Source organism: Pseudomonas sp. R1-43-08 (genome assembly GCF_003852255.1).
Taxonomy (GTDB): domain Bacteria; phylum Pseudomonadota; class Gammaproteobacteria; order Pseudomonadales; family Pseudomonadaceae; genus Aquipseudomonas.
Genome location: NZ_CP027734.1, coordinates 5,600,846 through 5,645,326, shown reverse-complemented (window position 1 = coordinate 5,645,326; position 44,481 = coordinate 5,600,846). Strand labels below are relative to the sequence as shown.

At 60.1% G+C, this 44,481-nt stretch carries 43 protein-coding genes (1 of these 43 running past the window's edge); 32 read left to right on the top strand and 11 right to left on the bottom strand.

The window, feature by feature from the left end; translation table 11 throughout:
* Positions 1–585 precede the first annotated feature (585 nt).
* The 5 genes from rpmH (at position 586) to mnmE (ending at position 4,514) form a co-directional block, all read left to right on the top strand.
* On the top strand, positions 586–720 hold the full coding sequence (gene rpmH, locus C4J87_RS26055) for a 50S ribosomal protein L34 (RefSeq protein WP_003213577.1): 135 nt from the start codon (positions 586–588) through the stop codon (positions 718–720).
* Between the two features lie 13 nt (positions 721–733).
* The gene (gene rnpA / locus C4J87_RS26050) at positions 734–1,141 is read left to right on the top strand and encodes a ribonuclease P protein component (RefSeq protein WP_372238030.1); all 408 of its coding nucleotides are present in this window, start codon (positions 734–736) and stop codon (positions 1,139–1,141) included.
* The gene (yidD, locus tag C4J87_RS26045) at positions 1,134–1,379 is read left to right on the top strand and encodes a membrane protein insertion efficiency factor YidD (protein ID WP_010207715.1); all 246 of its coding nucleotides are present in this window, start codon (positions 1,134–1,136) and stop codon (positions 1,377–1,379) included. The genes rnpA and yidD overlap by 8 nt, the downstream gene beginning before the upstream one ends.
* A gap of 2 nt (positions 1,380–1,381) precedes the next feature.
* A complete protein-coding gene (gene yidC, locus C4J87_RS26040) occupies positions 1,382–3,064 on the top strand; it encodes a membrane protein insertase YidC (protein WP_124365081.1) in 1,683 nt (560 codons plus the stop codon).
* 79 nt (positions 3,065–3,143) lie between these two features.
* Positions 3,144–4,514, top strand: a complete 1,371-nt coding sequence (gene mnmE, locus C4J87_RS26035; RefSeq protein WP_124368921.1) for a tRNA uridine-5-carboxymethylaminomethyl(34) synthesis GTPase MnmE — start codon at positions 3,144–3,146, stop codon at positions 4,512–4,514.
* A gap of 8 nt (positions 4,515–4,522) precedes the next feature.
* Here the strand turns inward: mnmE and C4J87_RS26030 are convergent, their stop codons facing one another.
* From C4J87_RS26030 to C4J87_RS26020, 3 genes are all read right to left on the bottom strand, one after another.
* A complete protein-coding gene (locus C4J87_RS26030; RefSeq protein ID WP_124368920.1) occupies positions 4,523–6,955 on the bottom strand; it encodes a TonB-dependent siderophore receptor in 2,433 nt (810 codons plus the stop codon).
* Positions 6,956–7,046: 91 nt separating this feature from the next.
* Complete coding sequence (locus tag C4J87_RS26025; RefSeq protein WP_124368919.1) at positions 7,047–7,991, bottom strand: FecR domain-containing protein; 945 nt, start codon at positions 7,989–7,991, stop codon at positions 7,047–7,049.
* Positions 7,991–8,497 carry a sigma-70 family RNA polymerase sigma factor gene (locus C4J87_RS26020; RefSeq protein ID WP_124368918.1) on the bottom strand — a complete coding sequence of 169 codons (507 nt, stop codon included), beginning with the start codon at positions 8,495–8,497 and terminating at the stop codon, positions 7,991–7,993. The genes C4J87_RS26025 and C4J87_RS26020 overlap by 1 nt, the downstream gene beginning before the upstream one ends.
* A 519-nt stretch (positions 8,498–9,016) precedes the next feature.
* Between C4J87_RS26020 and mnmG the strand changes: the two genes are divergently transcribed.
* From mnmG to leuD, 19 genes are all read left to right on the top strand, one after another.
* Positions 9,017–10,909: a tRNA uridine-5-carboxymethylaminomethyl(34) synthesis enzyme MnmG gene (mnmG, locus tag C4J87_RS26015; RefSeq protein WP_124368917.1), complete on the top strand. Its 1,893-nt coding sequence runs from the start codon at positions 9,017–9,019 to the stop codon at positions 10,907–10,909.
* Positions 10,906–11,550 carry a 16S rRNA (guanine(527)-N(7))-methyltransferase RsmG gene (gene rsmG / locus C4J87_RS26010; protein WP_124368916.1) on the top strand — a complete coding sequence of 215 codons (645 nt, stop codon included), beginning with the start codon at positions 10,906–10,908 and terminating at the stop codon, positions 11,548–11,550. The genes mnmG and rsmG overlap by 4 nt, the downstream gene beginning before the upstream one ends.
* 18 nt (positions 11,551–11,568) lie before the next feature.
* The gene (locus C4J87_RS26005) at positions 11,569–12,366 is read left to right on the top strand and encodes a ParA family protein (RefSeq protein ID WP_057725767.1); all 798 of its coding nucleotides are present in this window, start codon (positions 11,569–11,571) and stop codon (positions 12,364–12,366) included.
* A gap of 9 nt (positions 12,367–12,375) precedes the next feature.
* On the top strand, positions 12,376–13,248 hold the full coding sequence (locus C4J87_RS26000) for a ParB/RepB/Spo0J family partition protein (protein WP_124365074.1): 873 nt from the start codon (positions 12,376–12,378) through the stop codon (positions 13,246–13,248).
* Positions 13,249–13,408: 160 nt separating this feature from the next.
* Positions 13,409–13,816 carry a F0F1 ATP synthase subunit I gene (locus C4J87_RS25995; RefSeq protein ID WP_043048220.1) on the top strand — a complete coding sequence of 136 codons (408 nt, stop codon included), beginning with the start codon at positions 13,409–13,411 and terminating at the stop codon, positions 13,814–13,816.
* Positions 13,817–13,832: 16 nt separating this feature from the next.
* A complete protein-coding gene (atpB, locus tag C4J87_RS25990; protein ID WP_124368915.1) occupies positions 13,833–14,702 on the top strand; it encodes a F0F1 ATP synthase subunit A in 870 nt (289 codons plus the stop codon).
* Between the two features lie 133 nt (positions 14,703–14,835).
* On the top strand, positions 14,836–15,093 hold the full coding sequence (atpE, locus tag C4J87_RS25985; protein ID WP_002555987.1) for a F0F1 ATP synthase subunit C: 258 nt from the start codon (positions 14,836–14,838) through the stop codon (positions 15,091–15,093).
* Between the two features lie 56 nt (positions 15,094–15,149).
* Complete coding sequence (locus C4J87_RS25980; RefSeq protein WP_003195835.1) at positions 15,150–15,620, top strand: F0F1 ATP synthase subunit B; 471 nt, start codon at positions 15,150–15,152, stop codon at positions 15,618–15,620.
* Positions 15,621–15,632: 12 nt separating this feature from the next.
* Complete coding sequence (locus C4J87_RS25975; RefSeq protein ID WP_124368914.1) at positions 15,633–16,169, top strand: F0F1 ATP synthase subunit delta; 537 nt, start codon at positions 15,633–15,635, stop codon at positions 16,167–16,169.
* Positions 16,170–16,190: 21 nt separating this feature from the next.
* Positions 16,191–17,735: a F0F1 ATP synthase subunit alpha gene (gene atpA / locus C4J87_RS25970; protein ID WP_003177064.1), complete on the top strand. Its 1,545-nt coding sequence runs from the start codon at positions 16,191–16,193 to the stop codon at positions 17,733–17,735.
* A 50-nt stretch (positions 17,736–17,785) separates the two neighbouring features.
* The gene (gene atpG / locus C4J87_RS25965) at positions 17,786–18,646 is read left to right on the top strand and encodes a F0F1 ATP synthase subunit gamma (protein ID WP_034139931.1); all 861 of its coding nucleotides are present in this window, start codon (positions 17,786–17,788) and stop codon (positions 18,644–18,646) included.
* Positions 18,647–18,673: 27 nt separating this feature from the next.
* A complete protein-coding gene (gene atpD / locus C4J87_RS25960) occupies positions 18,674–20,050 on the top strand; it encodes a F0F1 ATP synthase subunit beta (protein WP_017135118.1) in 1,377 nt (458 codons plus the stop codon).
* Positions 20,051–20,094: 44 nt separating this feature from the next.
* Complete coding sequence (locus tag C4J87_RS25955; protein WP_124368913.1) at positions 20,095–20,511, top strand: F0F1 ATP synthase subunit epsilon; 417 nt, start codon at positions 20,095–20,097, stop codon at positions 20,509–20,511.
* A 122-nt stretch (positions 20,512–20,633) separates the two neighbouring features.
* The gene (gene glmU, locus C4J87_RS25950; RefSeq protein WP_124368912.1) at positions 20,634–22,001 is read left to right on the top strand and encodes a bifunctional UDP-N-acetylglucosamine diphosphorylase/glucosamine-1-phosphate N-acetyltransferase GlmU; all 1,368 of its coding nucleotides are present in this window, start codon (positions 20,634–20,636) and stop codon (positions 21,999–22,001) included.
* A gap of 226 nt (positions 22,002–22,227) precedes the next feature.
* A complete protein-coding gene (locus C4J87_RS25945) occupies positions 22,228–22,995 on the top strand; it encodes a DeoR/GlpR family DNA-binding transcription regulator (protein WP_124368911.1) in 768 nt (255 codons plus the stop codon).
* Between the two features lie 10 nt (positions 22,996–23,005).
* The gene (glmS, locus tag C4J87_RS25940; RefSeq protein WP_124368910.1) at positions 23,006–24,838 is read left to right on the top strand and encodes a glutamine--fructose-6-phosphate transaminase (isomerizing); all 1,833 of its coding nucleotides are present in this window, start codon (positions 23,006–23,008) and stop codon (positions 24,836–24,838) included.
* An 80-nt stretch (positions 24,839–24,918) separates the two neighbouring features.
* Complete coding sequence (locus tag C4J87_RS25935; protein ID WP_124368909.1) at positions 24,919–25,278, top strand: hypothetical protein; 360 nt, start codon at positions 24,919–24,921, stop codon at positions 25,276–25,278.
* A 335-nt stretch (positions 25,279–25,613) separates the two neighbouring features.
* Positions 25,614–27,035, top strand: coding sequence for a 3-isopropylmalate dehydratase large subunit (gene leuC / locus C4J87_RS25930; protein WP_124368908.1), 1,422 nt, complete (start codon positions 25,614–25,616; stop codon positions 27,033–27,035).
* Positions 27,032–27,646 carry a 3-isopropylmalate dehydratase small subunit gene (gene leuD, locus C4J87_RS25925; protein ID WP_124368907.1) on the top strand — a complete coding sequence of 205 codons (615 nt, stop codon included), beginning with the start codon at positions 27,032–27,034 and terminating at the stop codon, positions 27,644–27,646. The genes leuC and leuD overlap by 4 nt, the downstream gene beginning before the upstream one ends.
* Before the next feature lie 13 nt (positions 27,647–27,659).
* On the opposite strand, the gene C4J87_RS25920 is transcribed toward leuD, so the two are convergent.
* From C4J87_RS25920 to C4J87_RS25885, 8 genes are all read right to left on the bottom strand, one after another.
* The gene (locus C4J87_RS25920; protein WP_305955281.1) at positions 27,660–28,553 is read right to left on the bottom strand and encodes a LysR substrate-binding domain-containing protein; all 894 of its coding nucleotides are present in this window, start codon (positions 28,551–28,553) and stop codon (positions 27,660–27,662) included.
* A 98-nt stretch (positions 28,554–28,651) separates the two neighbouring features.
* On the bottom strand, positions 28,652–29,548 hold the full coding sequence (locus C4J87_RS25915) for an alpha/beta fold hydrolase (protein WP_124368905.1): 897 nt from the start codon (positions 29,546–29,548) through the stop codon (positions 28,652–28,654).
* Positions 29,549–29,785: 237 nt separating this feature from the next.
* Positions 29,786–30,718: a phosphatidate cytidylyltransferase gene (locus tag C4J87_RS25910; RefSeq protein ID WP_124368904.1), complete on the bottom strand. Its 933-nt coding sequence runs from the start codon at positions 30,716–30,718 to the stop codon at positions 29,786–29,788.
* A 1-nt stretch (position 30,719) separates the two neighbouring features.
* Positions 30,720–31,340 (bottom strand): 1-acyl-sn-glycerol-3-phosphate acyltransferase, encoded by a 621-nt coding sequence (locus C4J87_RS25905; protein WP_124368903.1) that lies wholly within the window; start codon positions 31,338–31,340, stop codon positions 30,720–30,722.
* A 9-nt stretch (positions 31,341–31,349) separates the two neighbouring features.
* Positions 31,350–31,793 (bottom strand): hypothetical protein, encoded by a 444-nt coding sequence (locus C4J87_RS25900; RefSeq protein WP_124368902.1) that lies wholly within the window; start codon positions 31,791–31,793, stop codon positions 31,350–31,352.
* The gene (locus C4J87_RS25895; protein WP_124368901.1) at positions 31,783–33,081 is read right to left on the bottom strand and encodes a phosphatase PAP2/dual specificity phosphatase family protein; all 1,299 of its coding nucleotides are present in this window, start codon (positions 33,079–33,081) and stop codon (positions 31,783–31,785) included. The genes C4J87_RS25900 and C4J87_RS25895 overlap by 11 nt, the downstream gene beginning before the upstream one ends.
* Before the next feature lie 2 nt (positions 33,082–33,083).
* Positions 33,084–34,832, bottom strand: coding sequence for a bifunctional alpha/beta hydrolase/class I SAM-dependent methyltransferase (locus tag C4J87_RS25890; RefSeq protein WP_124368900.1), 1,749 nt, complete (start codon positions 34,830–34,832; stop codon positions 33,084–33,086).
* Positions 34,833–34,843: 11 nt separating this feature from the next.
* Positions 34,844–35,467 carry a CDP-alcohol phosphatidyltransferase family protein gene (locus C4J87_RS25885; protein WP_124368899.1) on the bottom strand — a complete coding sequence of 208 codons (624 nt, stop codon included), beginning with the start codon at positions 35,465–35,467 and terminating at the stop codon, positions 34,844–34,846.
* Between the two features lie 312 nt (positions 35,468–35,779).
* Between C4J87_RS25885 and hflK (C4J87_RS25880) the strand changes: the two genes are divergently transcribed.
* From hflK (C4J87_RS25880) to cfaB, 8 genes are all read left to right on the top strand, one after another.
* Positions 35,780–37,684: a protease modulator HflK gene (gene hflK, locus C4J87_RS25880; RefSeq protein ID WP_124368898.1), complete on the top strand. Its 1,905-nt coding sequence runs from the start codon at positions 35,780–35,782 to the stop codon at positions 37,682–37,684.
* A gap of 9 nt (positions 37,685–37,693) precedes the next feature.
* Entirely contained in the window at positions 37,694–38,686 is a 993-nt protein-coding gene (hflC, locus tag C4J87_RS25875) for a protease modulator HflC (protein ID WP_164485308.1), read from the top strand.
* On the top strand, positions 38,683–39,717 hold the full coding sequence (gene hflK / locus C4J87_RS25870) for a protease modulator HflK (protein ID WP_124368896.1): 1,035 nt from the start codon (positions 38,683–38,685) through the stop codon (positions 39,715–39,717). Before hflC ends, hflK (C4J87_RS25870) begins: the two co-directional genes overlap by 4 nt.
* Positions 39,714–41,600 carry a cation-translocating P-type ATPase gene (locus tag C4J87_RS25865; RefSeq protein WP_124368895.1) on the top strand — a complete coding sequence of 629 codons (1,887 nt, stop codon included), beginning with the start codon at positions 39,714–39,716 and terminating at the stop codon, positions 41,598–41,600. Before hflK (C4J87_RS25870) ends, C4J87_RS25865 begins: the two co-directional genes overlap by 4 nt.
* Positions 41,601–41,716: 116 nt before the next feature.
* Entirely contained in the window at positions 41,717–41,968 is a 252-nt protein-coding gene (locus C4J87_RS25860; RefSeq protein WP_124368894.1) for a hypothetical protein, read from the top strand.
* A gap of 63 nt (positions 41,969–42,031) precedes the next feature.
* Entirely contained in the window at positions 42,032–42,877 is an 846-nt protein-coding gene (locus C4J87_RS25855) for a DUF692 domain-containing protein (protein WP_124368893.1), read from the top strand.
* The gene (locus tag C4J87_RS25850; protein WP_124368892.1) at positions 42,868–43,653 is read left to right on the top strand and encodes a DNA-binding domain-containing protein; all 786 of its coding nucleotides are present in this window, start codon (positions 42,868–42,870) and stop codon (positions 43,651–43,653) included. The genes C4J87_RS25855 and C4J87_RS25850 overlap by 10 nt, the downstream gene beginning before the upstream one ends.
* An 89-nt stretch (positions 43,654–43,742) precedes the next feature.
* Positions 43,743–44,481, top strand: the 5' portion of a protein-coding gene (gene cfaB / locus C4J87_RS25845; RefSeq protein ID WP_124368891.1) for a C17 cyclopropane fatty acid synthase CfaB. The gene runs 446 nt beyond the window's last position; 739 of the gene's 1,185 nt are visible here — the first part of the coding sequence; its start codon is at positions 43,743–43,745; the stop codon falls past the right edge of the window.

Sequence of the window (44,481 nt, the reverse complement as noted above, 5' to 3'; positions counted from 1 at the left end):
GGATATCCCCTAAGTTGAAAGCCGGTGAGGCAAAAACAGCCGCCATTGTAGCGACCAGCCGCCCACTTATCCACATGAAGGTTGCGCACAGGCCACCCAAAATCAACGTCTTATCCTTGAAAAAGGCGACCGGCGGTCTGTGAATAAGCTCTGTGGATAACCGCCCCTGAGCTCGTTGCACAAGTGGGGTCGAAAGTCTGTGGGTAACTGGGCTGTGGATAACAAGCCATTCCACACACAGCTTATCCGACAGTGCAGCACAGGCAGAGCACCGTTTCTCCCCCGTGTTGTCATTCTCTGTACATCAGGTGGAATAAGGCCTTAAGGCAGTTATCCACAGCAGATCGCTCCCCTAGCTTTTATAAGCTTTACAGAAAAGCTTTAAATAACTTCCTTCTTTATTTTTATATCTATGCCATCGCTCATGGAAGAGAAGCGGACAGAAAGGCTGACGTGGCCGTCATAGAACTAATTAAAGGAAAAGCTGGTTGGAAATTGACCTAGAGGCTTGCTTTCTCTAGAATCGCCGGTCTCTTAAAACGGGGGCCATTCCGGCCCGTTGTGGACGAACCAGGTAACAACGCCATGAAACGTACTTTCCAACCAAGCACCATCAAACGCGCCCGTACTCACGGCTTCCGTGCTCGCATGGCTACCAAGAACGGCCGTGCTGTCCTGTCGCGTCGCCGCGCCAAAGGTCGTGCGCGTCTGGCAGTTTGATAATCCGGTACTGGTGGTGAGTCAGGACTTCAGTCGGGAAAAGCGTCTGCTAACCCCCCGGCATTTCAAGGCAGTCTTTGACTCCCCCACCGGCAAGGTTCCGGGGAAAAATCTCCTGCTCCTTGCGCGTAACAACGATCTTGATCACCCCCGTCTCGGGTTGGTGATCGGCAAGAAGAGCGTAAAGCTCTCCGTTGAGCGCAATCGCCTCAAGCGTCTGATGCGCGAATCGTTTCGCCTCCACCAGGACACTCTGGTTGGTTGGGATATTGTTATCGTCGCGCGCAAAGGCTTGGGGGATGTAGAAAACCCCGAATTGATTCAGCATTTCGGCAAGCTCTGGAAACGTCTGGCGCGTACCCACAAACCAGCACCAGCAGTCAGCACCGAAACTGTAGGGGTAGACAGTACCGATGCGTAAACTGGCCCTCGTTCCGATCCAGTTTTATCGCTATGCCATTAGTCCTCTGATGGCCAGCCACTGTCGTTTCTACCCTAGTTGTTCCTGCTACGCGTTAGAGGCCATAGAAAATCATGGTCTTCTGCGCGGTGGCTGGCTGACCTTTCGTCGTTTAGGTCGCTGTCATCCGTGGAATCCCGGTGGTTATGACCCGGTTCCGCCTATCCCTACCTCCCGTTCCTCTTCGATGGCCGAGTAATCATGGATATTAAACGCACGATCCTGATCGTCGCCCTGGCAATCGTGTCCTACGTCATGGTCCTGAAATGGAACCAAGACTATGGCCAGGCTGCCCTGCCGACTCAGAATGTTGCTACCAATCAGGCTGCGCCGGCTATTCCGGACACCCCGCTGGGTAACAATGCGTCCGCGAGTGCCGATGTTCCCAGCGCGAATGGCGAGACAAGTGCCCCGTTAGAAACGCCAGTGGTCACCAACAAAGACCTCATCCACGTGAAAACGGATGTGCTCGACCTGGCTATCGACCCGCAGGGCGGTGATATCGCACAGCTGAAGCTGCCGCTTTATCCACGTCGCCAGGACCACCCGGATGTTCCGTTTCAGCTGTTCGATAACGGCGGCGAACGTACTTATCTGGCGCAAAGCGGCCTGACCGGCACCAATGGTCCGGATGCGCGTGCTACCGGTCGTCCGATTTATTCGACCGAGCAGAAAAGCTATCAACTGGCTGATGGCCAGAACCAGCTGAACGTCGACCTGAAATTCAGCCTCGACGGCGTCAATTACATCAAGCGTTTCAGCTTCACGCGTGGTTTGTACGATCTGAAGGTCACTTACCTGATCGACAACACCAGCGACAAAGCCTGGAGCGGCAACCTGTTTGCCCAGCTCAAGCGTGACGCCAGCTCCGATCCTTCTTCCAGCACCGCCACCGGCACCGCGACTTACCTGGGCGCTGCCCTGTGGACAAGTAACGAGCCGTACAAAAAAGTGTCGATGAAAGACATCGACAAGGGCGCGCTGAAGGAAACCGTTCAAGGTGGCTGGGTAGCCTGGCTGCAGCACTACTTCGTGACCGCATGGATCCCGAACAAGGGTGATGCAAACCTGGTTCAAACCCGCAAGGACAGCCAGGGCAACTACATCATTGGTTTTACTGGCCCAGCGTTGACCGTCGCACCCGGCGCCAAGGCTGAAACCAGCGCTACCCTGTACGCCGGCCCGAAAAGCCAGGCCGTGCTGAAAGAGTTGTCCCCAGGTCTGGAACTGACTGTGGACTACGGCTTCCTCTGGTTCATTGCCCAGCCGATTTTCTGGCTGCTGCAACATATCCACAGCATTGTGGGTAACTGGGGCTTCTCGATCATTTTCCTGACCATGCTGATCAAGGGGATCTTCTTCCCGCTGTCAGCCGCCAGCTACAAGTCGATGGCGCGCATGCGTGCCGTGGCGCCGAAGCTGGCCGCGCTGAAAGAGCAGCATGGTGACGACCGGCAGAAAATGTCGCAGGCCATGATGGAGCTGTACAAGAAAGAGAAGATCAACCCGTTGGGTGGTTGCTTGCCGATTCTGGTGCAGATGCCGGTATTCCTGTCGCTTTACTGGGTACTCCTGGAAAGCGTGGAAATGCGCCAGGCGCCGTTCATGCTGTGGATAACTGACCTGTCGATCAAAGACCCGTTCTTTATCCTGCCGATCATCATGGGCGCGACCATGTTTATCCAGCAGCGCCTGAACCCGACTCCGCCGGATCCGATGCAGGCCAAGGTGATGAAAATGATGCCAATCATCTTCACCTTCTTCTTCCTGTGGTTCCCGGCAGGTCTGGTGCTGTACTGGGTAGTCAACAACGTGTTGTCGATCTCCCAACAGTGGTACATCACACGTAAAATCGAAGCGGCCACCAAAAAAGCCGAGGCGTAATTTACTCTGTGGATAACCACTCAAGACGCCCCCTAGTGGGGCGTTTTGCTTTCTGCCACTTTAATTCTGGAACCTGCTGATGAGCGCTCCTCGTGAAACCATCGCTGCTGTCGCAACCGCTCAAGGTCGCGGCGGCGTCGGTATCGTTCGAATTTCCGGGCCGCTCGCGAGCGTGGCCGCCAAGGCGATCAGTGGGCGGGAGTTAAAGCCGCGGTATGCCCATTACGGCCCGTTTCTGGATGGGGACGAAAGCGTGCTGGATGAGGGCCTGGCGCTGTATTTCCCGGGACCCAACTCCTTCACCGGCGAAGATGTACTGGAACTGCAGGGACACGGTGGCCCGGTCGTATTGGATATGTTGCTGCAGCGCTGCCTGCAGTTGGGCTGCCGCCTGGCCCGTCCGGGGGAGTTCAGCGAGCGTGCGTTCCTTAACGACAAACTCGACCTGGCCCAGGCCGAAGCCATTGCCGACCTGATCGAGGCCAGTTCTGCACAGGCTGCGCGCAACGCATTGCGTTCGCTGCAGGGTGCTTTCTCGTTACGTGTACATAACTTGACTGAGCAGTTGATCAGCTTGCGCATCTATGTCGAAGCGGCCATTGATTTCCCTGAAGAGGAAATTGACTTCCTGGCCGATGGCCACGTTCTGGCGATGCTGGATAAAGTCCGCGAGGAGTTATCCACAGTGTTGCGCGAAGCCGGGCAGGGCGCATTGCTGCGTGACGGTATGACCGTAGTGATCGCGGGTCGTCCCAACGCCGGCAAATCCAGCCTGCTTAATGCTTTGGCGGGGCGCGAGGCGGCCATCGTCACCGAAATTGCCGGGACCACTCGGGATATCCTGCGCGAACATATCCACATAGATGGCATGCCGTTGCACGTGGTCGATACGGCCGGATTGCGCGATACCGACGACCAAGTGGAAAAAATCGGCGTAGAACGCGCGCTCAAAGCCATCGGCGAAGCAGATCGAGTTTTATTGGTGGTGGATGCGACGGCCCCCGAGGCTGTGGATCCTTTTGCGTTGTGGCCGGAATTCCTCGAGCAACGGCCAGACCCGGCCAAAGTCACCTTGATCCGTAACAAGGCCGACTTGACCGGTGAGGCCATTGCGATGCAAACCAGCGACGATGGCCATGTGACTATCAGCCTCAGTGCCAAATCGGCAGGGGATGGCCTGGAGTTGCTCCGTGACCATCTCAAGGCGTGCATGGGCTATGAGCAGACCTCGGAGAGCAGCTTCAGTGCACGCCGCAGGCATCTGGAGGCGCTTCGCCACGCCAGCGCGTCGTTGGAGCACGGGCGAGCACAGCTGACCCTGGCAGGGGCAGGGGAGCTGCTGGCTGAGGATTTGCGTCAGGCGCAGCAGCTGTTGGGGGAGATTACCGGCGCGTTCAGTTCCGATGATTTGCTCGGGCGAATCTTTTCCAGCTTCTGTATCGGCAAATAGTCACGCGCTTACCAGTTGTAGGACACCGTACCCAGCAAGGTACGGCTGTCGCCCCAATAACAGCGCCCCGCGTCGTTGCAACCGGCTACGTACTCCTTGTCGAACAGGTTCTTGGCGTTCACATCCACCGACCAGTGCGAATCGATCTGATACCCCACCGCTGCGTCCACCAGCGTGACACTTCCAGCATCCAGCTTGCCGTACAGCGTAGGCGCCGTGTAGGAAAAGGTGCTGTCGAAATACCGCACGCCGCCGCCCACAGACAGGCCTTTAAGGTGACCGTCGAGGAAGCGGTATTTGCTCCACACCGAAGCCTGGTTGCGCGGAACGCCGGTCATCTGATGCCCTTCTACCAAGGAAGTGGCGGAATCCTTGGTAATCCGTGCGTCAGTGTAGGTGTAGGCCGCAGTCACATTCAGGTTTGGCGTAAGGTCGCTGTTGATTTCAACTTCCACACCTTTGGCGCGGCTCTCACCTACCTGGCGATAGCTGTTGGTGGTGGCATCGAGGTAGGTGTCGTCCTGTTTGCGCAAGTCGTACACCGACAGGGTCATCGCCGTGTCCCAGCCGATCGGCTCGTACTTCACGCCCACTTCATATTGGCTGCTGGTGATCGGCTTCAACGGTGCGCCGGCGTTGGAAATCTGCTGCACCGGAACGAACGCGGTGGAATAGCTGACATACGGCGTCAGGCCGTTTTCGAACTGGTACATCAGGCCACCCTGGTAGGTGAACTTGCGGTCTTGGGTGCTGATGTTGCTCGCCTTGTTCACTTTGTCGCGGAAATCGCTGTCGACCCAGTCCTGCCGGCCACCGAGCAGGAACAGCCAGTGGTCGTACTTGCTCTGGATCTGGGCGTACACGCCTTTCATCTGCTGTTCGAGCAAGGTGTTCTGCACAGCGATCGGAGTGAGCGGGTCTCTCAGGTACACGGGGTTATACACATTGATAGTGCCGGCGAAACCGGCATCCCAATCCTGGTTGAACGAGGTGCGGTCGTAGCTGGCGCCGACCAACACAGTGTTTTCCAACCCGCCGACCTGGAATTTGCCTTCGAGCTGGTTATCCAGGGAATAGACCATGGATTTGTTGTAGCGGTCGTAGGCGGTCATGTTCAGTTGGGTGCCGAAGCCGCGGTTATTCAGCGCGCTCGGCCAGGTCTCATGGCGGTTGATACGTGACTGCATGTACCGCGAGTTCTGGCGGAACTGCCAATCATCGTTGAAGCTGTGGCTGAACTCGTAGCCAGTGCTCCAAGCTTCACGCTCAAAGGTGTTCCAATCCGGGTCGCCGAGCATGGTGTGCTTGGACAGCTTACCGTTGGGATTAGTGAGTAAGGTGCCCGCAGCGGGTAGGCCAAGTTCCAGATTGGTGTGGTCTTTCTGGTAGTTGGCCAACAGGGTCAGGGTGTTGTAGTCGTCGAAATTCAGGGTCAGGGATGGGGCGATGTAGATACGATCGTCCGGTACGTGGTCGGTCTGGGTATCGGATTTTCGGCCAAGCATCACCAGGCGACCGAGGACATTGTCACTGTCATTGAGCGGCCCGGAGATATCCACACCCACCTGGCGCCGGTTGTTCGAGCCGTACCCCAGTTGCACTTCGCCCTGGGGGTTGGCGGTCGGATGTTTGCTGACCAGGTTGACCAAGCCGCCCGGCGCGTTTTCACCGTAGAGCAGCGAAGAAGGGCCGCGGAAAACCTCGACCCGCTCCAGGCCATAAGGCTCACTGGTGGTGTCGTACCGATTGCCTTGCACACGTAGTCCATCCCTGAGCAGGCCGTAGCCGTAGTCCGTAGCGTTGAAGCCTCGAATGAAAAACAGATCGCCCGCCAGCCCGTCGCCTGCGGCAAAAGGCGGCGCGAAGATACCGGGTACGTAACCGAGCACTTCGGTCAGTGTTTGCGACTTCTGATCCTTGATACGTTGCTCGGTCACCACCGATACCGAACGAGGCGTCTGCGACAGAGGCGTACTGGTCTTGGTGCCGATACGGCTGTTTTGCGCCTTGTAGCCAACATCCGCCGCCAGTTCCTGGCCGAACCCATCCGTTTGATACGCGCTTACGGTCGTCGGTGCGAGGGTGAGCTGGCCTGTTGGTATTGCTTGCAAGCCATAGCTGCCAGGTGCCTGGGCGACGGCCTGCAACCCCGAGTTTTGCAACAGTAGCGCGAAACCTTGATCCACCGAATAATCGCCATCCAGACCGGAAGTGGTCAGACGCGAAGTCTGTTGAGGCGAGAACGACAGAATCACATTGGCCCTGGCCGCAAACTGACTCAGCGCACTGTCCAGTGGACCGGCAGCGATGACGTAGTGTTGCGTCGCGCTGGCGGCCATGACCCCTGTGGATAACAACGTACCGGCGACGGTAGTGAGCAGCAGGCTGTAGGCAATGGCGCGGCGGGAGACTCGCTGGCGTAGCGGGGTAGGAAGGCACATAAATGGGTAAACCCTGAAGGTAGCGTCGTGATTACCTGAAGGGCCGCGCCAGATAAAAAAAAGATAACCCCCCTGTGGATTATTTTTTCAATCAACCGATTCGGTTGATTGAAACGCAATAGCGCGTGAAGTACTTCACCTGGATCGGCAGGGTGGCTTGCAGGTTGACCAGTACCGCGTCTGTCGAGTCCAGACGGAACGCTCCGGAAACACGCAGGTCAGCGCAGGCCTGGTCACACTGCAGCAGGCCCGGCCGATAGCGCGCCAGTTCAGCGATGACATCGCCAAGTCTGGCGTCGAGCACGATCAATTGACCGTCGGTCCAAGCTGCTTGTGTGCGGCCATAGTGCTGGGTGGGCCTTATGGCGTGTCGATCAAATTCCGCGCATTCACCCGCACCCAGCGTTCGGCTGCGGTCGGGCTGGTCGCCGGGGGACAGGTTGACCCGATCTTCCAGAACGCCCACCCGAGTGGAATCCGGGAACTGACGCACGGTAAATCGAGTGCCCAACGCCTGCACGCGGCCGTGATGCGTCTCCACGTATAACGGCGGGTACCCGGCCCGCTTCCCGCTTTGGATAAGTACCTCACCCTCGCGCAGGCGGATCAAGCGCTGGCGCGTGTCGAACATCACATCGATGGCCGTGTTGGTGTTGAGATCAACTTGAGTGCCATCGGCCAGTTCGACTCGCCGACGTTTACCCACAGGCGTTCGGTAGTCAGCCCATACGTTACCCAGGGATGTATGGCGTTCAAAATTCCAGCCCAGATACCCGGTACCGCCGAGTACCAGCATCCACTTGAGCACTTGGCGGCGTTGTTGCGTGGTGGTCAAGGCGCGCCGCGTGAAGTCTTGGGGCAGGGCGCCGAGGCTGCGCTGCAACTGCTCCAGCTGGCTCCACGCCGCCTGATGGGAAGGGTCCCCGTTGAGCCATTGCTGCCAGGCCTGCCGTTCAGCGGGCGTCGGCGTTTGCGCTTGAAACTGCACGTACCAACTGGCAGCGGTCTCGAATGTCTTGCGATCGGGCGCGGGCATTACAGACTGGCCATGATCAGTGAACACTCGGTCAGCGCGCGGATCATGTGTTTCTTCACCGTGGTCAATGACACCTGCAGATCATCGGCGATCTGTTGATAAGTCAGCCCTTCAATCTGCGACAGCATGAAGATTCGCCGTGCACGGTCGCCCAAACCTGACAGCGCTTTGTCCACAGCCACCAGGGTTTCGATGATGATTGCCCTGTCTTCTTCACTGATGGCGGTGGCTTCAGGGCGATCGGCCAGGGTTTGTTTATAGGCCTGCTCGATGGCGTGCCGGCGATAGCGATCAATCACCAGCCCTCTGGCGATGGTCGCCAGGTAATCCCGTGGTTCGAGGATCTGCACAGCGTCGCGCCCACCCAGAATACGCACGAACGTATCGTGGGCCACATCGGCCGCATCGCAGGCGTTATGCAGCTTGCCTTTGAGCCACCCATGCAACCACGAATGGTGTTGCTCATAGATGTGCTGCACAGCTGTCGTGTGTGAAGGAGGAGACATAGGCGCGACAAGGTAGGTTAATGATAATCGCTATTATTAACCGTCCTCGCGTTTTCCCACAATAGATGTCTTGAGGCCAAAACTTCGGTTGGAGCCGGCGGTTTCTGTGAATTAAGCCCTGTGAATAACCGCCCTTGGGCCCAGTTGATAACCACGCCTGAAACCTGCGCAAAAACCCCTCTGTGGATAACCATCACTTTAATCCACAGGCTTAAGTCACTTATCCAACCCCCTCATTGGCACATGACCACAACCTTTTGAATCGCTGTACACAACGTAAGTCAAGGCCTGCAGAGATCTATCCACAGAAAGGGTGCTCAGTAGAAATAAACATAAAAACAAAGATTTAATATATTTCTCTCTTTTAATTTCTATTGTCCGTGATTCATCCACAGCTGGTTAAATTTTGTGCAAAGGGTTCTTTAGGCAGGGCTAAGTCCCTATACTTGCCGCCAAAGCTCTAAAACTCTTTCAACAAACAATTCCTGATTACCTACATAAGCAGGCACGAGGTGCGTGGTGGATTTCCCTTCCCGTTTTGAAGTGATCGTCATCGGCGGCGGTCATGCCGGTACCGAGGCAGCACTGGCGTCAGCGCGCATGGGCGTAAAAACCCTGTTGCTGACGCATAACGTGGAAACCCTCGGCGCCATGAGTTGCAACCCTGCCATCGGTGGCATCGGCAAAAGCCATCTGGTCAAGGAAATCGATGCCCTTGGCGGCGTGATGGCGACGGCTACCGACAAAGGTGGTATTCAATTTCGCGTGCTGAACAGCCGCAAAGGCCCGGCGGTGCGTGCTACCCGCGCACAAGCCGACCGCATTCTGTACAAGGCAGCGGTACGTGAAACCCTGGAAAACCAGCCGAACCTGTGGATATTTCAACAGGCAGCGGACGACCTGATCGTCGAGCAGTACCAGGTACGCGGTGTTGTCACCCAAATGGGCCTGCGTTTCTTCGCAGAATCCGTGGTGTTGACCACCGGTACCTTTCTCGGCGGGCTTATCCACATTGGCATGCAGAACTATTCCGGTGGGCGCGCCGGCGATCCGCCGTCGATTGCCCTGGCAAACCGTCTGCGTGAATTGCCGCTGCGTGTCGGTCGCTTGAAAACCGGGACTCCGCCGCGAATCGACGGGCGTTCTGTGGATTTTTCGGTGATGACCGAACAAGCCGGCGACACACCGATCCCGGTCATGTCGTTCATGGGTTCCAAGGCACAGCATCCGAAACAAGTCAGTTGCTGGATCACCCATACCAATGCCCGTACTCACGAAATCATTGCTGCGAACCTCGACCGTTCGCCGATGTACTCCGGGGTGATCGAAGGGATCGGCCCGCGTTATTGCCCGTCGATCGAAGACAAGATCCACCGCTTTGCCGACAAGGAAAGCCACCAGGTCTTCATCGAACCGGAAGGCTTGACCACCCACGAGCTGTACCCGAACGGGATTTCCACTTCCCTGCCGTTCGACGTGCAAATCCAGATCGTGCAATCGATTCGCGGCATGGAAAACGCCCACATCGTTCGCCCTGGTTACGCCATCGAGTACGACTACTTCGATCCGCGTGACTTGAAGTACAGCCTGGAAACCAAAGTGATCGGCGGTTTGTTCTTCGCCGGGCAAATCAACGGCACCACCGGTTACGAAGAAGCTGGCGCCCAGGGTTTGCTCGCCGGCACCAACGCTGCATTGCGTGCCCAGGGCAAAGACAGCTGGTGCCCGCGTCGCGATGAAGCGTACATCGGCGTATTGGTCGACGACCTGATCACCCTGGGTACCCAGGAACCGTACCGGATGTTCACGTCCAGGGCGGAATATCGCCTGATCCTGCGCGAAGACAATGCCGATCTGCGCCTGACCGAAAAAGGTCGCGAGCTGGGTTTGGTCGATGACGCGCGCTGGGCGGCCTTTTGCAAAAAACGCGAGAGCATCACCCTCGAAGAGCAGCGCCTGAAAAGCACCTGGGTCCGCCCCGGCACTGAGCAGGGCGATGCGATCGCCGAAAAATTCGGCACACCGCTGACTCACGAATACAACTTGCTGAACCTGCTGTCGCGTCCGGAAATCGATTACGCTGGCCTGGTCGAAGTGACCGGTGGCGGCGCAGACGATCCGCAGGTTGCCGAGCAGGTGGAAATCAAAACCAAGTATGCCGGTTACATTGACCGCCAGCAGGACGAGATCGCTCGCCTGCGCGCCAGTGAAAACACCAAGCTGCCTGTGGATATCGACTACACCGGCATTTCCGGGCTGTCGAAGGAAATTCAAAGCAAGCTGGGGATAACTCGGCCGGAAACGCTCGGCCAGGCTTCGCGTATACCTGGCGTGACGCCGGCAGCGATTTCACTGTTGATGATTCATTTGAAAAAACGCGGCGCGGGCCGTCAGTTGGAGCAAAGCGCTTGAGTTCGTTGGTCACCTCGCAACATGCCGAAGAGTTATCCACAGGTGCGCGCCAGTTGGGCATAGACCTGACCGAAGCCCAGCACGCGTTGCTGATGGGCTACCTCGCCCTGTTGATCAAATGGAACAAGGCCTACAACCTGACTGCGGTGCGCAATCCGGACGAAATGGTCTCGCGCCATTTGCTCGACAGCTTGAGCGTGATGCCGTTTATCGAAAACGGTCGCTGGTTGGACGTCGGCAGCGGCGGCGGCATGCCTGGCATACCGCTGGCCATCCTGTTTCCAGAGTCACAGGTCACCTGCCTGGACAGCAACGGCAAGAAAACCCGCTTCCTCACCCAGGTCAAACTCGAACTCAAGCTGGACAACCTGCAGGTTATCCACAGTCGCGTCGAAGCCTTTACGCCTGAGCAGCCCTTCAACGGAATTGTTTCCCGGGCGTTCAGCAGCATGGAGAACTTCAGCAACTGGACTCGCCACCTGGGCGACCGCGATACCCGCTGGCTGGCAATGAAGGGCGTCCATCCAAGCGACGAGCTGTTAGCATTGCCGGCAGACTTCCACCTCGATAGCGAACACGCCTTGGCCGTACCCGGTTGCCAAGGCCAACGCCATCTGCTGATACTGCGCCGCACGGCATGATTGGGAACACAAGCAAGAATGGCTAAGGTATTCGCGATAGCGAACCAGAAAGGTGGCGTGGGCAAAACCACCACCTGCATCAACCTCGCAGCATCCCTGGTCGCGACCAAGCGCCGGGTGCTGTTGATCGATCTCGATCCACAGGGCAACGCCACGATGGGTAGCGGCGTGGATAAACACGGCCTGGAAAACTCGGTCTACGACTTGCTGATCGGCGAGTGCGACCTGGGCCAGGCCATGCACTATTCCGAGCATGGCGGTTATCAACTGCTGCCGGCCAACCGCGACCTGACTGCGGCGGAAGTGGTGCTGCTGGAAATGCAGATGAAAGAAAGCCGTCTGCGCAGCGCCCTGGCGCCGATCCGGGAGAACTACGACTACATCCTGATCGACTGCCCGCCGTCGCTGTCGATGCTCACGCTCAACGCCCTGGTTGCCGCCGATGGGGTGATTATCCCCATGCAGTGTGAGTACTTCGCGCTCGAGGGCCTGAGCGACCTTGTGGATAACATCAAGCGTATCGCCGAATTGCTCAACCCGAACCTGAAAGTCGAAGGCCTGCTGCGGACCATGTACGACCCGCGCCTGAGCCTGATGAACGATGTGTCGGCGCAGCTCAAGGAACATTTCGGCGACCAGCTCTACGACACGGTGATTCCACGCAACATTCGCCTGGCCGAAGCGCCAAGCTACGGCATGCCGGCGCTGGCCTACGACAAATCATCCCGTGGCGCCATTGCCTACCTGGCGCTGGCCGGCGAGATGGTGCGTCGCCAACGTCGCAATTCACGCACCGCTGCAGCCCAGCCAACTTAAGGAATCCCCATGGCCGTCAAAAAACGAGGTCTCGGACGTGGACTGGATGCACTCCTGAGTGGTCCGACCGTCACTTCGCTGGAAGAGCAAGCGGTGCAGGCCGACGAACGTGAGCTGCAGCACTTGCCCCTGGACCTGATCCAGCGCGGCAAATACCAGCCGCGCCGGGACATGGACCCGCAGGCTCTGGAAGAGCTGGCCAACTCGATCAAGGCCCAGGGCGTGATGCAGCCGATCGTGGTGCGCCCCATTGGCAGTGGCCGCTTTGAAATCATCGCAGGCGAACGTCGCTGGCGCGCCAGCCAGCAGGCAGGCAAGGAAACCATCCCGGCGATGGTGCGCGACGTACCGGATGAAACGGCCATCGCCATGGCATTGATCGAAAACATCCAGCGTGAAGACCTCAACCCGATCGAGGAAGCCATCGCGTTGCAGCGTTTGCAGCACGAATTCCAGCTGACCCAGCAACAAGTGGCCGATGCGGTGGGTAAATCCCGCGTGACTGTGTCCAACCTGCTGCGTTTGATCGCGCTGCCGGAAGTCATCAAGACCATGTTGTCCCACGGCGACCTGGAAATGGGTCACGCCCGTGCTTTGCTCGGTTTGCCGGAAAATCAACAGGTTGAAGGGGCGCGTCACGTTGTCGCACGCGGGCTTACCGTTCGTCAGACCGAAGCGTTGGTTCGCCAATGGTTGAGCGGCAAACCTGCACCGGTCGAAACCGCCAAACCTGATCCGGATATCGCGCGCCTCGAGCAGCGCCTGGCCGAACGGCTAGGCTCTGCGGTGCAAATTCGCCACGGCAAGAAAGGTAAAGGGCAATTGGTTATCGGATATAACTCCCTCGACGAGCTTCAAGGTGTCCTTGCCCACATCCGTTGAAACATTCGCTGAAACAATTGCTCATGTAGCGCGTGATCGGAAATCACTACCCGGCAGTTGAATAGGGGCAGAACCGCCCCTATACTCTGCGCGCATTTTGTCGGCACAAAGTATGCCAAGTTATTGATTTCCGGCAGCCGACCATTGAGGAGCAAGAGTGATGGAAACCCGCACGCCAAACACGTTGCCGTTCCATCGCTTGGCCGTTTTTCCGGTTCTATTGGCTCAACTTGTCATTTTGCTGATCGCCGCATTGGCGCTTTGGTACTGGCATGGAGTCGTAGCCGGATATTCAGGACTCTGCGGAGGCCTGATAGCCTTGCTGCCCAATATGTATTTTGCTCACAGGGCCTTTCGGTTTTCCGGCGCCCGAGCAGCCCAGGCTATCGTCCGGTCTTTTTATGCCGGCGAGGCGGGGAAACTGATTTTGACGGCAGTGCTGTTTGCACTGACCTTTGCAGGTGTGAAGCCATTGGCGCCGCTGGCTGTATTTGGCGTCTTCGTGTTGACCCAATTGGTCAGCTGGTTCGCTCCCCTGCTAATGAAAACAAGACTTTCGAAACCTTAGGGCGTTTGAGGCAACCATGGCAGAAACAACCGCTTCGGGCTATATCCAGCACCACTTGCAGAACCTGACCTTCGGTCAGCTTCCCAACGGCGGCTGGGGCTTTGCTCACACCGCAGCAGAGGCCAAGGAAATGGGCTTCTGGGCTTTCCACCTGGATACTCTGGGCTGGTCGGTCGCATTGGGCCTGATCTTCGTCCTGATTTTCCGCATGGCGGCAAAAAAGGCGACTTCCGGTCAGCCAGGTGCTTTGCAGAACTTCGTTGAAGTATTGGTCGAATTCGTCGATGGCAGCGTGAAAGACAGCTTCCATGGCCGTAGCCCGGTGATTGCACCGTTGGCACTGACCATCTTCGTCTGGGTGTTCCTGATGAACGCCGTCGACCTGATCCCGGTGGACTGGATTCCTCAGCTGGCCATCCTGATCACCGGCGATGCGCACATCCCGTTCCGTGCCGTGTCGACCACAGACCCGAACGCTACCCTGGGCATGGCCCTGTCGGTATTCGCGTTGATCATTTTCTACAGCATCAAGGTCAAGGGCATCGGCGGTTTCATCGGCGAGCTGACCCTGCACCCGTTCGGCAGCAAGAACATCTTCGTTCAAGCCCTGCTGATCCCGGTGAACTTCCTGCTGGAATTCGTGACCCTGATCGCCAAGCCGATTTCCCTGGCCTTGCGACTGTTCGGCAACATGTATGCCGGCGAGCTGGTGTTCATTCTGATCGCTGTGATGTTCGGCAGCGGTCTGCTCTGGCTTAGCGGCCTGGGCATCGTTCTGCAGTGGGCGTGGGCTGTGTTCCACATCCTGATCATCACCCTGCAGGCCTTCATCTTCATGATGCTGACCATCGTCTACCTGTCGATGGCGCACGAAGAGAACCATTAAGGCCAGTCTCGACTAGTCTGATGTCCTTCCCGGTGAAACGGGAAGGTGGCCCTCCAGGGCTATGAAACGATTTGTTTTACCGCTTTAAAATCTAAAAAACCTAAACCATACGACGTAAAAGTCGGGAGGAAAGATGGAAACTGTAGTTGGTCTAACCGCTATCGCTGTTGCACTGTTGATCGGCCTGGGCGCCCTGGGTACTGCCATTGGTTTCGGCCTGCTGGGCGGCAAATTCCTGGAAGGCGCAGCGCGTCAGCCAGAAATGGTTCCAATGCTGCAAGTTAAAATGTTCATCGTTGCCGGCCTGCTCGACGCCGTAACCATGATCGGCGTTGGTATCGCCCTGTTCTTCACCTTCGCGAACCCCTTCGTTGGTCAACTCGCTGGCTAATCACTCGACGTTTCGAGTGATTAGGGTGATGGACAACGAATGAGCGAGGTGTTGGCGTGAACATTAATGCAACCCTGATTGGCCAATCCGTTGCGTTCTTCATTTTTGTAGTGTTTTGCATGAAGTTCGTGTGGCCTCCGGTCATCGCGGCTTTGCACGAACGTCAGAAGAAGATCGCGGATGGTTTGGACGCTGCCAGCCGTGCAGCTCGCGACCTGGAGTTGGCCCACGAGAAAGTGGGTCAGCAACTGCGCGAAGCTAAAGCACAGGCAGCTGAGATCATTGAGCAAGCCAAGAAGCGCGGTAACCAGATCGTCGAAGAGGCTGTTGAAAAAGCCCGCGTCGAAGCTGACCGTGTCAAGGCTTCGGCTCATGCCGAGATCGAACAGGAACTGAACGGCGTCAAAGACGCGCTGCGTGCCCAACTGGGTGCTCTGGCGGTCGGCGGTGCCGAGAAGATCCTTGGTGCCACAATCGATCAAAACGCGCACGCGGAGCTGGTTAATAAACTGGCTGCTGAAATTTAAGCGAGGGCGATCATGGCAGAACTGACCACGTTGGCCCGACCTTACGCTAAGGCAGCCTTCGAGCACGCCCAGGCCCACCAGCAGCTGGCCTCTTGGTCAGCCATGCTCGGCCTGGCTGCAGCAGTGTCGCAAGACGACACCATGCAGCGCGTGCTCAAGGCCCCGCGCCTGACGAGCGCAGACAAGGCCGCCACTTTTATTGAAGTGTGCGGCGACAAGTTTGATGTGAAGGTGCAGAACTTCATCCACGTCGTTGCCGAAAACGACCGTCTCCCGCTATTGCCGGAGATCGCCGCTCTGTTCGACCTGTACAAGGCCGATGCAGAGAAATCGGTAGACGTTGAAGTGACCAGTGCTTTTGCATTGAACCAAGAACAGCAAGACAAACTCGCCAAGGTTCTCAGTGCACGACTCAATCGGGAAGTGCGCCTGCAAGCTTCGGAGGACGCATCCCTGATTGGTGGTGTCGTTATCCGTGCCGGCGACCTGGTTATCGATGGCTCGATTCGCGGCAAAATCGCGAAACTTGCCGAAGCATTGAAATCTTGAGTTTGAAGGGGCAGCAGAGCAATGCAGCAACTCAATCCTTCCGAAATAAGTGAAATTATCAAGGGCCGCATCGACAAGCTCGATGTGACCTCCCAAGCCCGTAACGAAGGCACTGTCGTCAGCGTATCTGACGGCATCGTGCGGATTCACGGTCTGGCCGACGTTATGTACGGCGAGATGATCGAGTTTCCGGGCGGCGTCTACGGTATGGCCCTCAACCTGGAGCAAGACTCCGTAGGTGCCGTTGTATTGGGCGCGTACACCAGTCTGGCCGAAGGCATGAGCGCCAAGTGCACAGGCCGCATCCTGGAAGTTCCGGTAGGTAAGGAACTGCTGGGCCGCGTCGTCGACGCACTGGGTAACCCTGTTGACGGTAAAGGTCCACTGGGCAACACCGAGACCGACGCGGTCGAGAAAGTTGCTCCAGGCGTGATCTGGCGTAAGTCGGTAGACCAGCCTGTACAGACTGGCTACAAGGCTGTCGATGCCATGATTCCGGTCGGCCGTGGCCAGCGTGAGCTGATCATCGGTGACCGTCAGATCGGTAAAACCGCTCTGGCGATCGACGCGATCATCAACCAGAAGAACAGCGGCATTTTCTGCGTCTACGTAGCGATCGGTCAGAAGCAATCGACCATCGCCAACGTGGTTCGCAAGCTGGAAGAAAACGGCGCTCTGGCCAACACGATCATCGTGGCTGCCAGTGCTTCGGAATCTCCTGCGCTGCAATTCCTGGCACCGTACTCCGGTTGCACCATGGGTGAATTCTTCCGCGACCGCGGTGAAGACGCGCTGATCGTTTATGACGATCTGTCCAAGCAAGCAGTGGCTTACCGCCAGATTTCCCTGCTGCTGCGCCGTCCACCAGGCCGTGAAGCCTACCCAGGCGACGTGTTCTATCTCCACTCCCGTCTGCTGGAGCGCGCATCCCGCGTTTCCGAAGAGTACGTAGAGAAGTTCACCAACGGCGCAGTGACCGGAAAAACCGGTTCCCTGACCGCACTGCCGATCATCGAAACCCAGGCTGGCGACGTTTCCGCGTTCGTTCCGACCAACGTGATTTCCATCACCGACGGTCAGATCTTCCTGGAATCGGCCATGTTCAACTCAGGCATCCGTCCTGCAGTGAACGCCGGTGTTTCGGTATCCCGTGTGGGTGGTGCCGCTCAGACCAAGATCATCAAGAAGCTCTCCGGTGGTATCCGTACCGCTCTGGCTCAGTACCGTGAACTGGCGGCATTCGCCCAGTTCGCGTCTGACCTGGACGAAGCGACCCGTAAGCAACTTGAGCATGGTCAGCGCGTTACCGAGCTGATGAAGCAGAAGCAATACGCCCCGATGTCGATCGCTGACATGGCGTTGTCGCTGTATGCCGCTGAGCGTGGGTTCCTGACCGACGTTGAAATCGCCAAGGTCGGCAGCTTTGAACAAGCGCTGATTGCTTACTTCAACCGCGATCACGCCGAATTGATGGCGAAGATCAACGTGAAGGGTGACTTCAATGACGACATCGACGCTGGTATGAAAGCCGGTATCGAGAAGTTCAAGGCCACCCAAACCTGGTAAGCCGCAGCGGGAGCCGCAAGGCTCCCGCTTGCTAACCTGATAGGTGTTACATGGCAGGCGCAAAAGAGATTCGCAGTAAGATTGCGAGCATCAAAAGCACGCAAAAGATTACCAGCGCCATGGAAAAAGTGGCGGTCAGCAAAATGCGCAAGGCACAAATGCGCATGGCAGCCAGCCGTCCTTATGCGGAACGTATCCGCCAGGTAATTGGGCATCTGGCCAACGCCAACCCGGAATACCGCCACCCGTTCATGATCGAGCGCGAAGTCAAGCGCGTGGGTTATGTGGTAGTGAGCAGTGACCGTGGTCTGTGCGGTGGCCTGAATACCAACCTGTTCAAGGCCCTGGTCAAGGACATGGCGGTAAACCGCGAAAAAGGCGTCGAGATCGATCTGTGTGTTGTGGGTAGCAAGGGTGCGGCCTTTTTCCGCAACTTCGGCGGTAACGTCGTTGCAGCTATCAGCCACCTGGGTGAAGAGCCGTCGATCAATGATTTGATCGGCAGTGTGAAGGTGATGCTGGATGCGTACCTGGAAGGCCGGATTGACCGCCTGTCCGTGGTATCCAACAAGTTCATCAACACCATGACCCAGCAGCCAACCGTGGAGCAATTGATTCCACTGGTGGCGACTCCGGATCAGGAACTCAAGCACCACTGGGACTACCTCTACGAACCAGACGCCAAAGAGCTGCTTGACGGCTTGATGGTGCGCTACGTGGAGTCGCAGGTGTACCAGGCGGTGGTCGAGAACAACGCAGCTGAACAAGCGGCGCGGATGATCGCGATGAAAAACGCTACCGATAACGCCGGTGATCTGATCAGCGATTTGCAGCTGATCTACAACAAGGCGCGTCAGGCTGCGATCACCCAAGAGATCTCGGAAATCGTCGGCGGCGCTGCCGCGGTTTAACGGTTCAAATATTCAGAGGATCCAGCTATGAGTAGCGGACGTATCGTTCAAATCATCGGCGCCGTTATCGACGTGGAATTCCCACGCGACAGCGTACCGAGCATCTACAACGCGCTGAAAGTACAAGGCGCGGAAACTACTCTGGAAGTTCAGCAGCAGCTGGGCGACGGCGTAGTTCGTACCATTGCGATGGGTTCCACCGAAGGCTTGAAGCGCGGTCTGGACGTTGTCGACACTGGCGCAGCCATCTCCGTACCGGTCGGTAAAGCGACCCTGGGCCGGATCATGGACGTACTGGGCAACCCGATCGACGAAGCTGGCCCGATCGACACCGAAGAGCGCTGGGGCATTCACCGTCCAGCACCTTCGTTCGCCGAGCAAGCGGGCGGCAACGACCTGCTGGAAACCGGCATCAAGGTTATCGACCTGGTTTGCCCGTTCGCCAAGGGCGGTAAAGTCGGTCTGTTCGGTGGTGCCGGTGTAGGCAAGACCGTAAACATGATGGAACTGATCCGTAACATCGCCATCGAGCACAGCGGTTACTCCGTGTTCGCCGGTGTGGGTGAGCGTACCCGTGAGGGTAACGACTTCTACCACGAGATGAAGGACTCCAACGTTCTGGACAAAGTGGCACTGGTTTACGGTCAGATGAACGAGCCGCCGGGAAACCGTCTGCGCGTAGCCCTGACCGGCCTGACCATGGCCGAGAAGTTCCGTGACGAAGGTAACGACGTTCTGCTGTTCGTCGACAACATCTATCGTTACACCCTGGCCGGTACTGAAGTATCCGCACTGCTCGGCCGTATGCCTTCGGCAGTAGGTTACCAGCCGACCCTGGCTGAAGAGATGGGCGTTCTGCAAGAACGTATCACTTCGACCAAGGAAGGTTCGATCACTTCGATCCAAGCGGTATACGTACCTGCGGATGACTTGACCGACCCGTCGCCAGCCACCACCTTCGCCCACTTGGACGCCACCGTCGTTCTGTCCCGTGACATCGCTTCCCTGGGTATCTACCCAGCGGTCGATCCACTCGACTCGACTTCGCGCCAGCTGGACCCGAACGTGATCGGCCAGGAGCACTACGACACCGCTCGCGGCGTTCAGTACGTGCTGCAGCGCTACAAAGAACTGAAGGACATCATTGCGATCCTGGGTATGGACGAGCTGTCGGAAGCCGACAAGCAGTTGGTAAACCGTGCTCGTAAGATCCAGCGTTTCTTGTCGCAGCCGTTCTTCGTGGCTGAAGTCTTCACCGGTGCCTCGGGTAAATACGTTTCCCTGAAAGACACCATTGCTGGCTTCAAAGGCATCCTCAACGGTGACTACGACCACCTGCCAGAACAAGCGTTCTACATGGTCGGCGGCATCGAAGAAGCGATCGAGAAAGCCAAGAAACTGTAATCCTGGCGCCCGGAAACGGGCGCTCATCAGGTTGAGGCAATCAGATGGCTATGACAGTCCATTGCGATATCGTCAGCGCGGAAGGGGAAATCTTCTCCGGTCTGGTAGAAATGGTGATTGCACACGGCGACCTGGGTGACCTGGGTATTGCCATGGGCCACGCGCCGTTGATCACCAGCTTGAAGCCAGGTCCGATCACTCTGACCAAGCAAGGCGGGGAAAAGGAGGTGTTTTACATCTCTGGCGGTTTCCTCGAGGTTCAGCCGAACATGGTCAAGGTACTTGCCGACACCGTGCAACGTGCTAGCGACCTGGATGAAGCCTCCGCTCAGGAAGCCGTAAAGGCTGCCGAGAAGGCGCTGAACGAAAAAGGCGCAGACTTCGACTACAGCGCTGCTGCAGTCCGTCTGGCCGAGGCCGCAGCCCAGCTGCGGACGCTCCAGCAGATCCGCAAGAAGTAAGCGGCATTGCCGTTACGCTTCACGCGTGATTGATTAAAAAGGGTAGCCTCGGCTACCCTTTTTCTTTTTTGCAAAACACTTCTTTGGTCTGAAGCCGGACCGCCCAGGATTGGTAGCCATTCATGTCTCTTGAAATCGTAATTCTCGCCGCTGGCCAGGGCACCCGCATGCGTTCGGCCCTGCCCAAGGTACTGCACCCGGTCGCAGGCAATTCCATGCTTGGCCATGTTATCCACAGTGCCCGGCAGTTGGACCCGCAGCGCATTCACGTAGTCATCGGGCACGGTGCCGATGTGGTACGTGAGCGTCTGGCCGCAGACGACTTGAATTTCGTTTTGCAGGACAAGCAACTGGGCACCGGCCACGCCACCGCGCAAGCGGTGCCGTTCATTACCGCTGACACCGTGCTGATCCTGTACGGTGATGTGCCGCTGATCGAAGTGGAAACCCTGCAACGCCTGCTCAAGCATGTGGTGCCTGGCCAGATGGGCCTGCTCACCGTCGAGCTGGACGACCCCACCGGCTACGGACGCATAGTGCGTGACGCCGAGGGCAAGGTCGCGGCCATCGTCGAGCACAAGGACGCCAGTGAAGCCCAGCGCGCCATTACCGAAGGCAACACCGGGATTCTCGCGGTGCCAGCCAATCGCCTCGCCGACTGGATGAGCCGCTTGTCCAACAACAACGCCCAAGGCGAGTACTACCTCACCGACGTCATCGAGATGGCAGTCAGTGACGGCCTGGTGGTCGCCACCGAGCAGCCCCACGACCCGATGGAAGTGCAGGGCGCCAACGACCGTAAGCAACTGGCCGAGTTGGAGCGTCACTATCAGCTGCGTGAAGGCCGCCGCCTGATGGCCCAGGGCGTGACCCTGCGTGACCCGGCGCGTTTCGACGTCCGCGGTGAAGTGACCGTGGGCCGTGACGTGCTGATCGACATCAACGTGATCCTCGAAGGCCGTGTGATCATCGAAGACGGCGTGGTGATCGGCCCGAACTGCGTGATCAAGGACAGCACGCTGCGCAAAGGTGTCGTGGTCAAGGCCAACAGCCATATCGACGGCGCGGTGATGGGTGAGGGCAGCGATGCGGGCCCGTTTGCGCGGCTGCGTCCTGGCAGCGTGCTGGAAGCCAAGGCCCATGTGGGTAACTTTGTCGAACTGAAAAATGCTCACCTGGGCGAAGGCGCCAAGGTCGGGCATCTCACCTACCTGGGCGATGCGGTGATCGGTGCGCGCACCAACGTTGGCGCTGGCACGATCACCTGTAACTACGACGGCGCCAACAAGTACCAGACCACCATTGGCGAGGACGTATTCATCGGTTCCAACAACTCGCTGGTCGCACCCGTCACTATCGGCGATGGTTCCAACACCGCTGCGGGCTCAACCATCAACCAGGATGTGGATAAGTCCCAACTGGCAGTCGCCCGCGCCCGCCAGCGCAACATCGACGGCTGGAAGCGCCCGGTCAAAATCAACAAGAGCTGAGTTATCCACAGCTCCCTCAGCAGTGATATCCAAAAGTGGGAGGGGGCTTGCCCCCGATAGCGGACTTTCAGTCGATGATTTTCAGGCTGAACCACCGCCATCGGGAGCAAGCCCCCTCCCACATTTGCCCGTGTCGTCTGAAGAATCTGTTCCAAGCGCTTGACGATGAGTTCCGAATAGGTTTTGATTGCCTTCATTATCTTTCGAACCGAAACTTATCATCGCCATGTCGAAACGAAATACCCCCCAACGTCGCCACAACATCCTGACTTTGCTCAATGAACAGGGCGAAGTCAGCGTGGACGAACTGGCCAAGCGTTTCGAAACTTCGGAGGTGACCATCCGCAAGGACCTGGCCGCCCTCGAAAGCAATGGCCTGCTCCTGCGCCGCTACGGTGGCGCGATTACCATGCCTCAGGAGTTGGTGGGCGACGCGGCTCAACCGGTCTCGGCCTACAAGCGCGCCATCGCCCGTGCGGCTGTGGCGCGGTTGCGTGAGCACGCGCGCATCATCATCGACAGCGGCAGTACCACCGCCGCGATGATCCCTGAACTGGGCCATCAACCCGGCCTGGTGGTCATGACCAATTCCCTGAACGTGGCCCGCGCCTTGAGCGAGCTGGAGCATGAACCGGTGCTGCTGATGACCGGCGGTACCTGGGACCCGCATTCGGATTCGTTCCAGGGCCAGGTCGCCGAGCAGGTGCTGCGCTCCTACGATTTCGATCAACTGTTCATCGGCGCCGACGGCATCGATCTGCAGCGCGGTACCACCACGTTCAACGAGTTATTGGGCCTGAGCCGCGTCATGGCTGAGGTCGCCCGCGAAGTGGTGGTGATGGTCGAGTCCGACAAAATAGGCCGCAAGATTCCCAACCTGGAACTGCCCTGGAGCAGCGTCCATACCCTTATCACCGATGATCGCCTGCCGCTTGAGGCCCGCGACCAGATCCAAGCCCGCGGCATTACGCTGATATGCGCGGCAGTCATCTAGGAGAAATACCATGTGTGGAATTGTTGGCGCAGTCGCCGAACGTAACGTAACTCCCATCCTGCTCGAAGGCCTCAAGCGCCTGGAATACCGCGGCTATGACAGCGCCGGTGTGGCCGTCTTCACCAACGCCGGCAAGTTCGAGCGCATGCGCCGCCCGGGCAAAGTCAGCGAGTTGGACCAGGCCCTGGCCGGCGAGCCGCTGGTGGGCCGCCTGGGTATCGCCCACACCCGTTGGGCCACCCACGGTGCGCCGTGCGAGCGTAACGCTCACCCACACTTCTCGGGTGACCTGGCGGTGGTGCACAACGGCATCATCGAAAACCACGAAGTGCTGCGCGAACAACTCAAGGGCCTGGGCTATGTGTTCACTTCGGACACCGACACCGAAGTTATCGCCCACCTGCTCAACCACAAGCTCAAGGACCACAGCGACCTGACCACCGCCCTCAAGGCCACGGTCAAGGAACTGCACGGCGCCTACGGCCTGGCCGTGATCAGCGCCAGCCAGCCTGACCGCCTGGTTGCCGCACGCAGCGGCAGCCCATTGGTGATCGGCCTGGGCCTGGGGGAAAACTTCCTGGCCTCCGACCAACTCGCCCTGCGCCAGGTCACCGACCGCTTCATGTACCTGGAAGAAGGCGACATCGCCGACATCCGCCGTGAAAGCGTGCAGATCTGGGACGTGAACGGTCAGTCCGTCGAGCGCGAAGCCGTGCAATACCGCGACGGTGCCGAAGCCGCCGACAAGGGCGAGTTCCGCCACTTCATGCTCAAGGAAATCCACGAGCAGCCGTCTGTGGTACAGCGCACCCTGGAAGGTCGCCTGAGCCAGAACCAAGTGCTGGTCAACGCCTTCGGCCCACAAGCCGCCGAGCTGTTCGCCAAAGTGCGCAACGTGCAGATCGTCGCCTGCGGCACTAGCTACCACGCCGGCATGGTTGCGCGTTACTGGCTGGAAGAACTGGCCGGTATCCCGTGCCAGGTCGAAGTCGCCAGCGAATTCCGCTACCGCAAGGTGGTGGTGCAGCCAGACACCCTGTTCGTGACCATCTCCCAGTCCGGCGAAACCGCCGACACCCTGGCCGCCCTGCGCAATGCCAAAGAGCTGGGCTTCCTCGCCAGCCTGGCAATCTGCAACGTCAGCATCAGCTCCCTGGTGCGTGAATCCGACCTGACCCTGCTGACCCAGGCCGGTCGCGAAATCGGCGTAGCGTCGACCAAAGCCTTCACCACCCAGCTGGTCGGCCTGTTGCTGCTGACCTTGTCCCTCGGTCAAGTGCGCGGCACCCTGGCCGAAGGCATTGAAGCCACCCTGGTGGAAGAACTGCGCCGCCTGCCGACCCGCCTGGGTGAAGCCCTGGCCATGGACAGCACCGTGGAAAAAGTCGCCGAGCTGTTTGCCGACAAGAACCACACCCTGTTCCTCGGCCGTGGGGCACAGTACCCAGTGGCGATGGAAGGTTCGCTCAAGCTCAAGGAAATCTCGTACATCCACGCTGAAGCCTACCCGGCCGGCGAGCTGAAACACGGCCCGTTGGCCCTGGTGGATGACGACATGCCGGTGGTCACCGTCGCCCCGAACAACGAACTGCTGGAAAAGCTCAAGTCCAACCTGCAGGAAGTGCGCGCCCGTGGCGGCCAACTGATCGTGTTTGCCGACGAAAAGGCCGGCATGACCAACGGTGAAGGCACTCACGTGATCAACATGCCGCACATCCACGACACCCTGTCGCCGATCCTCTACACCATCCCGCTGCAGTTGCTGTCGTACTACGTTGCCGTGCTTAAAGGCACCGACGTTGACCAGCCGCGCAACCTGGCGAAGTCGGTGACGGTGGAATAAACCTGACTGGCGTACCGAAAGGGGCTGTTTCGACAGCCCCTTTTTACGTTCTGGATTCGCTCAATCAAGGAGGCTGACTGATGCAAAATTCCACTGTTTACGCACGTCTGCACAATCGCCGGTTTGTAGTCGCCGACAATGCTCAGGGACTGTCAGGCACCGGAACCGTATTTCACTACCAAGTCGAAGATGACGCGATTTCGAGCACTTACCAGGGGGGCCGGATTCGCCTGGGTACTCAAGTCGGACGGGTGACCGGTCCAGATACCATCGAGCTGCTGTATCAGTGCCTGACCCTGGAAGGGGAACTGCTTGCTGGCTGGTCACGTGGCACGGTAGGCGTGGATCACGCCGGGCGCACGACGCTGAGTTTTGTTTGGGGCTGGCTATCGGGTGCGACAGGAGGCGGAGAGTCTAGCTATGTCGAGATCACTGCTTAAAGAGCCCGTAGTTCACGGCCAGGCTGCACCGAATTTACTGTAGGAGCGAGCTTGCTCGCGAAAAACCTGAGAACGCCACCTGGCACCAATCTCTGCGCGTTACGTCCCTCGCCAGCAAGCGCGCTCCTACGACGCTATGCGCCATGATTGGGTCTTCAGCGACTCCCTATTCAACCTGTTCGATGGGAGCGCTGAGGCATTTCTCCGGTAGCCGTTCGCGTCATCGGCCCATCGGTGATCCACGAACTGTAGAGCCATGTATTCCAGAGCTGCTCTTGATGACCACTCCCCGGTCCCTATCCTGTCGAAGGTGTCCCCGTGAGTGAGAACGCTTAATGAGCAGCCCCAGAACCCTCTATCAAAAGCACATTGATGCGCACACGGTCTGCTCGCTGGACGAGCAGGGCCATGTCCTGTTGTACATCGATCGCCAGGTCATCAACGAATACACCAGTCCGCAGGCGTTCAGCGGTCTGCGTGACGCCAGGCGCAACGTGTGGCGCCCTGGTACGGCGTTGGCGGTCGTCGATCATGTAAACCCCACCGCGCCCGAACGTACCGCAGTGATGCCCGATGCGGGTGGCGCGCGGCAGGTGTCCTATCTGGCGCAGAACTGCCAGGATTTCGGTATCGAACTGTTGGATATCTTGGATAAGCGCCAAGGTATCGAACACGTCGTCGCCCCCGAACAGGGGTTCATTCTTCCGGGGATGGTGATAGCCGCCGGTGACAGCCACACCACCACGTATGGCGCCCTCGGTGCCTTCGGGTTTGGCATTGGCACCTCAGAAATCGAGCACTTGCTGGCGTCCCAGACACTCGTCTACAAACGCCTGAAAACCATGCGGGTCAACATCGTGGGTGCCTTGTCGCCGGGTCTGACATCCAAGGACGTCATCATGGCCCTGATCGGCCAGATCGGCGCTTCCGGGGCCACCGGGTTCGCTATCGAGTTTGCCGGTTCGACCATTGACGCCCTCAGCGTCGAGGCGCGCATGACCATTTGCAACATGGCCGTTGAAGCCGGCGCTCGCGGCGCATTCATGGCGCCGGACCAGAAGGTATTTGACTACCTCGAGGGTAAGCCGCGCGCGCCCACAGGCAAGCAATGGCGGCGTGCGGTGCACGTGTGGCGCAACTTGCACAGCGATCCGGGTGCGGTGTTCGACCACGAAGTCACGCTGGACGTCAGCACGCTGCTGCCGATGGTCACCTGGGGCACGAGTCCCGATCAGGTGGTCGCCATCAACGGGCGGGTGCCAGACCCGCTGCAGGTCAGCGATCTCATTCTGCGCCAGGACATGCAGCGGGCCCTGACCTACATGGGGCTCAAGGCGGGCGAGCCTTTGAATGAAGTCGTCATCAGCCATGCGTTCATCGGCTCGTGCACCAATGCGCGTATCGAAGACCTGCGCGCTGCCGCCAGCGTGATCGGCGGCCGGCGCGTCGCCCCGCACGTGCGCGCGATGGTCGTGCCGGGCTCCACCGAAGTTCGTGACCAGGCTGAGGCTGAGGGCCTGGCCGCTATTTTTCGCGACGCCGGATTCGAATGGCGGCAATCGGGCTGCTCCATGTGCCTGGCCATGAACGACGACGTACTCGCCCCAGGCGACCGTTGCGCCTCCAGCACCAACCGCAATTTCGAAGGCCGCCAGGGCGCCGGTGCACGTACCCACTTGATGAGCCCGGCCATGGTGGCAGCGGCTGCAATAACCGGGCGGCTGACGGATGTTCGGCACCTCAGGGAGCACGTATGAGCAGCAGTCCTTTTACCCAGATCACCGGCACAGCGGCACCGATGTTGGCGGCCAATATCGACACCGACGTGATCATGCCCAAGCAGTTCCTCAAGGGAATTGACCGCAATGATTTGGACCAAGGGTTGTTCTATGACCTGCGCTTTCTACCGTCAGGGCAGCCGGATCCTGCGTTTGTGCTCAATAAGCCAGCTTGGCAGAACGCATGCTTCATGGTGGTAGGCCCGAACTTTGGCTGCGGTTCCAGCCGTGAGCATGCCGTGTGGGGCCTCAAGCAGAAGGGCATTCGCGCACTGATCGGCAGCAGCTTTGCGGGCATTTTCTACGACAACTGTCAGCGCAACGGCGTGCTGCTGATCAGCCTTGAGGCCGCCACTGTGCAACGCATCGGCGAGGTGGTCGGGCAGGCGCAAACGGCTGAGATCTCGATCGACCTGAGCGAACAAACGATCCTGTTGCACGGCCATGAAGTGATTCCCTTCCAGATCGACACGCTGCGCAAAACGGCCCTGTTGCTGGGGTTGGATGCCATTAGCAGCACCCTGCAACGCAGCGAGCAGATTCGCGCCTTCGAGCGCGAGCATCTGGCCGCAAACCCGTGGTTGTCGTGAAGGGAGGCGTCGCTCAGATCGACAGCTGCGCGAAATGCGCCTGGAGGAATTCGACACAGGCCCGCAGCTTCCCCGAGTGAGCAAGCCGCGTGGGGTAGACGGCCCACACGTTGGCGCTTTGCCCATAGTCATGCAGTACCTGAACCAGCTTGCCCTGCTCAAGCAACGGTTTGACATCCCACAACGAACGCAGCAGCACACCCCGCCCGTGCAACGCCCACTGCAACACGATCTCGCCGCTGTTGGAGGACAACGGTCCTCCCACCCGCACGCTCTCCTGCGTGCCGTCGCGCTCCAGCACCCAGACCCCGAAGGCGTTATCGCGCTCCTTCAAGACAAGGCATTCATGGTGTTCGAGGTCACTCAGTTGCGCCGGTGCTCCGTGGCGTTCCAGGTAGCCGGGAGCCGCGCACAGGATGCGCCGGTTACTGACCAGCTGACGCCCGATGTGCTGGCCGGGAATGTCGTCACCCACACGGATTTCCAGATCGAAGCCTTCGCTGACGATATCCACCACCCGATCGAACAGGTCCAGGCGGATTTCCAACTCCGGGTAACGATCAGCGAGCAACGCCAGCGCGGGTGCCACGTGAATACGACCAAAACCGAAGCTGCTGCAGATATGCACGCGGCCACGGGGGCGGTCATGGGCGTCGATCAATTCATCGGACAGATGCTGGAAGTCCTCCAGAATGCGCGCTGCCCAGTCCTTCACACGCTCGCCGTCGTCGGTCAAGGTGATACGTCGACTGGTACGGTGCAGCAAGCGTGTCGCCAGGGTATTTTCGAGGATTTGGATGCGCTTGCTGACGTAAGCCGCCGACACGCCAAGCTCATCGGCGGCGGCGGCAAAACTGGCCTTGCGGATCACGGTCAAGAACACCCGCAGGTCTTCGGGGAGGGGCATCGAGCCTTTCTTGTAGATCATCGAAAGCGCATACGTGGCGGCATGAACCGCGAGGATAACATCGCATGAGTGGCGGCTGGCTGTGCCCACTCGTGCCCTCAGTCGGCGGCGACGTACTCGCCAGCGAAAAAACTCAGCACGGCTTCAAGCAATAACTCAGGCACCTCCTCGGCAATGTAATGACCGCAAGGCAAGGCTTTGCCGCGTACATCAGTGGCGACTTGCTGCCATTCCCTGAGCGGATCGAAACAGCGCCCCACCGTACCGTCGGCACCCCATAGCACCAACAGCGGCGGGGTTAACCGGTTACCGGCGGCGATATCGGCGCGATCATGTTCCAGGTCGATCCCGGCCGAGGCGCGGTAGTCTTCGCAAATGCCCCGGGCGCTGCCGGGAAGCTGCAGGCACCGCAGGTACTCGCCGAACGCCTCTGCCGTGAAGGGCTTGAGGCCAGCACTGCGGCTGCCCATCACACTGCGCAGATACAGCTCAGGGTCGGCCTCGATAAGGCGCTCCGGCAGCGGCGCCGGTCGGATCAGGAAAAACCAGTGCCAGTAGGCGCGGGCAAAGGCTTCGTCCGTTTGTGTGTACATCGACAGAGTGGGGGCGATGTCGAGCAGCGCCATTTGCTTGATTGCGTGGGGATGGTCGAGCGCCAGGCGATGCGCCACCCGCGCTCCACGGTCATGGGCAAGCACGCTGAACTGCTCAAAGCCCAACGCCTTCATCAGCTCGGCGCAATCAAGTGCCATTTCACGCTTTGAATAATGTGAATGCTCAGCATCGGCAGCCGGCCTGGCGCTATCGCCATAGCCACGCAAGTCAGCGGCGACCACGGTAAATTCACTGGCCAACCGTTCGGCAACCTTGTGCCAGATAACGTGGGTCTGAGGGTGACCATGCAACAGCAACAGCGCGGGGCCGGATCCACCGATGCGATAGCTGATGTTCAGGCCATTGACCTGGCGCTGTTGTTTCTGGAAACCAGCAAACATGATTCGACTCCATAAGGGCGCTGGCTGAATCCTGGGATCAACCGAACCCAGCTGCAATAGGCCAAGCGTGGAAGCACGGTTTATGAACTGTGTTTCAAGTGACCCGGAAAGCACCACAAAACCAATGTGGGAGGGGGCTTGCCCCCGATTGCGGTGTATCAGCCAACCTATTTGGTGACTGTCACTCTGCTATCGGGGGCAAGCCCCCTCCCACATTTTGTGCTTTGTTGGTCTGGTTCAGGTCCACCAGTAACGCACCAGGTGAAAGAAGATCGGCGCCGCAAAGCACACCGAATCCAGCCGATCCAGCATGCCGCCGTGCCCTTCGATCATGTGCCCCCAATCCTTTACGCCGCGATCGCGCTTGATCGCCGACATCACGATCCCGCCGGCAAAGCCCAGCAGGTTGATCAACAGCGCGATCAAAAACGACTGCCAGGGATTGAACGGCGTGGTCCACCACAGCGCGGCACCGATCAGGGAGGACAGCAGGATGCCGCCGACAAAACCTTCCACGGTTTTCGACGGCGAGAGGTTGGGCGCGATCTTGTGTTTGCCGAACAGCTTGCCGCACACGTACTGCAGCACGTCCGACAGTTGCACCACGATCACCAGGTAGGCGATCAGCAGCAGGTTGCGGCCTTCATAACCCGGGATGTCCAGGGTCAGCAACGCCGGCACGAACGACACGCAGAACACCGCGATCATCAGGCCCCATTGCACCTTGGATGCGCGCTCCAGGAAATGGGTGCTGTCGCCGCCTAGGGAGGCGAGTATCGGCAGCAGCAGGAACACGTAGACCGGGATGAAGATCGAGAACAGTCCGTACCAGTCGGCGTAGATCAGCACGTACTGCAGAGGAAGGGCGAGGTAGAACGCCGCGACCAGGGCCGGGTAGTCGCTGCGCCGGGTCGGCGTCAGGGTGAGAAATTCGCGCAAGGCATAGAAGGACACCGCATAGAACAGCAGGATCACTGCGCCGGTGCCGAGCCAGAAGGCGACACCGATCACCACCACCATCACCCACCAGGCGTTGATGCGGGCGTTGAGGTTGTCGATCACCGCGTTGGGGGTGCCACGGGTGCGCAGCTTCAGGATCAGGCCGATCAGCGAGGCGGTGACCAGAATCGCGCCGATCCCGCCGAATAACATCAAGGTCTGGCTATCCATCTCAGGAATGCTCCGGGGCGAGGGCAAGCAGGGCGTCGCGGGTGCGGGCAAGGAACGCGGCTTTGTCTTCGCCTTCTTCCAATTGCAGCGGAGCGCCGAAGCTGGTTGTGCATAACAATGGCAATGGCAAGACACGGCCCTTGGGCATGACGCGGTTGAGGTTGGCTATCCACACAGGGATCAGCTCAGCCTGTGGGTAACTGTTTGCCAAGTGGTAGAGGCCGCTCTTGAAGGGCAGCAAGCCGTCCTCCAGATTGCGCGTACCTTCGGGAAAAATAATCAACGAGTCGCCGCCTTCGAGGGCGGCAAGCATGGGCTTCAAGGGGTTATCCACAGGCTCTTTGCGCTCGCGATCAATCAGTACGCCGTTGAACACGCGGTTGATGATGTAGCGGCGCAGCGCACTTTTATTCCAGTAATCGCTGCCGGCCACAGGGCGGGTGAATTTGCGCAGGTTCTGCGGCAGCGACGCCCACACCAGCACGAAGTCGCCGTGGCTGCTGTGATTGGCGAAATAGATGCGTTGCACCGGCACCGGCGCGCAACCCAGCCACAGGCTGCGGGCGCCGGTGACGGTGCGGGCCATGGAAGTAATCAGTGTGGCGACCACGGGTTCGAACATGGGAATTCCTTATTCGGCGAAAGGTAGCCAAGGGCTGGCAAGCAGCACGCCCAGGGTCAGCAGCGCTTGCGCGCCGAGCAACCAGGCCTGTTTGCGCAGCAATTTGAGGGCGCCACGACGGCGTTCGGCCCAGGGCCGGCCCGCGCGCTTGGCCGATTGCAGGCCAAGGGCCTGCAGGGCTTGGTCAAGGTCTGCGGTGCGCTCGACGTCGCGAGCGAGCAGGGCAAACAGATCGGCGTCGAACGCAACGCGCAGGGCCCAGTATTTTTGCACAAGGCCCAGGATGATCATCCACAAGGCCAGCAGCAGGCAGACCGTTGAAACACTCGCCATCAACAGTTGGGCCACACCGAACAACACGCCGGCCACTGTGAGGCCTGTGGATAACTGATCCAGCGAACGGCCACGGCGCAGCAGGCTGGCGACGACTTGCAGTTCCATATCAGCAGGCATTGGGCAAACCCTCCAAGGCGAGACGATGTGCGGGATGCAGGACCACACGGGTCCGCGCTGTACGAATAATAGCCAGCGCTTGATCCACCGTCGTCGCGCGGCCGCTGTGCAACAGCCAGGCGGCAATGGCCGTGGCGCTGCGCGAGTAGCCCAGCGCGCAGCACACCAGCAACGGGCCGTCCAAGCGCAAGCGTTCGATGGCCTTGGCGGCTTGCAGGCATTCGGCGGAGGTGGGCGCGATCAAGTCCAGAACAGGAATGCAGTGATAGCTACGGCCCTGTGGATTAATTGTCAATTCGGCGCAGAGATCGACGATGGCCTTGAAAGACTGTTGTTCGCTCGACGTAGGAATTCGCCCCAGCCAAACGTTATCCACAATCAGCTCGGGCTGTGGATGCCGGCGTGTCCACAGCCGCGAATTAATCCAGGCGGCGACCAGATAAGGCGCATACAGCCAACGCGCAGCAGGCGTCAGTTGGCCATTGTTGCGTTTCTGAAAGCCCTCGGCACCCAGCAGCCAGTAATTGGCTGCGACCAGCGCGAGGGACACTGCTGGCCACAGCAGCCATAACCCCCAACCGCCCAAAGCCAGCGCGAGCAGCATCAGCGCCAGCGCGCCAAGGGCGTAGCGCGCACCCAGCCAACCGCGCTTCACGTCCCGCGTGAGTCGGGCATTGAGCAGCGGGCTGGCGTGTTCCAGCGGCCATAACCACACGCATAACCACCCCGCGAGGGCGCCTGTGGGTAAGTCGACAAAGTGATGTTGATAAGTGGTCAGTACGGAAATACCGATCAGTGCAAACCAACCGTGCACCACCCAGCGCCAGAAACCTTGGGTATGCCGTTGGAACATCACCCACAGGATCACCAGCAACGCGATATGCAGGGAGGGCGCCTGGTTGAACGGCTTGTCGAAGCCGGCCAGCACGGCAAACAACCAGCCAAACACGCCATCCAGCTCCGGCCGTTCGAAGGTGAAGCGCAGCGGCCAGATCAGGAAGCAACAGACGGCAATCACCTGGGCCGTCAGCAGGCGCAGGGCATGCTGCTTGAGTTCGTGGCGGGTGCTGGGCAGCAACAGCGAGAACCCGTAGAGCAGGTCGATGGACCAATAGGGCACGATGGTCCAGGCCCAGAACGGCATATGGGTTTCCCAGCCGAACACCAGCGTATCCACATCGCTGCGCTGGTTGGTGACCCAAGTAGCGAAGCCGTAGGTGCTGAAAAACAGCGGCGCCAACAGCAGCAGCCACAGCAGCGCCGGTTTGAACAAGCCGGGTTCGCGCATGCTCAGATCTTCTGTGCCAGGGACACGGTGAAAATGCCCCACTCATCCACACGCTGGGTGATCTTGCGAAAGCCCGCAGCCTCCACCAACTGGTCCATTTCCGCCTGGCTGCGCCGACGCATCACCCAGGCCTGGCCCTGGCGGTGGCTGGTCAAGGCGCGGGCGATCAGTTCCAGCTGCGGGTGCCACGGTTGGCCGGTGTAGACCAGATAACCGCCGGGCTCAACCGCTTCGGCGAGGCCCGCCAGCGAACCGCCGACCATGGCGTTATCGGCAAACAATTCATACAGGCCGGACACCACCGCCAGCGTCGGCTTCGGCTCCAGTGTGGCCAGGTTCGCCCGATCGAATGCATCGGCTTTGATGAACTGCGCGATATCGTCCAGGCCCTTTTCACGGATCAAGGCGCCACCGTCGCGCACGTTGATCTCGCTGTAGTCGCGCAGCAGGATCGATTCCGGCAGCGGCGACACACCCTGCAAAGCTTCCAGAATGTAACGACCGTGGCCGGCGGCGATATCGACGATGCGCACTTCGCGCTCATCGGCACGCAACTTGGCCATGGCCAGGCGCAGCAGTTCTTCGACGTTCAGCTTGCGCTGGCGAATGCCGCGCCAGCCAATGGAGTTGAGGTAGTTGGTGTCGATCATCCGCCCCAGCGCGCCTTTGCCGGTGGGCCTGTTGCGGTATACATAATCCAGGGTACTGCCGGAATCGAAACCGGTGTCGAAGCCCAGTTTCACCCCTTCCGACAGGTTCTTGCCCAGGCCCATGCTGGCGCGGGTCATGCGCCAGTACAGATCGCGCAGGGAATTGCGCGGCAGTGGTGCGGCGAGGGCTTCGGATTCGGCGCAGGTGGCGCCCAGTTTGTCGGCGTCCAGCAGCGAGGCGCGGTCCAGCGGCTGCGCAAAGTTTTGCAGGATAAAGCGCCTGGCGCTGTTGATGGCCAGGGCGCGGTCACGTTCGCCAAGGGTGTCGTGAAAGAAACCGGGGAGGATATGCAGCTCTTTTTTCAGGCTGCCGAGGCGGTCGAAAAACTGCTGCTGGGGTTTACGGTGCACCACGAAGTCGGAGCCGGAGATCAGCAACTGGGTCGGCACCTGGATGGCCTGGGCATCGGCTACAACCCGGTCGGCCGCTTCGTACAAGCCCAGCAGCACATTCACCGAGATGGCCTTGGTGATCAGCGGATCGCTGTCGTAGGACGCCACGCGCTCCGGGTCATGGCTGAGGAACTTGGCCTTGACGTAGCTGTTGACGAAAAAGTTGCCGCGAAACCTGCGCATCAGGGCCAGGCCCGGGCGGGCGAAGGGCACGTACAGCTTGACCTTGAAGGCAGGGGAGGCGAGCACCAGGGCGCGGATCTTCGGTGCGTAGTCATGCACCCAGGTGGCCGCGATCACCGCGCCGACGCTTTGGGCGATCACTGCGAAGTTTTCCTCTTCGATGCCGTAGGCGCCGCCGATGTGGTCGCAGAAAGTCTGCACGTCGCGGGCGCTGGTGGCGAAGCTGGGGCTGTCACCGCGCTCGCCGGGGGATTGGCCGTGGCCACGGGCATCCCAGGCGAAGAAGTCAAAGTCAGGCAGGCCCAGTTCGTCCACTAAGTGCGCGATACGCCCGGAGTGCTCATGACCGCGATGGAACAACACAATCGCCTTGCGCGGCCCGGCGCCTGCCGTGGCCGGCCAGTGCCGGTAAAACAGCTCGACGCCGTCATGGGTGCTGAAGCTGTGGGGTTGCTGTTCGCGCATCGCAAGCATCCTTATGCAATCGGTGAAGTTTCTGGTTGTTCCTTGAGGCCCTGACGCACCCGGTTGACCAGGGTGTAGGCCAGCAGCGCGGCGACCAGCCACATCACCGTGTCGACCCAGCCGGCGCCGAACCAGCCCAACGCCACGCCAGTGGCCAGCACCCCGAGCACGAATGCCCGGTCACTTTTGCCCATCGGCCCGTCATAGCGGCGCGATGCGCCCACCATCGGCCCCAGCACACCGGCGTATTCGCTGAACACCGCGAGCAGCGTCACCAACAGCACGGGCGCCAGGCTCACGTCGGGGATCAGCGCAAACGGCAGGATCAACGCACTGTCGGCGATTACATCGCACAGTTCATTGAGGTAGGCGCCCAGGCGCGATTGCTGGCCGAACTCGCGCGCGAGCATGCCGTCGATGGCATTCAGGGCCATGCGCACAATCATCCACAGCGGGATCAGCGCGAACAGCCACAAGTGCTGGGCGAAGCTGGCAATCAGCAGGCCCACTAACACGGAAATCACGCCGGCCAGCACGGTGATCTGGTTGGCGGTGGTGCCGTTGTCGTAAAGGCGCTGCACGAGGGGCCGCAGCAGGTTTTGGAACCGCGGTTTGAGCTGATAAATGGAGATCATGAAGGAGGGCGCTTCCCTGTCCGTGGAGCCGCGAAAAAACTGTTCTGGAGTGTGCCGATTAATTTGGGTGCGCACCAGTGATGCCGCGTGTTTATGGGGGTTTAGTCACGATCTTTGGAACAACAAAGATCAAATGTGGGAGGGGGCTTGCCCCCGATGGCGGTGGGTCAGTTGATAAAGGTGCTGGCTGACCCACCGCTATCGGGGGCAAGCCCCCTCCCACAGGGGATCTGCGTTGTAGCCAAAAGCGAACAAAAATTTCACGCCGCGTGTTATATCGTAACGAATTATGTACAAGCGGGCGTTGAGTGGATGCAAGTGGATCTAGAAGCTGACGGCGCTTCGGTTGAAGGCCTGCCGCGTTTTCAGCAGGGGCTGTTCCATGCCCGTCGATTGAGACAAGCCGGCATCAGCCTGACGGCCTTAGCCATTACCGGTTGGGTGCTGGCGCTTTTTGTAGCGCTGTTTGCACCTGAATCGATCTGGCCGGTGGCCTTGGTCAACTGCTCGTCGGCCTTGTTCGTGCTGGTAGCCGGCTTGCAGTCGGCATGGTGGGTCGCCGACTGGCGTGCCCAGGCGTTGGAAGAACCGGCGGTTGAAGCGGCGGTGGCCGATACGGGCCGCTACGGTCGTCTGGTGGAGCGCATTGGCAAGCAGATCGGCGCGCCGGTGTTGTGGCTGTGCGGTTGGTCGTTGCTGGCGCTGGTCAGCGTTATCGAATTCTGGAACCTGGCGCTGCCTGCTGCCGCCGTCGGTCAATCCGCCAGCATCGGCGCGGCGCTGGGCTTGGCGCTGGCGTTCGGTTTGCTGGTGTTCGAGCGGCGCATGGCCCAGGAAACCGCCGCGCAATGGCCGGAAGCCACGCAACTGGCGCAATTGAGCCGGGTGGCGATCACCTGCCTGGTAGTCAGTGCGCTGTGCCTGTTGTTTGCCAGCGCGCAATCGGTGTGGCCGCTGCGGCTGGCGACGCTGATCGGCCTGTTGCCCGCGCTGGTGGCGCTGGAGTTTGTGCTGCGCGGCGTGCTGTCACTGTTCAGCCCACGCCAGCCGCGTCTGGAACCGCGCCTGATGGCGCAAAGTTTTGTCGCTGGTCTGCTGCGCTGGCCGCCGCAGCCGCTGCAGGCTTTGCAGCATGAACTGCATAACCGGTTCGGCATCGACCTGCGCCAGATTTGGGCGTTTACCTACATGCGTCGTGCGTTCCTGCCGGTGCTGCTGGTGGTGCTCGCGGTAGGCTGGGCGCTGACCGGCGTGCATGAAGTCCCTCTGCAGGGCCGTGGGATTTATGAGCGTTTCGGCAAACCGGTCGAAGTCTTCGGCCCGGGCCTGCACGTCGGGTTGCCCTGGCCTCTGGGCCGCGTGTTGAACGTGGAGAACGGCGTGGTGCACGAGCTGGCGACCAGCGTCAGCGAAAGCGCCGCGCCCGAGTTGACCGCCGCTGAAGGCCCGGCGCCGCTGATCGCCAATCGCCTGTGGGACGCCAGCCATGTGAATGACAAGTCCCAAGTCATAGCCAGCAGCAGTGGCGACAAACAGAGCTTCCAGATCGTCAACATGGACGTGCGGTTCGTCTACCGTATCGGCCTGACGGACCAGGCCGCGCTGGCTGCCACCTACAACAGCGCCGATGTCCCGACCCTGATCCGCAGCACTGCCAGCCGCATCCTGGTGCACGACTTTGCCTCACGCACCCTCGATGAATTGCTCGGCGAACAACGCACCCGCCTCGCCGACGAGATCGGCCGCAGCGTACAAGCAGACCTGCAAAAGCTCGACAGCGGTGTGGAAATTCTCGCCACGGTCGTCGAAGCGATCCACCCACCGGCCGGCGCCGCCAACGCCTACCACGGCGTGCAAGCCGCGCAGATCGGCGCCCAGGCATTGATTGCCCGCGAGCGTGGCGCGGCCAGCGAGCAGACCAACCAGGCGTTGCTGCAGGCCAGCACCGCCCGCGACCAGGCCCAGGCCACCGCGCGCGAAGTGAATGCCGGTGCCCAGGCGGCCAACCTGCGCTTCGTTGCCGAACAAAAAGCCTACGCCGCAGCGGGCCGGGCTTTCGTGCTGGAACAGTACCTGGGCCAGCTCAGCCAGGGCCTGACCCACGCCAAACTGCTTATTCTGGATCATCGCCTGGGCGCCGACAGCGCGCCGACGATCGATCTGCGATCTTTTACCTTACCGGCCGATCCCTCGGTGCCGCGTAAAGCCGTTCAATAAGGAGTCTGTCTGTTGAGCGCTCATTCTCACGATCACGGTCATCACCATCATCACGGCCACCATCACCATCATGGCGATGAACAGGCAGACAGCCCTTTCCCCTGGCGGCGTATGGCCTGGGCGGTAGTGCTGGTGCTGTTTGCCATCGCGGCGGCGAGCCTGGTACAGGTGCGCTCCGGCGAGGCCACGGTGATTACCCGTTTCGGCAACCCGGTGCGGGTGCTGCTGGAACCGGGCCTGGGCTGGCGCTGGCCGGCGCCGTTTGAAGCGGCGATTCCGGTTGACCTGCGCCTGCGCACCACCTCCAGCGGGTTGCAGGATGTGGGCACCCGCGATGGCCTGCGGATCATCGTGCAGGCCTACGTGGCGTGGCAGGTGCAGGGCGATACCGACAATGTGCAACGCTTCATGCGTGCGGTGCAGAACCAGCCGGATGAAGCGGCGCGGCAGATTCGTACCTTCGTCGGTTCGGCCCTGGAAACCACGGCGGCCAGTTTTGACCTGTCCAGCCTGATCAACACCGATGCCAACCAGGTGCGTATCGCCGATTTCGAAGCCCAACTGCGCCAGCAGATCGATCAGCAATTGCTGGCCACCTATGGCGTACGCGTGGCCCAGGTCGGTATCGAACGGCTGACCTTGCCGTCGGTGACCCTCACCGCCACGGTCGACCGCATGCGCGCCGAGCGTGAAACCATTGCCACCGAGCGCACCGCCGTGGGCAAGCGTGAGGCGGCGCAGATCCGCTCGGCAGCCGAACGTGATGCACGGATCATGCAAGCCGACGCCACGGTGAAAGCCGCCGATATCGAAGCGCAATCGCGGGTCGAAGCGGCGCAGATTTATGGACGCGCCTACGCGGGTAATCCGCAGCTGTACAACCTGCTGCGCTCGTTGGATACCTTGGGCACCGTGGTGACGCCGGGCACCAAAATCATCCTGCGCACCGATGCCGCGCCGTTCCGCGCGCTGGTCGACGGGCCCAAGGATGTGCAGCCATGAGTGAGCGTGACAGCCCGGACAGCCCCTGGATCCAGGCCGGACGCCTGACGTTCCTGGCGCTGTACGCGGTCACCGTGTTGGCGGCGCTGGCCTGGGCGTTTTCCAATGTGCGCCAGATCGACCCGCAGAACCGCGCCATGGTGCTGCACTTCGGCGCCCTCGACCGGATTCAGAACGCCGGGCTGCTGCTGGCCTGGCCGCAACCGTTCGAGCAGGTGGTGCTGTTGCCGGCGGCAGACCGGGTGATCGAGCGTCGGGTGGAGAACCTGTTGCGCTCTGAGGCGGCCGTGCAGGCTGACCGCGTGGCCAGTTTCGCCACACCCCTGAGCGATACGCTGGCCGGTTCCGGCTATTTGCTGACCGGCGATGCCGGGATCGTGCAGCTGGATGTGCGGGTGTTCTACAAGGTCACCGAGCCCTACGCCTTTGTGTTGCAGGGCGAGCATGTGCTGCCGGCGTTGGACCGCCTGGTGACCCGCAGCGCGGTGGCCCTGACGGCGGCGCGGGACCTGGACACCATCCTGGTCGCGCGCCCCGAGCTGATCGGCGCCGACAACGGCGCCGCCGAGCGCCGCGAAAAACTGCGCGGCGACCTGGTGCAAGGCATCAATAAGCGCTTGGCGCAGTTGACTGCCAGCGGGTTGGGCCTGGGCATCGAAGTGACGCGAGTCGATGTGCAATCGAGCCTGCCGGGCCCGGCGGTGAACGCGTTCAATGCGGTACTCACCGCCAGCCAGCAAGCCGACAAAGCGGTGGCCAACGCGCGTACCGATGCGGAAAAACTCACCCAGACCGCCAACCAGGAGGCTGATCGCCAGGTGCAAGTCGCCCATGCCCAAGCCAGTGAACGCCTGGCCAATGCCCGGGCGCAGACCGCTGCCGTCACCGGCCTGGCGCAAGTCCAGGACCCGGGCCTGTTGCTGCGCCTGTACCGCGAGCGCCTGCCGAAGATTCTGGGCCAGGCCGGCTCCGTCACCACGGTCGATCCTAAAGACGACTCCCGTTTGATCATTCAGGGAGCCGAGCAATGAGCGCACCCATGCTGACCTCCGCCGAGCAGCGCAGCGCCGCCCGGCAATTGACCCTGGCCATGCTGGCCCTGGGTTTACTCGTATTGGGCCTGGTATGGCGCTGGCTGGCGGCGGACCAGAGCGGGGTCAGCCAACTGCTGCTCGGTGTGGCCTCGCTGCTGGTGGCCGTGCCGGTGATGCGTTCGGCCTGGTACAGCCTGCGCTATCCCAGCCTGCATGGCATCACTGACCAATTGATCGCGCTGGCGATGATCGGCGCCTGGGCCACTGGCGATCTGCTGACCGCAGCGCTGCTGCCGATCATCATGATTTTCGGGCATGTGCTCGAAGAGCGCAGCGTGATCGGTTCCCAGGAAGCGATCCACGCGCTGGGTAAACTCACGCGCAGCCATGCGCGCCGGGTGCAGGCTGACGGCAGCATTGTCGAAGTGGATAACGGCACGCTGAACACCGGCGATGTGGTCGAAGTGCGCGCCGGCGACCGCGTGCCGGCCGATGGCGTGGTGCTGTCGGGCCAGGCCAGCCTGGACACGGCGCCGATCACCGGTGAATCGGTACCGTTGGAAGCCAGCGTGGGCGTGCAGGTGTTTGGCGGGGCGATCAACCTGGACGGCCTGCTGCGCCTTGAAGTGACGCGCACGGGCAACGAGTCGACCCTGGGCAAAGTGATTGCGTTGATGCAGAACGCCGAGCGTTCCAAGCCACCGATCACCCGGTTGCTGGAGCGCTATGCCGGCAGCTACATGGTGTTGGTGCTGCTGCTGGCGGCGGTCACCTGGTTCGTCACTAACGACGCCCAAGCGATGCTGGCCGTGCTGGTGGCGGCGTGCCCGTGTGCGTTGGTGTTGTCGGCGCCGGCTACCGCAATTGCCGGGATCGCGGTCGCTGCACGGCACGGCATTCTGATTCGCAGCTCGGCGTTTCTGGAAGAGCTGGCGGACCTCACTTCACTGGTCATCGACAAGACCGGTACCTTGACCTTCGGCACCTTGCGCCTGCAGTCCATCGAAACCGCGTCTGCCGATCGCCAGGCCTTGCTCAACCTGGCGGCCAGCCTCGGTGCGGCCAGCAGCCATCCGGTCAGCCGTGCATTGGCGGGGTTGGCGACACAGCAACAGCGCGTCGTGCTGACTGACATCCGCGAGCGCCAGGGACTCGGTGTCGTGGCGCACACTGAACAGGGCGAAGCGGCGCTGGGCCGTCCCGAACTGTTCGAGCAGCTGGCTATCGCTACGACCTCGGTGCCCAACCACGACGGCCCGATTGCCGGGCTGGCGCTGAACGGACAGTTCCTGGCCTGGCTGCTGCTGGCCGATAGCGTCAAACCCGAGGCGCGCCAGGCCCTGCAGGAACTGCGCGAGCTGGGCCTGGGTCGCCAGCTGCTGCTCACCGGCGACCGCCAGAGCGTGGCCGACAGCCTGGCCGTGAATGTGGGCATCGCTGAGGTCCAGGCCCAAGCGCTGCCGGAAGACAAACTCAACCGTGTGCTGGGGGAGATCGGCAGCGGTTTCCGGCCGATGGTGGTGGGGGATGGGATCAACGACTCCCTTGCCCTCAAAGCCGGTGTGGTCGGCGTGGCGATGGGCGCGGGCGGTGCCGATATCGCGCTGGCCTCGGCAGACGTGGTGTTGATCGGCAGCGACCTGCGCCGCCTGGGCACCTGCGTGCGCTTGAGCCGCCAGTGCCGGCACACCTTGCAGGTCAATGTGATCATCGGCCTGGGCTGGACGCTGGCCATCGTGGTATTCGCCGCCTTCGGCTGGCTGGGTGCCGCCGGAGCCATGATCGCAGCGGTGTTGCATAACCTCAGCACCTTGCTGGTACTGGGTAATGCCGGGCGGTTGCTGCGTTTTCAGGAGCCGCTGTTGAAGCTTGACGAATAATTTCAGAAAACTTCGTACCGGGCTGTAACGCTAAAAGGGCGCCTCACTCTAGTGGTGTGTCGAGACTGGGCAATCCGCTCAGACCGGCATCACCACTGACCGATGAGGACTACATAATGAATATCAAACACGCCGTTTCCGGTGCTGCCCTGGCTATCGCTGCGGCCTCCATGTTTGCCGGCGTCGCCACCCAGGTACAGGCCGCCGACGCTCCGGTTCATTGCTACGGCGTCACCTCCTGCAAAGGCATGAACGATTGCAAAACCGCTGAAAACGCCTGCAAAGGCCAGGCGGTGTGCAAGGGCCACGGCTTCAAGGCCATGACCAAGGCCGAGTGCGACAAGGCCGGTGGCAAAGTCGGCGAGTAACCGACACGCGAGTGCAACCGCAGCGGACCTTGCGCCGCTGCGGACACTTTCCAGGAGCGCATGATGACCCGTTCTCTCCCCTCCCTGGGTTACGGCCTGGGTTTGCGTCACGAATACTATGAACAGATCCTTGCCCAATCCCCTGCAGTGGATTGGTTCGAAGTGATCTCCGAGAATTATCTGGTGCAGGGCGGCAAGGCCTTGTATTACCTGGACGCCATAGCCGAACGCTACCCCTTGGTGATGCATGGCGTGTCGTTATCGATCGGCGGGCCCCATGCCATCGACACCGATTATCTCAAGCAGATAAAGGCCCTGGCCAAGCGCATCCAGCCAGCCTGGATTTCCGATCACCTGTGCTGGAGCCGTGGCAGCGCACACCAGTTGCATGACCTGCTGCCCTTGCCGTACACCGAAGAAAGCCTGTACCACGTTGCCGGACGCGTGCTTCAGGTGCAAGACGTGTTGCAACGCCCGCTGGTGCTGGAAAACGTCTCCAGCTATGTGCGCTCCAAGGCCGATGAATTCACCGAGTGGCAATTTCTCAATGCCCTGGCGCACCTGACGGGATGCCAATTGCTGCTGGACGTGAATAATGTGTACGTCAGCTCGCGTAATCACGGGTTCGATGCCTGGACGTTCATTCGCAACCTGCCGCCTGAAAGCATTCGCCAACTGCATCTGGCGGGGCATAGGGACTACGGCGACTACGTGGTCGATACCCACGATCAGCCGGTGTGCGATCCGGTGTGGGCGCTGTATCAGCGCACGCTGGAACATCTGGGGCCGGTGTCGACGCTGTTGGAGCGTGACGATCATTTCCCGCCGTTCGACGTGCTGCTGGCTGAATTGAACAAGGCCCGGGAACTGGGTGCCACTGCGTTGGCCAGGCGGTCGCTATGCGCTTGATCGATTGGCAACGGGCGTTCGAGGCGCATCTGTTGGCTGACACCGGCGCCGCCGACAGTGGCTTTGCCGCCACTTTGCTTGGCGGCCCGACACTGGATGTAGACACGGGCCTGGCGATTTATCACAACGCCTACCTGTCCCGATTGCAGGACGTATTACGTCACGACTTTGCCGCCATCCGGTATTGGCTGGGAGATGATGAATTTGCCGCGCTGAGCCAAGCGTATATTCGTCGTTATCCCTCGGCCCATTACAGCCTGCGCTGGCTGGGTGAACGTTTTGCAGGGTTTATCCTTGAACACCTGACGGCCGAACAAAGTGCCCCGCTGGCCGAACTGGCGCGGCTGGAGTGGGCATTCACCCTGGCATTCGACGCGCCTGCGGGCGAGACGCTGACCCTCGACCATATGGCGCAACTGGCGCCTGAAGACTGGCCGGCATTGCGCGTATCGCTGGTGCCTTCAGTGCAGCAGCTAACGTGCCGTTTCAACACGCTGAGCATCTGGCGGGCCAATAAGGATGAATCGGACTTTCCCGGCAGCCAGGCGCTGGACACGGCGCAGGCCTGCCTGGTGTGGCGCCATCAGAACCTGTGTCGTTACCGCAGCCTCGAGCCCGCCGAAGCCCATGCCCTGATGGGAATGACCGCCACCGGCTGGAACTTTTCAGAACTGTGCGTCGAGTTGGCAGTCACTTATGGAGAGGGTGCGCCATTGCAAGCGGCCACATGGCTGAAACAATGGATCCAGGACGGGTTGCTCGAGCGTCGGGCTTAATGGCAGGCAGTTATTTAATCGATAGCTTCCTACTTTATTTTGGATGGTCTACCCTCACAGCAGACGTCTGAAACAAGGGGGGACTACTCATGCTCGCGCAACTTCCACCGGCCTTACAGAATCTTCAGCTACCGCTGCGTCTTCGACTCTGGGACGGCCATGAATTCAACCTGGGCCCCGAGCCCAGTGTGACCATCGTGGTCAAGGACCCTACGGTCGTCTCACAACTGACCCATCCCACGCTCGACGCCCTCGGCGAAGCCTTCGTCGAGGGCAAACTGGAGCTGGAAGGCTCTATCGCCGAGGTGATCAGGGTATGTGACGAGTTGAGTCACGCCTTGATCGAAGACGACGACGGCCCTCGACCGGTGCGCTCGATCCACGACAAGGCGACCGACGCGGCGGCCATTTCCTACCATTACGACCTGTCCAACGAGTTCTACCAGCTATGGCTGGACCAGGACATGGTGTATTCCTGCGGTTATTTCGAAACCGGCAGCGAGTCCATCGACCAGGCCCAACAAGACAAATTCCGCCATCTGTGCCGCAAATTGCGGCTGCAGCCGGGCGAGTATCTGCTCGATGTTGGATGTGGATGGGGCGGGCTGGCGCGGTTTGCGGCGCGGGAATTCGGGGTCAAGGTGTTTGGGATTACCTTGAGCAAGGAACAACTGGCCCTGGCCCGGGAGCGGGTGAAGGCCGAAGGCCTGGAGGACCAGGTCGACCTGCAGCTGCTCGACTACCGCGACCTGCCGCAGGATGGCCGTTTCGACAAAGTGGTGAGCGTGGGCATGTTCGAACATGTCGGCCACGCCAACCTGGCGCAAT

Bases quoted from the DNA above. Each gene is read 5' to 3' on its own strand.
- C4J87_RS25945 (WP_124368911.1), top strand. From the start codon at position 22,228: ATGTCGAAACGAAATACCCCCCAACGTCGCCACAACATCCTGACTTTG.
- glmU (WP_124368912.1), top strand. From the start codon at position 20,634: ATGTCTCTTGAAATCGTAATTCTCGCCGCTGGCCAGGGCACCCGCATG.
- C4J87_RS26000 (WP_124365074.1), top strand. From the start codon at position 12,376: ATGGCCGTCAAAAAACGAGGTCTCGGACGTGGACTGGATGCACTCCTG.
- rpmH (WP_003213577.1), top strand. From the start codon at position 586: ATGAAACGTACTTTCCAACCAAGCACCATCAAACGCGCCCGTACTCAC.
- C4J87_RS25895 (WP_124368901.1), bottom strand. From the start codon at position 33,081: ATGCGCGAACCCGGCTTGTTCAAACCGGCGCTGCTGTGGCTGCTGCTG.
- C4J87_RS26030 (WP_124368920.1), bottom strand. From the start codon at position 6,955: ATGTGCCTTCCTACCCCGCTACGCCAGCGAGTCTCCCGCCGCGCCATT.
- hflK (WP_124368898.1), top strand. From the start codon at position 35,780: ATGCAAGTGGATCTAGAAGCTGACGGCGCTTCGGTTGAAGGCCTGCCG.
- C4J87_RS25860 (WP_124368894.1), top strand. From the start codon at position 41,717: ATGAATATCAAACACGCCGTTTCCGGTGCTGCCCTGGCTATCGCTGCG.
- C4J87_RS25915 (WP_124368905.1), bottom strand. From the start codon at position 29,548: ATGTTTGCTGGTTTCCAGAAACAACAGCGCCAGGTCAATGGCCTGAAC.
- C4J87_RS25890 (WP_124368900.1), bottom strand. From the start codon at position 34,832: ATGCGCGAACAGCAACCCCACAGCTTCAGCACCCATGACGGCGTCGAG.
- C4J87_RS25955 (WP_124368913.1), top strand. From the start codon at position 20,095: ATGGCTATGACAGTCCATTGCGATATCGTCAGCGCGGAAGGGGAAATC.
- C4J87_RS25920 (WP_305955281.1), bottom strand. From the start codon at position 28,553: ATGCCCCTCCCCGAAGACCTGCGGGTGTTCTTGACCGTGATCCGCAAG.
- atpE (WP_002555987.1), top strand. From the start codon at position 14,836: ATGGAAACTGTAGTTGGTCTAACCGCTATCGCTGTTGCACTGTTGATC.
- C4J87_RS25900 (WP_124368902.1), bottom strand. From the start codon at position 31,793: ATGCCTGCTGATATGGAACTGCAAGTCGTCGCCAGCCTGCTGCGCCGT.
- atpA (WP_003177064.1), top strand. From the start codon at position 16,191: ATGCAGCAACTCAATCCTTCCGAAATAAGTGAAATTATCAAGGGCCGC.
- C4J87_RS26020 (WP_124368918.1), bottom strand. From the start codon at position 8,497: ATGTCTCCTCCTTCACACACGACAGCTGTGCAGCACATCTATGAGCAA.
- atpG (WP_034139931.1), top strand. From the start codon at position 17,786: ATGGCAGGCGCAAAAGAGATTCGCAGTAAGATTGCGAGCATCAAAAGC.
- C4J87_RS25905 (WP_124368903.1), bottom strand. From the start codon at position 31,340: ATGTTCGAACCCGTGGTCGCCACACTGATTACTTCCATGGCCCGCACC.
- C4J87_RS25975 (WP_124368914.1), top strand. From the start codon at position 15,633: ATGGCAGAACTGACCACGTTGGCCCGACCTTACGCTAAGGCAGCCTTC.
- C4J87_RS26025 (WP_124368919.1), bottom strand. From the start codon at position 7,991: ATGCCCGCGCCCGATCGCAAGACATTCGAGACCGCTGCCAGTTGGTAC.
- hflK (WP_124368896.1), top strand. From the start codon at position 38,683: ATGAGTGAGCGTGACAGCCCGGACAGCCCCTGGATCCAGGCCGGACGC.
- atpB (WP_124368915.1), top strand. From the start codon at position 13,833: ATGGCAGAAACAACCGCTTCGGGCTATATCCAGCACCACTTGCAGAAC.
- C4J87_RS25855 (WP_124368893.1), top strand. From the start codon at position 42,032: ATGACCCGTTCTCTCCCCTCCCTGGGTTACGGCCTGGGTTTGCGTCAC.
- yidC (WP_124365081.1), top strand. From the start codon at position 1,382: ATGGATATTAAACGCACGATCCTGATCGTCGCCCTGGCAATCGTGTCC.
- leuC (WP_124368908.1), top strand. From the start codon at position 25,614: ATGAGCAGCCCCAGAACCCTCTATCAAAAGCACATTGATGCGCACACG.
- C4J87_RS25865 (WP_124368895.1), top strand. From the start codon at position 39,714: ATGAGCGCACCCATGCTGACCTCCGCCGAGCAGCGCAGCGCCGCCCGG.
- C4J87_RS25850 (WP_124368892.1), top strand. From the start codon at position 42,868: ATGCGCTTGATCGATTGGCAACGGGCGTTCGAGGCGCATCTGTTGGCT.
- glmS (WP_124368910.1), top strand. From the start codon at position 23,006: ATGTGTGGAATTGTTGGCGCAGTCGCCGAACGTAACGTAACTCCCATC.
- mnmE (WP_124368921.1), top strand. From the start codon at position 3,144: ATGAGCGCTCCTCGTGAAACCATCGCTGCTGTCGCAACCGCTCAAGGT.
- C4J87_RS25910 (WP_124368904.1), bottom strand. From the start codon at position 30,718: ATGGATAGCCAGACCTTGATGTTATTCGGCGGGATCGGCGCGATTCTG.
- C4J87_RS26005 (WP_057725767.1), top strand. From the start codon at position 11,569: ATGGCTAAGGTATTCGCGATAGCGAACCAGAAAGGTGGCGTGGGCAAA.
- leuD (WP_124368907.1), top strand. From the start codon at position 27,032: ATGAGCAGCAGTCCTTTTACCCAGATCACCGGCACAGCGGCACCGATG.
- C4J87_RS25885 (WP_124368899.1), bottom strand. From the start codon at position 35,467: ATGATCTCCATTTATCAGCTCAAACCGCGGTTCCAAAACCTGCTGCGG.
- C4J87_RS25995 (WP_043048220.1), top strand. From the start codon at position 13,409: ATGGAAACCCGCACGCCAAACACGTTGCCGTTCCATCGCTTGGCCGTT.
- atpD (WP_017135118.1), top strand. From the start codon at position 18,674: ATGAGTAGCGGACGTATCGTTCAAATCATCGGCGCCGTTATCGACGTG.
- yidD (WP_010207715.1), top strand. From the start codon at position 1,134: ATGCGTAAACTGGCCCTCGTTCCGATCCAGTTTTATCGCTATGCCATT.
- C4J87_RS25935 (WP_124368909.1), top strand. From the start codon at position 24,919: ATGCAAAATTCCACTGTTTACGCACGTCTGCACAATCGCCGGTTTGTA.